The sequence below is a fragment of the Methylobacterium sp. AC315 genome (genome assembly GCF_979253755.1).
In genome coordinates, this window is record NZ_CEEDEA010000011.1 from 1 (window position 1) to 57085 (window position 57085).

Consider the following 57085-nt stretch of genomic DNA (forward strand, 5'->3'; position numbering starts at 1 on the left):
GTGCCGCGCCCACTCCCGCCCCGTCCCGCCCCCCGGGCCGCCGCGCCTTGGTCCGCCACGCCTCTGACCGCCACGCCTCGGGCCGACCACGAGGCCGAGATCGTCCGGGCTTTCGAGGCGGATGCCCTCGAGATCCACCTGCAGCCGACGGTGAGCCTGCCCCAGCGCAAGGTCACGGCCTACGAGGCGCTGGCCCGCCTGCGGGTCGATGGCCAGCTGACCGAGCCGGAGGCGTTCCTCCCGGTGCTGGAGCGCTACGGCCGCACCACCGAGCTCGACCGGCGCATGCTGCAGCGGGCCGCCATCGTGGTCCGCCACCTCGCCCGCCGGGGCAGCGAGACCATGCTGACCTACGGCCTGTCGCCGCTCTCGCTGTTCGAGCCCGGGCTGCTGCGCGAGCTGGCCCGCACGGTCGCGGACGATCCAGCCCTGGCCGGGCTGGCGATCGCGCTGCCGCAGGCGAGCTGGCAGGGTCTCGATGGCGGGCAGCGCGGCCTGCTCCTGTCGCTGCGGGGCCGGATCGGGTTCAGCCTCGACCGGGCGGACGACCTGCGCTTCGATGTGGCCCAGCTCGCGGGGCTCGGGGTCGGCCAGGTCAAGGTTCCGGCCGAGCTGCTGCTGCGGCCGGGGCCGGAGCGACGGCGCCTGTCGGACATCGCCATCGAGGATCTCGCCCCGGCCCTGGCCCGGGCCGGCATCCGCCTGATCGCCACCGGCGTCGCCGACGAGGCGGACGTGCCGGACCTGATCGACCTCGACATCCCGTACGCCCAGGGTGCCGCCTTCGCGGCGCCACGGCCGGTGCGCGCCGAGGTTTTGGCCGCGCCGCCGCCGGAGCCGCCGCCCGCGCCGGCCGAGCCCGAGCCCGAGCGGCGGCCGTTCCGCTCGGTCCTGCGCAGAGCCGTCTGACCGGCGGTCCGAGCCGTGCGGCTCACCAATAGATCTGAAGCCGTCCCAGAACGGTGTCGACCGAGAACGGCGCGGTGCCCCGCGCGTCCGACTGGGCCGCGCCGGGCTGAACGCGGCCGTGGATGACGTTCGCGATCAGGCGCAGGTTCGGCTCGGGATACCAGCTCAGGCCCAGGCTCACGTCCCGCTCGGCGCCGCCGCGAAAGCCCCGGGCGTTCAGCTCGATGGCGCTGTAGCGGGCGGACAGCTCGAACACGCCGATCCCGCCCCGGGAGACCCGCTGGTCGTCCCGGGGCTGGACGCCCCTGAAAATCGCGTAGGTCGTTCCGCCATTGGGGGCCAGCGCGTAGGCGCGGCCGGCGCCGTTCAGCACCCAGCCGGCCTCGACATACCCGCCTTGAAAATTGAGGCCAGGGACGGCCCCGCCCGGGCCGCCGAACCGGTCGATCGCGGCGTGGATATACTCGGCCTGCACCAGGACGGGGCCGTTGCGATAGGCGAACTCGGCGCCGACCCGGGACACGCGCGCCACGTCCGGCAGGTCGCCGGTGTCGACGAAGGGGCGCGTGAACAGGAACGTCTCCGGCGCGGTGGAGAAGCCGAACGCACCGTCGGCCCGGCTCCGGCTCTGAAAGACGCCGGCGAGGCCGAAATGCAGGGTCTCGCGCTCTTCCAGGATCGGCGCCACCGTGGCGCGGCCCGCCGCCGCCACCCCGTCCCCGGTGATCCCGTTGCTGGCGGCGTCGCCGAACACGCTCGCCACGGCGGTCCAGGCCTGCCCGTGATGCCCGATAGCGAAGCCGAAGCGGCGATCCGGCACGAACGCGTTGGCGAGGGAGCGCTCGGCGAACAGGGTGTCGTTGTTGCTCTGCAGCCATTCGAGGCTCAGGGGCACCTTCATGTTGCCGAGCGTCAGGATCGTGTCCGGCAGCCCGGTCCAGGCGACGAAGGCGTCGTTGATCGGCAGGACCGGGTCGCTGAAATCGTACTGGAAGGCGACCACCCAATCCTTCCCGATGGTGAGCGTCGGCTCGATCCAGGAGCGGCGCACCGCGACGCTGTCGGGGAAGGCCGCGGCGAGGCCCGGCCGGCTGAAGCTGGCCGCGCCAGCATCCAGGTGGAGGCGGCCACCGATCTGGAGCTTCATCTCCGGCTCGGGCACGGTGAAGGTCAGGCCCTTCGCGTCGTAGCGCAGGCGCTCGCCGGCGGGGCCGGCCATACCCTCGATCGCATCCTCGGCCGCCCCGGCGGGCGAGGCGGCCAGGGTCAGGACCACGAGGGCAGGGACGGGGCGCATGCCCATCACCGGGCCATGGATCGGGCGGGGCGCCAATGACGTAGAGCAAGAATCGCCCGAATGATCGGGAGCGTGGCCCCGCGGTCCCAGTCCGTGCGGAGCGGATCCCGGACCGACGGCCGATCAGCCTCCGGCGGCCCCGTCGAGATACGCCCGGATGTAGCGCCCCGCGCTCGCCAGGGACCGCCGGCCGGCCGCGACCTCCGGGTAGAACAGGTGCCAGGCATGGATCATGTGCGGCCAGACCTGCAACTCGACCGCCACGTCCGCGGCCGCCGCCACCCCGGCGAGCCGCAGGGCGTCGTCGAGAAGCGTCTCCGCGGAACCGACCTGGATCAGCATCGGGGGCAGCCCGGCGAGATCGGCGCGGATCGGCGAGACCAATGGGTCGCCGGGATCGGCACCGTTGAGGTAGGCGGCGGCGAGTTCGGCGAGGTAGACCCGGCTGAGCAGCGGATCGACCGCAGCCTTGGTGTCCAGGCTCACCCCGGTGAGCGCGAGGTCAGTCCAGGGCGAGCTGAGCCAGAGGCAGGCGGGCAGGGGCAGGCCGCGCGCGCGCAGGGTCAGGGCCACGGCCAAAGCGAGGCCGCCGCCCGCGCTCTCGCCGGCCAGGGCGATCCGGCCAGGGGCGAACCCGGATTCGAGCAGGAACCGGTAGCCGGCCAGGGCGTCGCCCAGCGCGGTGGGGAATGGGTGCTCCGGCGCGAGCCGGTACGCGAGGGCGAGGGTGCGCGTCCCCGCTTCCCGGCCCGCCTGGGCCACGGCGTGGCGGTGACTCTCCAGCGACCCGGAGACGTAGCCGCCCCCGTGCAGGAACAGGATCACCCGGTCGCGGTCCGCGGCGGGCGTGGCGGTCCATTCCGCGGGCACGTCCCGGAGCTTCGCCGGCTGGACCGCGACATCGTCCGGCAGGCCATATCCCGCCCCCAGCGCATCGACCCGGGCGCGCCGGGCCGCGAGGTCGGCCGGGCGAGGACTGGCCGCGAGGCGTGCACGGATGACGGCGATCTCGCTCGCGTCGACGGAAGGACTCGGCATCGTCGGATCCCGGCACGGTTGAATACAGTCACGATGGCCGGAGCCGCGTGATTGGCCAAGATGATCGGGATCCGCAACCCAATGCAACGGGGATTGTGATCGGCGCGCCACCTCGCAGGGCTCTGCCTCGCACCTGCAAAAGGTCGCGGGCCTTTCGAAACCTCGCGTTTTGGCCGGCGCGCCCGGGCGTCGGACGAGCGTTAGACCGCCACGTTGTCGATCAGCCGGGTCCGGCCCAGGAACGCGGCCGCCAGGACCCGCGCCGGGGCCTCGACCCGCTCGACCTGGGCCAGGGTCCGGGTGTCGCAGACCGCGAGGTACTGGACCTCGAAACCCGCGGCCTCCAACGCGGCACGCCCGTCGGCGACAGGGCCCGCCACGGGGCTGCCGCCCCGGGCTGCCGCGGCGATGCCGGCCAGGACCGCGTGCAGGCGCGGCGCCACCGCGCGCTCCTCGGGCATGAGGTAGCGGTTGCGCGACGACAGGGCGAGGCCGTCAGCCTCGCGCACGGTCGGGACACCCCGGATCTCGACCGCGAGGTCGAGGTCGGCCACCGCCTGCTGGATCACCCGGAGCTGCTGGAAATCCTTCTCGCCGAACAGGGCGACGTCGGGCCCGACCTGGTTCAGCAGCTTGGTCACCACCGTGGCGACCCCGGAGAAGTGGCCGGGCCGGAACGGGCCGCACAGCCCGTCCGTCAAGCCGGCGACATCGATCCGGGTCGCGAAGCCCGGCGGGTACATGGTCTCCACCGCGGGCGTCCAGGCCGCGTCGGCGCCGGCTTGGCCGAGCAGGGCGAGGTCGGCCTCGACGTCCCGTGGGTAGCGCGAGAAATCCTCGCTCGGGCCGAACTGGGTCGGGTTGACGAAGATGCTCGCCACCACCCGACGGCCGATCCGCCGGGCCTCGGCCACCAGCGCGAGGTGGCCCACATGCAGGGCCCCCATGGTCGGGACCAGGACGACGCGCTCGCCCGCACGCCGCCAGGCGCCCACGCTCTGGCGCAGGGGAGCGAGATCGCTGAAACGCAGGGGATTCGATTCGGGCACGGGTCCGGCTCCGCGGCGGGGCGCCGATCTAGCGCATCGGGCCGGATATCGGAACCGGCACCCGGTGGGCGAACGCGGATGTGCCCCGGCGTATGGCTGACGCCGGCCGCCACCGTTCGGGACGATGCTCCGGAGCCTGCTCCGCGCGCCGGGACCCCGCCGATGCCGGATCAGGGGCAGTAAGGCAGGAGCGACCGGCCGAACGGGTCGTCGACACCGAGCGGCGGCGTGAAGCCGTAGTAGCTCGGATGCGACAGGCCGTATTCCGAGCCGACATAGCTCGGATCGTCGGGCGCGTTGGTCGGCACCGGCACCCGGCGGGGCGTGCAACCCACGGGGATCGCCCGGGTGCGGAGGGCGTAGACCGGGCGCCGCTCGATTCCATCGTTGCGCGGGAAGAAGCGCGGGCCGCTCCGGGTGACGGTCTCGTAGCTGCCGCGCCCGTCGAGGCCGCTGCGGACGTCCAGGTCGGCCGCCCGGGCGCCGGCACACATGGCCAGGAGGGTGAGGCCGAGCACCGTCCCGATCCCGTGCGGCCGGGTCCCGCATGCCCTGCGTCGCTGCCGTGCCGTCACCCGCATGCCGAACCCGTCCCGCATCCCGGGCCAGGGTGCTGCACCAGGGTAAACGGCGGCTTACCGTCGGGGTGTGCCCTTGAGGTGATCGCTCGAAGTGATCGCTCGAAGTGATCGCTTGTAGCGATCCCTGGAGCGATCCTTGGAGCGTTCCTCAAGGCCGATCAGGTCAGCGGCACCACCAGGGCCGTCAGCACGGCCGCGAGGTCCCCCTCGGTGAGACGGATCTGCAGGCCGCGCCCGCCGCCGTTCACGTGAATCTCGGCCGCCGGATCCGACAGCGAGCCGGCATCGATCGCGGTGGGAAAAACCCGCTTCGGCCCGAGCGGGCTGATACCGCCGACATGGTAGCCGGTGAGGCGCTCGGCATCCGCGGGCTTGAGCATCGCCGCCGCCTTGCCGGAGAAGGCCGCCGCCACCCGCTTCATCGAGACCTCCTTGTCGGAGGCCACCAGGAGGCAGACCGTCCGCCCATCCACCGCCGCCATCAGGGTCTTCAGCACACGGCCGGGCTCGACGCTCAGCGCTTCCGCGGCCTGGAGGCCGATGCGCGGGGCGTCCGGATCGTAGGCGTAGGCGTGGAGACTGTAACGGATCCCGGCCTTGTCGAGGGCCAGGGTCGCCCGGGTGGTTTTGGTGGCAGGCGTTTTGGTGGCAGGCGTTTTGGCCATGGAGCATCGTCTCGAGAGGTGGCGGCCGAAATTCGTGAGAAGATGCGGCGGACCAAAAAAGGCGCGCGTATCGGACCGGCTCCGATACCCGGCCTGCTGCGCCACTGCAGTCTCGGATCAGGTGGCGCCCACCCTGGTGGCGATGAGCCGGCCGATCTCGGCGTAGGCCGACTCGATAGCCGGCGCGGGAGCCGTGGCTCCGGTGACGTACACGCAGGCGAGGACCGGCGCAGGTCCGGACGGAGAGCCCGGCGGCCGAAGGATCGCCACATCGTTGAACGTGCCGTTGTCGCCGCTGCCGGTCTTGTCGCCGATGATCCAATCCGGTGGCAGCCCCGCGCGCAGGCGCTTGGCCCCCGTCTGGCACGCGATCATCCAGGCCTCCAATCGCCCGCGCGAGGCCGCCGACAGGACCGGACCGAGCAGCACGCGCCCGAGGGTCTGGCGCATCGCCTCCGGGCTGGTGGTGTCGCGCGGATCGCCCGGCAACGCGGTGTTCAAGGTCGGCTCGTCCCGGTCGAGGCGGGTGCGGGTATCGCCGGTGCCGCGCAGCCAGACGGTCAACGCTTCGGGTCCGCCCAGCGCGGTCAGCAGCAGGTTGGCCGCGCTGTTGTCGCTCCACACGATCGCGGCGGCGCAGAGGTCGGAGATCGACATCCGCCCGGTGCCGCCGCCGGCCTCCACGACCTTCCGGGTCACCGGTGCATAGCTCAGGAGGATGTCGGGTCCGAAGTCGACGACCCGGTCCAGGGATTCCGATCCCGCATCGACCCGCGCCAGGATGGCCGCGACGGCGACCGCCTTGAACGTGCTGCACATCGGGAACAGCTCGTCCACCCGGTGGCTCAGGAGCACGCGGTCCCGTGTCCCGGCCGAGACCCCGAGACGGCCGCCGAGACGCCGTTCGATCTCCGCCAGGGTCGGGGCCGTCTCATCGGCCCGGACGGTCCCCTGGCTCAGGATTAACGGTGCGGCGAGGACGCCGAGGCAAACGGTACGGCGGGTCCAGGACGTCACGGCGTCTCGCTCTCTCGGTGGATCGTCCCGCCGATCTTAAGCGTCGGCTTGACCGATCGATGACGCCAGGGGCGCGACTCGCCGCATCGGAGTGATACAGGGGCTGGAGCGCGTGTTTCACGTGAAACGCGTCGGATTCCAAGCGGCCGCGCACCACCGCCAGTGACACCAGCATGACCGAGTCCGATACCCTCTTCGCACCGGCCACCGGTTTCGGCCGCGCCGCCGTCTCGGTGATCCGGGTGAGCGGGCCGGGCGCCCGGGCGGTGCTGGGCGCCCTTGCCGGACCTCTGCCATCTCCCCGGCGCCTGTCGCTGCGTACCCTGCGGGATCCCGCGGACGGCACCGAACTCGACCGCGCCCTGGTCGCGTGGTTTCCGGGGCCCGACACCTATAGCGGCGAGGACATGGCCGAGCTGCACCTGCATGGCGGGACGGCGGTGCGGATGGGTGTGCTCACGGCGCTGGCCCGGATCCCAGGCTGCCGGGCGGCCGGCCCCGGGGCGTTCACCCGCCGGGCGGTGCTCAACGGCCGCATGGACCTCGCCGAAGCCGAGGCGGTGGCCGACCTGATCGACGCCGAGACCGAAGGGCAGCGCAGGCAGGCCCTGCGCCAACTCGACGGGGCGCTGAGCCGCCAGGTCGCGGCATGGCGGGCGGAGGCGATTGATTGCCTGGCGGCGGCCGAGGCCGCGCTCGATTTCGCCGACGAGGGTGACGTCGATGAGGCCAGCCTCGACGCCGCACTGTTCGGCCGCGTGTCCGGCCTGCGCCACGCTATCGCGACCGCCCTGCACGATGGCCGCCGGGGCGAGCGCCTGCGCGAGGGGTTTGTCGTGGTGCTGGCCGGTGCGCCCAATGCCGGAAAATCGACGTTGCTGAATGCGCTCAGCCAGCGGGACGTCGCGATCGTGTCGGATGTGCCCGGCACCACCCGGGACGCCATCGAGATCCGCCTCGATCTCGGCGGCCTGCCGGTTTTCCTGGTCGACACCGCCGGCTTGCGCGAAACCGCCGAGCCGGTGGAGGTCGAGGGCATCCGGCGCAGCCGCGCCCGCATCGGCACAGCCGACCTCGTCTTGGCCCTCGTACCCCCGGACGGGAGCGGGCCGGATCTCGGTGCGGCCGACCTTCCCGTTCTCCCGGTGCGTACCAAAATCGATCTTTTTGCCGGCTTAACAAACACCGTGGCGCCCGGAGCACTGGCGGTCTCGGCCCGGACCGGGGCCGGGCTGGACGCGCTGCTGGACGCGATTCAGATCGCGGCGGAAGCCGGGCTCGGCACCGGCGACGCGCTGGTTACGCGGGCCCGCCACCGGGCGGCGCTGGAGGCCTGCGTTGCGCATCTCGACCGGCTTCTCGCCGGGGCGGGCGCTCTGCCCGAACTCGCTGCAGAAGATCTCCGGCTCGCAGTCCGGTCGCTGGGCGAGGTCGGCGGGCATGTCGGCGTCGAGGATGTGCTGGACCGGCTGTTTTCCGGTTTCTGCATCGGAAAGTAGTTTGTTAGCCGGCGTATTTCGAGGGATCTGGCGGTCGCGCCGGGCTCGGCAATCGCGTTTATCCTGCCGACCGCCGCCCTCGAACCGCGGCCTTTTCCGCGTGCGGACGAACAGGTCCCCGAGTCCGCCAGGCCGGCCATTGGGGCTATTGTGGGATCCGCAGGATCCGCGGGCGCCAGATCCCCAGGGCCACGTTGGCGGCCGACACCGCCAGCAGCACCCAGAGCGTGCCGCGCTCGCCCTCCAGCGAGGCGGCCAGGGCGGCGGGATCCAGCAGGCCGGCGAGCGCCCGGGCGCTGCGCTCGGCCTCGCGGTTCATCGGCCCCTGCACGTAGACCAGGCCGCCCTCGAACATCAGGACCCCGGTGGCGAGCTTCACCCAGGCCCAGCCGGCGTTGAGGTAGGCCCGGTTGAGGGCCATCGCGAGCAGCCCGGACAGCAGGGTCGCGGCGAGCGACGGCAGGAACACCCAGGTGGCGACGGCCCCCATGGCGCCCCGGATCGCCGCGTAGCCGGGCAGGGCGGCCGGCGCGGGAGCCAGCGCCAGGAGGACCACCAGGGACGCCATCGCCCCCAGCAACCCGGCCGACCCCATCGTGTGGAGGAATTTCAGCAGGCGTCGCACGGCATCTGGCCCCCGGCCCGGTCGCCACGAGCTTAGCGCCGGAAACCCGGCGCGGGAGCGGGCCCGAAGGTCGCGGCCCAGCCCCCGTCAATCGTGCAGGCCCCTGTGAGCTGCGCAGGCCTCGTTCAGCTGTGCAGGCTTCGTTCAGCTGCGCAGGCCTGGTTTAGCTGCGCAGGCCTGGCGCCTCCTGGCCGGTGCGGGCCACGTACTCGGTGTAGCCGCCGCCGTACTGGTGGATGCCCTCGGGCGTCACCTCCAGCACCCGGTTCGACAGCGCCGCCAGGAAATGCCGATCGTGGGAGACGAACAGCATCGTGCCCTCGTAGTTGGCAAGCGCGGTGATCAGCATCTCCTTGGTGCCCATGTCGAGGTGGTTGGTCGGCTCGTCGAGCACCAGGAAGTTCGGCGGGTCGTACAGCATCAGGGCCATCACAAGCCGGGCCTTCTCGCCGCCCGAGAGCACCCGGCAGCGCTTCTCGACGTCGTCGCCCGAGAAGCCGAAGCAGCCGGCCAGCGCCCGCAGCGAGCCCTGCCCGGCCTGCGGGAACGCGTCCTCCAGGGTCTGGAACACGGTGCGGTCGCCGTCGAGCAGGTCCATGGCGTGCTGGGCGAAGTAGCCGAGCTTGACGCTGCCGCCGACCATGACCGAGCCGTCGTCCGGCGCGGTGGTGCCGGTGACGAGCTTCAGCAGCGTCGACTTGCCGGCGCCGTTGATCCCCATCACGCACCAGCGCTCCCGGCGCCGCACCGAGAAGTCCAGCCCCTCGTAGATCGTGCGGCTGCCGTAGCGCTTGTGGACGCCCTTCAGCATCACGACGTCGTCGCCCGAGCGCGGCGCCGGCTGGAACTCGAACGCCACCGATTGCCGCCGCCGGGGCGGCTCGACCCGCTCGATCTTATCGAGCTTCTTCACCCGGCTCTGGACCTGGGCGGCGTGGGAGGCCCGAGCCTTGAACCGCTCGATGAAGGCGATCTCCTTGGCCAGCATCGCCTGCTGGCGCTCGAACTGCGCCTGCTGCTGCGCCTCGTTCAGCTTCCGCTGGCCCTCGTAGAAGGCGTAGTCGCCCGAGAAGGTGGTCAGCGCGCCGCCGTCGATCTCGATCACCTTGGTGACGATCCGGTTCATGAACTCGCGGTCGTGCGAGGTCATCAGCAGGGCGCCGTCATAGGCCTTCAGGAACGATTCGAGCCAGATCAGGCTCTCGAGATCCAGGTGGTTGGACGGCTCGTCCAGCAGCATCACGTCCGGGCGCATCAGCAGGATGCGGGCGAGCGCGACCCGCATCTTCCAGCCCCCCGAGAGGGCGCCGACATCGCCGTCCATCATCTCCTGGCTGAAGCTGAGGCCGTCGAGCACCTCCCGGGCGCGCCCCTCCAGGGCGTAGCCGTCGAGTTCCTCGAACCGGGCCTGGACCTCGCCGTAGCGCTCCACCAGGGCGTCCATCTCGTCGGCCCGGTCCGGGTCGGCGAGCGCGGCGCCGAGCTCCGCCAATTCGGCCGCCACCGTGCTCACCGGGCCGGCGCCGTCCATCACCTCGGTGACGACGCTGCGCCCGGCCATCTCGCCGACATCCTGGCTGAAATACCCGATGGTGATGCCCCGGTCGGCCGCGACCTGGCCCTCGTCGGGCTGCTCCTGGCCGATGATCATCCGGAACAGGGTGGTCTTGCCGGCCCCGTTCGGACCCACGAGCCCGATCTTCTCGCCCCGCTGGAGCGCGGCCGAGGCCTCGATGAAGACGAGCTGCCGCCCGTTCTGCTTGGTGATTTTGTCCAGGCGTATCATGAAGGGCGGTTGCCGTGTCCGGGGGAAATGCTTCGGGCCGCTTACGGCATGGATCGAGACGGCGCAAAGACGAAGCCGGGGTCGGGGGGCCGCTTGCCGCTCACGCAACCGTGGGATCGGCGCCGGGAGCCAAGCACAGGCAGGGCCGTTGCCCCGCGCGAGACACAAGGAACGCGATGCTGTTCGGTTGGTGGAAGACGAGCCTGGACATGGCCATGCTGGGCCTGGAGGCCCAGGGGGTGATCGCACAGCGCATGGCGATGTTCGCGGTGGGCGGCCCGGCCGCGCAGATCGAGGCGCAGCGCATGGTGACGGAGAAGATCATGGCGGCCAGCGAAGCGGCCCTGATGGTCGCCTCGGGCGCCTCGAACGGCAAGGTGATCCGCAGCTACCGCCGGAAGGTCCAGGCCAACGCCCTGCGGTTGAGCCAGCGCTGAGAAGCCCGGCCCGGGACGCATCGCGACCGGAGCCGCGTTCCGCACAGGCGCTGCGCGGCCTCCCCGTGCCGGGCCCGCGACGTCACAGCCTCCTGGTCGAAGGAGACGACGATCTCACCGGCGAGCCGCCGGCCTTCCTACGCCAGGACGCCGTCGGCGAAGTCGCCACCGGCCTCTCGCGGCCTGAGTCCGAGCCAACACGGCGGTGTCAAGGGACATGTTCGTGCGTCGTCCGGCGCACCAGCCCAAGCCCGCCTCCGCCCGGGCGTTCATCGCCTCGATCGTCCGAGGCGCATGCCGCGTCACGTCTGCGTCGAAGGCTTGGACGACATCGGCGATGGTGCCGGATGGCCGGGCCGCCCGCGCGCGCAGCGCACCACTTGGCCACGTCTCGCAGGTCGACCCGCTCCTCCGGCGAGAGGCCGAGATGTTGCAGCAGGTCCCGTCTCAGGGCGCCCTGTCCTTTCGCAGCCACGGCGAGGGACGCCATCGCGATCTGGATGGATCGGAATGGATGGATCGGACTGGGACAGGGCGTACGCCTGTCGCCATCCACGTCGCCGGGATGCCGGCGCGCGCGAGAGAGCGGGGTCGATGCCCGTCGCGGAACGAGCGCAGCGAAGCGACCCGGGGAAGCGTCCGGTCAGGGAGCGTAGCGCCGCAGGGTTGCGTCGCTACGCCCGCATAGACAGCGCCCGCTCGCCGTATCCCCGGAGCCCTGACCGAGCCTCAGTTGTTCGCCGTCCGGAACGTGTCGCAGGCCTTGGTCTGCCCGCTCTTGTAGCCGGCGGTGAACCAGCGCTGGCGCTGGGCCGAGGAGCCGTGCGTGAAGGAATCCGGCACCACGTAGCCCTGCGAGCGCTTCTGCAGCGAATCGTCGCCGATCTGGGCGGCGGCGTTGAGGGCCTCGTCGATGTCGCCCTGCTCCAGCTCCGCGTACTTGTCGTTCGAGTTCTTGGCCCAGACGCCGGCCAGGCAATCGGCCATCAGCTCGATCCGCACCGACAGGGCATTCGCCTCGGTCTTGCTGGAGGCCTGCTGCTGGCGGGCCTGGACCTTGCCGAGGATGCCAAGAACGTCCTGGACGTGGTGGCCGACCTCGTGGGCGATGACGTACGCGTAGGCGAAGTCGCCCTTCACGCCGAACTTGCTCGCCATCTCCTTGAAGAAGCCGGTGTCCAGGTAGACCTTCTTGTCGAGCGGGCAGTAGAACGGGCCCATGGCGGCCTGGGCCGAGCCGCAGCCCGAGCGGGTGCCGCCGGTGTAGAGCACCAGGGTCGTCGGGGTGTATTGCTTGCCGGTCTGCTGCGGCAGGATCTGGCTCCACACGTCCTCGGTGTTGCCCAGGATCTTCGAGGCGAACCGGCCGCTCTCGTCCGTCGGGGCCTGGCGGCGCCGGGACTGGGTTTGCGGGTCGGCCGTCTGCTCCTGCTGGCCGCCGCCGCGGCCGATCTGCTGGGCGCCGCCGATCAGGATCGCCGGGTTGATGCCGGTGAAGTAGCCGATGATCATCAGCACCACGATGGTGCCGATCCCGAGGCCGCCCGCGCCGCCGCCCGGGAAGCCCATGCCGCCGCCGCCACCGCCCTCACCGCGGCGATCCTCGACGTTGTCGGAGCTGCGTAGATCGTCCCAGCGCATGGTCCCGCCCTGATGCCGCGCCTGCCGCCGGGCAGGGTGCGGTCCTAACTGTGCATCGCCTATGTCCGAAAGCCGGCAGACACCGTTCGGGACGAAACTCTAATGACGGGAGGGAACGCCCGGTTCCGCGGCTCCGGTCAAGCTTTCCCGTCGAGCAGGGCGCGCAAGGCGCGAAAATCCCGCCATGCGAGGCGCTTCTGCACCGGCTGTCGCAGCAGGAAGGCCGGGTGGAGGGTGGCCAGGAGCTTCGCCTCGCCGGTCGGCAGCTTGTACGGGAACAGCCGGCCGCGGGTCCGCAGGATCCCGTCCTTGGTGCCGGTCAGCGTCTGGGTCGCGGGGGCGCCGAGGCAGACGATCACCTCCGGATCGACCAGCTCGATCTGGCGCTCCACGAAGGGCCGGCACACCGCCACCTCCTGGGGTGTCGGGTTGCGGTTGCCCGGGGGCCGCCACGGCACGATGTTGCCGATATAGGCGCTGGTCCGATCGAGGCCGATCGCCGCCATCATCTTGTCGAGGAGCTGGCCCGAGCGGCCCATGAACGGCTTGCCGATCCGGTCCTCGTCGGCGCCCGGGGCCTCCCCGAGAAACATCACCCGCGCCTCGGGATTGCCGTCGGCGAAGACCAGGTTCTTGGCTGTGAAGCGCAGCGGGCAGGCGTCGAAATCCGCCAGGATCTTTTCCAGCTCGTCGAGGCTCTTGGCCTCGCGCGCCCGGGCGCGGGCATCGCTCGCCGCCTCCTCCGGCTGGGCGCTCGCCGCACGCCCGAAGGTGCGGGCCGGGGCGAAGCCGCCGGGCGCCGGGGCGCCCGCAGGGTCGGGGCCGGCGTGTCGGCCTCGCCGAAGCGGTCGTGCGGCCGCTCGTCGAGGACCGCGTCGGCGCCGGCCTCCACGTGGAAATCGAGATAGGCGATGAGGTCGGCTTGCGCGTCGGTGGGGCTCGGCATGCTGGTCAGCATGTGGGGCGCTCGATGCCTGTGGACAACTCTTGAAACCCGCTCGACGGCAAGGACTTGCGTGACCGAACGGCGCGGCCTTCGGCGCCCTGCCGCACGCCACGGTGACCGCCGGGTCGCCCCGAGCCCGTCCGTATTCCCCCCATGCGGCATAGGAGAGCTTTCGCTCAAGTCCGGGCTCCGGCAGCTTGCCTTTCCAGTCTGGAATCGCTTGAGACGGCGACACGTACTGCCGATCCGGCAACGGATCGGGCATAGCGACAAGAAAACAGGAGGCTCGACGATGGCGCTGCCCGAACGCGAAAGCATGGATTTCGACGTGGTCGTGGTCGGCGCCGGGCCGGCCGGGCTCGCCGCCGCGATCCGCCTGAAGCAGCGCGCGGCCGAGATCGGCGAGGAGATCTCCGTCGTCGTCGTGGAAAAAGGCTCCGAGGTCGGCGCCCACATCCTGTCGGGCGCGGTGATCGACCCGATCGGCCTCGACCGGCTGCTCCCGGACTGGCGCACCGATCCGGAGCGGCCGCTCAAGACCGAGGTCCGGCGCGACGAGTTCATGATGCTGACCAAGAACAGCGGCGTGACCCTGCCGAACGTGTTCTTCCCCAAACTGATGTCGAACCACGGCAACTTCGTCGGCTCGCTGTCGAACACCTGCAAGTATCTGGGCGCCCAGGCGGAGGCCCTCGGCGTCGAGATCTATCCGGGCTTCCCGGCCTCCGAGGTGCTGTTCGACGAGGCCGGCGCGGTGGCGGGCATCGCCACGGGCGACCTCGGGATCGGCCGTTCGGGTGATCCGCGCGAGGACTACACCCGCGGCATGGAGCTGCGCGGCAAGTACACGGTGTTCGGCGAGGGCGCCCGGGGCAACCTGACCAAGGGGCTGATCCAGCGGTTCTCGCTCAATCGCCACAGCGACCACTTCAAGTACGGGCTCGGCGTCAAGGAGCTGTGGCAGCTGCCGGATTCCACCTTCGAGCCGGGGCTGGTGCGCCACACGATGGGCTGGCCCCTGCCGAACCGGGCCGGCGGCGGCTCCTGGCTGTACCATTTCGACGACAACCTGCTGTCGGTCGGCTTCGTGACGCACCTGAACTACGAGAACCCGACCCTGTCGCCGTTCGAGGAGTTCCAGCGCTTCAAGACCCACCCGATGATCGCCGACACCTTCGCGGGCGCCAAGCGCATCGGCTACGGCGCGCGCGCCATCATGGAGGGCGGCTGGCAATCGGTGCCCAAACTGGTCTTCCCGGGCGGCTGCCTGGTCGGCTGCTCGGCGGGCTTCGTCAACGTGCCGCGGATCAAGGGCTCGCACAACGCGATCCTGTCCGGGATGCAGGCGGCCGACGCCATCGCGGACGCCCTGAAGGCCGGCCGGGCCGGAGACGAGCTCGCCGCCTACGATGCCGGCTGGCGCGACAGCCCGATCGGGCAGGACCTCAAGGCCGTGCGCAACGTCAAGCCGCTCTGGTCGCGCTACGGCACCCTGGTGGGGGTGGGGCTCGGCGGGGTCGACATGTGGGCGACCAGCCTGCTCGGCGCCTCGCCGTTCGGCACGCTCAAGCACGGCAAGCCGGACCATGCCTGCCTCAAGCCGCTCTCGGAGGTGACGCCGATCACCTACCCGAAGCCGGACGGCAAGCTGACCTTCGACCGGCTCTCCTCGGTCTACCTCTCGAACACCAACCACGAGGAGGACCAGCCGCCCCACCTCAAGGTCCGCGATCTGGAGCTGCAGAAGCGCTCGGAGCACGACGTCTACGGCGGCCCCTCGTCCCGCTACTGCCCGGCCGGCGTCTACGAGTGGGTGGAGGACGCCGCCGCCAGCGACGGCGTGCGCTACCAGATCAACGCGCAGAACTGCGTCCACTGCAAGACCTGCGATATCAAGGACCCGAACCAGAACATCGATTGGGTGACGCCGGAGGGCCCGGGCGGACCGAACTATCCGAACATGTGAGGGACGGCCGATACATATCGGCCGTCTGACGCGTTCGCCGTTCGTCGGACAGGCGGGCGTACCCATATGTTCGTGATCAGCCGGCAGCGGGTTTGGGTCGCCGAGCCCTGGCGCCTCCCACGGGATGGCGCTCCGGTTGCCCCCGTTTCATTAGAGAAACACGTTTCGTCCGACCGTCCGGGTGTTGAGCGCGACGTCAGGGCGCGCGCTGTGGCAATCGTGACAAAGCATCGGGGCGGCTTCCTCGCCCCGAAGACCTTCCTCGCCCCGACGACCTTTCTCGACCCGGCTGCCTCGACCCGTCCGGACCTCTGGCCTGGGGTAGCCGCGTGCCGGAGTGCCGGTCTCGCTATCCCTGTGAGCGTGCCTCGCCCCTCGACGAACACGCTTCCGGCGATGCTTCCGAGCAAACCTCCGGCCGATCTGTTCGCCGCGGGCGGCAACGTTGTCGCAGCAAGCGACGAGGGCCCGCGCGGGTGCAAGCCTGACAGACGTGCGCGAGTCCGAGGACGCCGGCTACCGCGCCGGCCTGAATCCGTAAGCCCCCGCGCCATCCTTTCGCCTTGCGGGGCTGGCGGGATGCGTTCAGTGTCCCCAGCGATTTTCGGGGATGCCCCGCCATTCTCGCGCCCGGCCCCCGTAGGCCGGCGCCCAGGAGCCGCGACCGGTTCATGATGACAACACGCGCCCGCCGGAGCGTCTCGGCGCTCGCCCTGATGCTCGCCGCCGGCCTGCCTCAGACCGTTCTGGCCGCCCAGCCGCGCGAGTCGGCCCCGCTGCTCGAATACGAGCCCGCGGAATCCCTGGAGGGCAACTTCCTGTCCGCCTACATCGCGGGCGCCTCCCGGGACACGGCGGCGGCGGCGACCTTCTACCGCGAGGCGGTCAAGGCCGACCCGCGCAACGCCGAGCTGGTCGAGCGCGCCTTCATCTCGCTGCTCGCCGACGGCGCCCTGCCGGACGCGTTCCGGGCCGGCGAGAAGCTGATCGCACGCGATCCCACCAACGGGCTCGCCAACCTCTCCCTCGGGGTGCGCCAGATCAAGGCCGGCCAGTGGGCCGCCGCCCGCCAGAATTTTTCGAGGAGCGGCCGGGGCGCGGCCACCGACCTGACCGCGACGCTGCTGACCGCTTGGTCCTATGCCGGCGCGGGTGACGGCAAGAAGGCGCTGGAGACGGTCAACAAGCTCCGGGGCGAGCGCTACTACAACACCTTCCGCGACTACCATGCCGGCCTGATCGCCTCGGTGATCGGCGACAACGCCGAGGCCGAGCGGCGGCTCAAGGCCGCCTACGAGGCCGACCGCAACACCCTGCGGATCGTCGACGCCTACGCCCGGCTGGAGGCCAGCCTCGGCCGCACCGACCTGGCGATCCAGGCCTATTCCGACTTCGACCAGCTCTCGCCCCGGCACCCGCTGGTGCGCGACGCCCTGGACAAGCTCAAGGACGGCAAGCCGCTGGCCCGCCTGATCGGCAACGCCCAGGAGGGCGCCGCCGAGGTGCTGTACGGGCTGGGCTCGGCGGGCTCGACGCAGGGCGACGAGCTGCCCGCGGTGATCTACCTGCGGCTCGCGCTCTACCTCGCCCCCGACCACGCGCTGGCCCGGCTGACGCTCGCCGACACCCTGGACCGGATGAAGCAGACCGAGCGGGCCAACGAGGCCTACGCGCAGATCCCCGCGACCTCGCCGCTCAAGCTCAACGCCGACATCCAGGTCGGCCTCAACCTGGAGCAGATGGGCAAGGGCGACGAGGCGCTGGCCCATCTCGACGCCGCCATGAAGGCGCATCCGGACGACATCGACGTGATCACCGCGCTGGGCAACGTCCAGCGGGCGCGCAAGAAGTACGAGGAGGCGGCCGCCACCTATACCCGCGCCATCGATCTGATCGGCGACCGGCCGCTGGCGAATTACTGGACGACCTTCTACTTCCGCGGCACCGCCTACGAGCGCGCCAAGCAATGGCCCAAGGCCGAGGCCGACCTGAAGAAGGCCCTGTCCCTGGTGCCGGCGAGCCAGCCGGCCGCCAAGGCCCAGGTGATGAACTATCTCGGCTATTCCTGGGTCGACCAGAAGATCAACATCGACGAGGCGTTCAAGCTGCTGCAGCAGGCCGCCGACGCGAGCCCCCGGGACGGCATGATCGTCGACAGCCTGGGCTGGGCCTATTACCGCCTCGGCCGCTGGGACGACGCGGTGCGCGAGCTGGAGAAGGCGGTCGAGCTGAAGCCCGGTGACCCGACCATCAACGACCACCTCGGCGACGCCTACTGGCGTTCAGGCCGGCGCCTCGAGGGCAAGTTCCAGTGGCAGCATGCCAAGGACCTGAACCCCGAGCCGGACGACCTCGCGCAGATCAACGACAAGCTGAAGGACGGCCTGCCGGAGATCGAGAAGCCCACCGCGACGGCCGAGACGGTGCCGGCCCCGGTGGCGGCCCCGCACAACGCCGAGAATCCGGAACTGCCCAAGGGCGCCCCGCAGCCGCACGAGGCCCCGGGCGCCGCCGACAAGGCCAAGAAGTCGGGGGGTTAAAAGCTGCCTCCTCCGGGGCGCGCATACTCTCCGGGCCGGCAAGACTAATTTGTCCGTCGGCTCATAAAAATCGACGCGCTTTTCCGGTCGGTTTGACGCACAGTGCCGCGGCTGCCCTCGGGCGGCCTCGCCGCGTCCCGGGCTGCGTCCGCGCATCCGAGCGACCGGCGCTGCACATCATCGCGAGGCAAGATCCCCGTACGATAACAGTCGGCGGGTGGGCGGGCGCCGGGCCCGCGGAGCCAGGGAGAACGCCCATGCCGTCAGATATCGAGATCGCCCGCGCCGCGACCCTGAAGCCGATCGCACAGGTTGCCGAGAAGCTCGGCATCCCGGACGAGGCGCTGCACAATTACGGCAAGCACATCGCCAAGCTCGACCACGGCTACATCGCCGGGCTCGAGGGCAAGGCGCCGGGCAAGCTCGTGCTGGTGACGGCGATCTCGCCGACGCCCGCGGGCGAGGGCAAGACCACCACCACGGTGGGCCTCGGCGACGCGCTGAACCGCATCGGCCAGAAGACCATGATCTGCCTGCGCGAGCCCTCGCTCGGCCCCTGCTTCGGCATGAAGGGCGGGGCGGCCGGCGGCGGCAAGGCCCAGGTCGTGCCGATGGAGCAGATCAACCTGCACTTCACGGGCGACTTCCACGCCATCACGTCGGCCCACAGCCTCGCGGCCGCCCTGATCGACAACCACGTCTACTGGGCGAACGAGCTCAACATCGACGTGCGCCGGATCCACTGGCGCCGGGTCGTCGACATGAACGACCGGGCCCTGCGCCAGATCACCCAGTCGCTCGGCGGCGTCGCCAACGGCTTCCCCCGGGAGGACGGGTTCGACATCACGGTCGCCTCCGAGGTGATGGCGGTGTTCTGCCTCGCCAAGGACCTCGCCGACCTCGAGGAGCGCCTGGGCCGGATCGTCATCGCCGAGACCCGCGACCGCAAGCTCGTCACGCTCAAGGACGTGAAGGCCACGGGCGCCATGACGGTGCTGCTCAAGGACGCCCTGCAGCCGAACCTCGTGCAGACGCTCGAGGGCAACCCCGCGCTGATCCACGGCGGCCCGTTCGCCAACATCGCCCATGGCTGCAACTCGGTGATCGCCACCCGGGCCGGCCTGCGGCTGGCCGACTACACCGTGACCGAGGCCGGGTTCGGCGCCGATCTGGGCGCGGAGAAGTTCCTGGACATCAAGTGCCGGCAGGCCGGCCTGAGCCCCTCGGCGGTCGTGGTGGTGGCCACGATCCGCGCGCTCAAGATGCACGGCGGCGTCGATAAGAAGAGCCTTGGAGCCGAGAACATCGGCGCCCTCGAGACGGGGTTCGCCAACCTAGCCCGGCACGTCACCAACCTGCGCGGCTTCGGCCTGCCCGTTGTGGTCGCGGTCAACCACTTCCACGCCGACACCGACGCCGAGCACGCCCGGCTGAAGGAGCTGTGCCGGGAACGCCTCGACGTCGAGGCGATCACCTGCCGCCACTGGGCCGAGGGCGGCGCCGGCGCCGAGGAGCTGGCGCACGCGGTGGTGCGGCTCGCCGCCTCGGAGCCGGCCCCGATCCGCTACGCCTACGAGACCGAGGCGCCGCTTTCGGAAAAAATCCGGGCGATCGCCACCAAGCTGTACGGCGCCGCCGACATCCAGATCGAGACCAAGGCCGCGGGCAAGCTCGCCACCTTCGAGAAGGACGGCTACGGCCACCTGCCGATCTGCATGGCCAAGACCCAGTACTCGTTCTCCACCGACCCGAGCCTGATGGGCGCCCCCGAGGGCCACGTCGTCGGGGTGCGCGACGTCCGGCTCTCGGCCGGTGCCGGCTTCGTGGTGGCGATCTGCGGGGAGATCATGACCATGCCGGGCCTGCCCCGGGTCCCCGCCGCCGACACGATCCGCCTCGATGCCGACGGGCAGATCGACGGGCTGTTCTAAGCGGGGTCGCTCGGGCTGCGCCTCTGCAGGCAAAGTCAGTCAGACGTCGCTGCTGAATCAGGCTGACGGCTGGACGCACGCGCATCTCCCGCCCCTGCGGGGGAAGGTGGCACCCGAAGCCGGGCCGGGCCGGGACGAAGGCCCGTGCGAGGGGCGCAACGTGCAGCCTATGGCTGCGGCCGTCATGCCCGCTCGGTTTCATCCAGAAGCCGGGTTCCCCTTTGCCGCCCCCTGCCGATGCTGCGCCCTCCCGCCCCCACAGATGGGGGAGGGCGCAGCATCGGCACCGCCCTTGGCCCTCGTCCGCGACGCGGCGGAAACCCGACCGCCTTCGAGGCTCATCCCGCCCCGAACAGCGCCTTGGCCAGCCGCGAATGGTCCTCGCGCAGGCGGCCCGTATCCACACCCAGCGGCTCACCGTCGATCACCCGCCAGCGGCCGGCGACCATCACCCGGTCGGCCCGGGTCGCGCCGCACAGGACCAGGGCGGCCAGCGGATCGTGGGCGCCGGAGAAGCGCAGCTCGTCCAGGGTGAACAGGGCGAGGTCGGCCTCCAGGCCCGGCGCGATCCGGCCGATATCGGCGCGTCCCAGGCAGGCGGCCGAGCCCTGCGTGGCCCAGCGCAGGGCATCGCGATGGGTCACGGCCTCCGCCCCGTAGGTGAGCCGGCTCAGCATCAGCGCGTGCCGCACCCCCTCCATGAGGTTGGAGCTGTCGTTGGAGGCCGATCCGTCGACCCCGAGGCCCACGGGCGAGCCCGCCGCCTCCAGTTCGCAGGTGCGGCAGCGGCCCGACGCCAGGGTCATGTTCGAGGTTGGGCAATGGCACACGCCGACCCCGGCCTTGCCGAGCCGGGCGACCTCGGCGTCGTTGAAGTGGATGCCGTGGGCGAGCCAGACCCGGTCGGTCATCCAGCCGACCCGTTCCAGGTAGTCCACCGGTCGGCAGCCGAACATCGACTGGCAGTAGCCGTCCTCGTCCAGCGTCTCGCCGAGATGGGTGTGCAGGCGGCAGCCGTGCCGGGCGGCCAGCTCCGCGCTCTCGCGCATCAGCCGCTCGGTCACCGCGAAGGGCGAGCACGGCGCCAGGCCGATCTGCACCATCGCCCCGGGGGCGGGGTCGTGGAACAGGTTCAGCACCCGCTCGCAATCGGCCAGGATCGTGTCGTCGTCCTGCGTCAGCGTCTTGGGGGGCAGGCCGCCCTCCCGGTCGGACAGGCTCATCGACCCACGGGTCACGGCGGCGCGGATTCCGAGGCTCCGGGCCTCCTCGACCTGGACGTCCACCGAGTCCTCGAGTCCCTCCGGGAACAGGTAATGGTGATCGCCCGCCGTGGTGCAGCCCGAGAGCAGCAATTCGGTATAGGCCACCCGGGTGGCGAGCCGGAACGCCTCCGGGGTGATCCGGCCCCAGACCGTGTAGAGCGCCTTCAGCCACGGGAAGAGCGGCTTGTTGATCGCCAGCGGGTGCGCCCGGGTGAGCGTCTGGAAGGCGTGGTGGTGGGTGTTGATCAGCCCCGGGACGACCACGTGGCGCGCGGCGTCGAAGGTCTCGTCCACCGGGGCGGCCGGCCGGGCGCCCGCCGGCACGCATTCGACGATCCGGCTGCCCTCCACCACGACGCCGCCCCCGGCCCCCTCGGCCAGGATGGCCAGCGGATCGCGGATCCAGACCCGGCGGCCCCGTATCTCGGCGTCGCGCATGCTGTTCCCCTCGGGTCCCGACCTCGCACCGGACCGGTATCGGACCCGGCGCGGCGGCCGGCAAGCCCCGGACGGGTCAGGGGCGGCTGTCTCGCGGGCCGGCGCCCCCGGGCTTGACGCTCCCGGGCGGCGCTGAGACATGTCAGCGGGACTGACCTTCTTATCATCCGGTCTGCTTAAAGTGACGGTCTGCCCCCCGTGACGTCATCGGTTCAGCGCGACGGCCTGCGCGTCTCCGGGCTGCCTGCCGCGGCGCCCCGTCGGCCGGACGGCGTGGCCGCGACCGCCGCGCACGCCCTCGGCAGCGACGACCTGATCGAGCTGCTGTTCTTCGCCTACCGGGATTTCGTCGGCGACCCGGACCGGATCCTGGCCGCCTACGGCTTCGGCCGTGCGCATCACCGGGTGCTGCACTTCGTCGACCGCTATCCGGGGCTGACCATCGCGGAGCTGCTCGACATCCTGCGGATCACCAAGCAGAGCCTCAACCGGGTGCTGAAGGACCTGATCGGGCAGAGCTACGTCACCCAGAAGACCGGGCCGAGCGACCGGCGCCAGCGCCTGCTGTACTGCACGCCGTCCGGTGCCGAGCTGGCCGCCGACCTCACCCGCGTCCAGGCCCGGCGCCTGGCCCGAGCGCTCGCCGCGCCGGACGCGCTGGGCTCCCCGGAGGATTTTCTGATGGCGATGATCGAGCCGGAGGACCGGCCTGCGGTCCGGCGCCTGATGGCCCGGCGCGGGCCGACCGGCGGTGGCGGCGCGTGACGGCCGCCCCCCGGGCCGACTTGCCCGACGCGGCGCCGCACGTCCTCGTGGTCGACGACGACCGCCGCCTGCGCGAACTGCTGGCCCGCTACCTGACCGACCAGGGGTTTCGCGTCACCGTGGCGGCCAGCGCCGCCGAGGCCCGGGCCCGGGCCCAGAGCGTCGTGTTCGACGCGATGGTGCTCGACGTGATGATGCCCGGCGAGAACGGCTTCGACTACGCCCGCAGCGTCCGCGAGACCTCCCGGGTGCCGATCCTGATGCTCACCGCCCGCTCCAACCCGAACGACCGGGTGATGGGCCTGGAGATCGGCGCCGACGACTACCTGCCCAAGCCGTTCGAGCCCCGGGAGCTGACGCTCCGGCTCAGCAACATCATCAAGCGCAGCGACCACTCGCGCGAGGCGGCGGCGGAGTCGGTGACCTTCGGGCCGTTCGCGTTCCGCATCGACCGGGGTGAATTGCGCCGGGACGACGCGCTGATCCGGATCACGGACCGGGAGCGCGAGATCCTGACGATCCTGGCCGCGGCCGGGGGCGCCAACGTCGAGCGCGAGCAGCTCGCCGGCCCCGGGGGCGCCGCCGCGGAGCGCACGGTCGACGTGCAGATCAACCGCCTGCGCCGCAAGACCGAGGTCGACCCCGCCAACCCGGTCTTCCTGCAGACGGTGCGGGGCGTCGGCTACCGGCTCGCGGTGGACTGATCCGGGCCCGCTACACCACCCGCGGCTCGCCCGGCTTCAGCTTCAGCCCCTTGGACACCCGGGTGGAGAGGCTGCCCACGACGGCGACGGCGACCGGCCCATCGGCCAGCGCACGGACCGCCGCCAGGGCGGCCTCGGCGTTCGGCTTCATCACGGCGTAGACCAGGGGAGCGGGTTTGGAACCCGACCGGCCCCGGCCGCCGGATCGCTCCGCGGTCACGGACACCAGGAAGGTCGTGTGGCGGCTCCGGGCGCGTCCAGGCATGTCTCAGCATGTGGCATGTCGGCTAATCATCACCAACGCCCCACCTCCCGGAAGGGCCGGGATGGAGAACGCGGATGTGCGGCACAGGGCGAATCGCGTGCCGCGATCGGCCGCCCCATCTCGCCTTACCCCATCCGGCGGCACCCGCGACGGATTTCGCGCGAATACTCTGCGGCTTTGTGTCGAAGACGCGCGATCACGGGCGTTCCGGGGGGCCCGTCGGCGCGTCAGGCCAGAACGAGGTCGAGGCCCGGCAGCGGGAGCCCCGCGAGCCGGGTGCTCCAGACTTGGCCGGGCGCCACCGGCAGGGCGTCGGTGAGCGTCCCGGTCGTGACGATCTCGCCAGGCGCGAGCGGCGGGCTCGCAGGATCGTTAGCCAGAACATCAACGAGATGGCCGAGGGCCGAAAGGGGGCCGCCGCCTAGCACGTTGCGGGCGCGGCCCCGGTCGGCGACCGCGCCGTCGCACAGCAGGTCGACCGAGAAACTCGCCAGCGCATCGATCCAGGCGGGCGTCGAAGCCGGGGTGAGCGGCACCCGCTCGCCCAGCACCAGCAGGCCGTGCAGCCCGAACGCCGCCACGGTGTCGGGGGCGGCGAAGCGCCAGCCGGGAAACAGCGACTGCACGAGTTCGAAACCCTGGGCCACCCAGTCGAGGCACCCGATCAGGGCGGCCGGGTCCATGCCGGGCTCGGGCGCCCGGGCCAGCCCGAACACGATCTCCGGCTCGATCCGCGGCTCGACCAGGGCGGCGAGCGGCACCGGCCCGGTCAGGTCGGCGCGCGCCCGCAGGGTCGTGTCGTAGACGTGGCCCCAGATCGGGGCGCGGACCCCGTAGGCGTCCCAGAGCGTCGTGTTGGTGAAGCCGATCTTGCGGCCCACGGGCCGCTCGCCCCGCGCCGCGCGCAGGCACCGGACCGCCTCGGCGACCCGGTAGGCGGCGGGCAGGTCCAGGCCGGCATCCCAGCCGCTCAGGGGCGGGATCTGGCGGCGATGCTCGTGAGCCGCCAGGATGGTGCGGGCATGGGTGGCGGCGGGGACGGGATCGCTCATCCCCGGACCTGTAGCATGGCGGCCGGCGGGGATGCGCTACCAGACCAGCCGTTCGATCACCGCGTCCGGGTGGACGGCCTGGCGCCCGAGCCATTCGGCGACGTCGCCGAGGCGGTGGTGCTCGGCCGAGACGCCGAGTTCCTCCGCGTGGATGCCGCGGGCCACCAAGAGGCTGGCGATGCCGAAGCCGCAGGCCCCGGCGATGTCGGTGCGGATCGCGTCGCCGATCGCCATCACGCGGCCCGGGTCCACCGGCGCGCCCGCGAGGTCGGCAGCCTTGGCGAGCGCCGCCTCGTAGACCGGGCGGTGGGGCTTGCCGGCGTAGATCACGGCGCCGCCGAGTTCGGCATAGGCCGCCGCGAGCAGGCCCGCGCAGGGGATCAGCCGGTTGCCGCTCTCGACCACGAGGTCGGGATTGGCGCAGATCAGGGTCAGCCCCCGGGCTGCCAGGCGCATGAGTTCGTCGCGGTAATCGTCGGCGGTCTCGCTGCGGTCGTCGAACAGGCCGGTGCAGACCACCAGGTCGGCCTCCACCTCCGGGACGAGGCTGAGGTCGAGGCCCTGGAAGATGCCGAGGTCGCGCTCGGGCCCGAGATGCCGGATCCGGGCGCCCGGGCGCTCGGCGATCAGCCCGCGGGTGAGGTCCCCCGAGGTCAGGATCGCGTCGTAGGCCTCCCGGGGCACGCCGAACCGGTCGAGGATCCGGCCGACGCCGTCCCCGGGCCGCGGCGCGTTCGAGACCAGGATCACCCGGCGCGGCCGCGCGCCCGGCAGGCCGCGGTACCGGATCAGCGCCTCGCCGGCCGGGACATGGGCCTTCTGGCCGTCATGCAGCACGCCCCAGACGTCGCAGAGGAGCAGGTCGTAGCGCTCCGCCACCTGCGCGAGGCCGTCGAGGGTCGGGATCGGTGCGGTCATGGAGGGATCCGGTCACGGTTTCAAAAGGTCCGGGACCTTTTGCGGGTGCAGGGCGGCGCGCTGCAAGCCTCCGGGCTCGCGCGACCCCAAGGCTTAGAGCGCTCGCCGCCCGACCGGGGACCGGTCCGGCGTGAGCGCGGGCGTCGAACCAAGGCCTGGGAGCCGTTCCCGCTTGCAGCGCGGTCGGGCGCTGTTCTACCGCGGCCCGAGCTTTTGCTCGGTGAAGAAATCGAGCATGGCCCGCGACGCGTCGGGCCCGTCGGTATCGGTGTAGCTGCCCTCGGGGCGGCCGCCGGACCAGGCATGGCCGGCGCCCCGGATCCGCCAATCCTCGACCACGACCCGGCCGGCCTCGTCCCGGAAGCGCGTGCGGGTGAAGGGATGGCCGCGGTCCTCGAAGGTCTCGGACCGGGCGGTCAGGCCGGCGACGTTGGCCTGGGCCAGCACCTGGTCGGCGTTGCGCACGCTGACGGTGCCGTCGTCCTCGCCGTGGAACACGATGGTGGGGATGCGCTGCCCGGCCGGGGCCGCCCCGAACGACGCCGCGGTGCCGAGGCCGGGCGCGCCGACCTGCATGGCCATCAGCGCAGAGCCGAGGTCGCGGGCGCAGCCGGCGGCGAGGCCCGAATGGACCCCCACGGCGGCGTAGAGGTCCGGATAGGCTCGGGCGATGTTCAACGCGGCCGCGCCGCCCGCCGACATGCCGGCGATGTAGACCCGGGCCGGGTCGATCGCGTGGGCCGCCATCACGGCCCGGGTGAGCCCCGCGATGATCGCGGCCTCGCCGGATTCCCGGCGCTGGTCGCGCGGATCGTACCAGTTCCAGCAGCGCTGGACATGGGCCTGCCGGCTCTGGCCCGGATAGGCGACGAAGATGCCGGCGCGCTCGGCCAGCACGTTCATGCCGGTGCCGGCGGCGAAATCGTCCGGGTTCTGCATGCAGCCGTGCAGCATCACGATCAGCGGCGCCGGCTCGGCCGGATTCCCCGGGATGAACAGCTTGTAGTCGCGGCTGCCGGCCGGCTCGGCGTGGCTGAGGCCGACGAACCGGCTCTCGGCCGGCGGCTTGCGGGATGCCGGCTTGCCGGGCGCCGGCGGCCGCGCGGGTCCGCGCCGCGGTTGCCCGAACCCCTTGAGCACCGGCGCGAGCCCGCGCACGACCTTGCCGACCGCGTTGCGGACCCGCAGCGCCGGATCGGAGATCGGGTTGCGGGCGGGCTCGATGCGCGCCGCGCGCCGCGCCGGTGCCGGAGCGTCCGTCCCGGCATGCCCGGGGGCCGCGCTCGGCGCATCCGGGCGTTGCACCTGGGGCTGCGCCTGGAGCTGCTGCGGGGTCTCGGCGGTCTCCGGCGGCGGCGGGGCCGCGTAGCCGCCGAAGCTGCGCTGGATCAGGGCGGTCGCCTCGTCCAGGCGGCCCAGGCTGGTCAGGCGTGTGGCCTCGATCATGTCGGCGAAGGGCGAATGCGTGGCCCGGTCGCGGGCACCGTCCTGCATAGCCTTCAGCTTGCCGAAGGGATCCATGATGGGTGCGCGCTTGGTCACATCAGCGTCCGTGTCGCGGCCGGGATGGCCCGCGGGTCGGCATATGGTGCGATGCAATAGAGGCCGATGTGCGATGCGGCAAGGCCGGTCAGGACGGGTCGTCGGCGCCGATATACTCGGCCCAGATCGGTGCCGCACCGAGGCTCGCGCGGAAGCTGTCGTGCCGCGCCCGCTCCTCATCCGTAAGGCGGCTCCGATATGGCCGAGGGGCCGCCGGAGCCGCCTGGACGACGGTCCGGACCGCCGGGCCGGACTGGGCGTCCAGGAGCCCAAGGCTGGTCTGCTTGCCGCCGAGCAGCTCGACATAGACCTCCGCCAGGATCTGCGCGTCGAGGAGCGCCCCGTGTTTGGTGCGTCGGCTGGTGTCGATGCCGTAGCGGTTGCACAGGGCGTCGAGGTTGTTGGCCGCGCCCGGGTGCTTGCGCCGGGCCATGGGCAGGGTGTCGACCACGTCGTCCAGCTGAATCGGCGGCGGCGCGTTCGCCCCGAGCCGGGCATATTCCATGTTGAGGAAGCCGACGTCGAAGGGCGCGTTGTGGATGACCAGGCGCCCGTCGGCCAGGAAGGCCTGCAGCTCGCCGACGATGTCGGCGAAGAGCGGCTTGTCCGACAGGAACGCGTCCGACAGCCCGTGGACGTTGAACGCCCCCTCGGAGACCGCCCGCTGCGGGTTGCAGTAGCGGTGGAAGGTCCGGCCCGTGGGGATGTGGTTGAACAGCTCGAGCGCGCCGATCTCGATCAGCCGGTCGCCGTTCCGCGCCTCGGTGCCGGTGGTCTCGGTGTCGAGGACGATCTCACGCAGCATTTTTGCGACTCAGGGGTCAGGATCACGCGCCCGATCGGCGATGGGGCTCCGGGGCGGGTGACCGCTTGCGGAGAACTCTGTCGCCCGAAAGGTTGACACTTCCTTGGACGCCGGCGGACCGGCGCCCGTGTGCCTGGCGGCGAGCGCCTCAGGCCGCCAGGGCCAGCCGCCCCTCGTCCTCGTCGGCCTCGGCCGCCATGAACTGGGCCCGGGCGAGTTCGGCGAAGCGGCCGTTCTGGGCGACCAGCGCGTCGAACGTGCCGGCCTCGACGATCCGGCCCTCGTGGAAGACCAGGATGCGGTCGGCGTCCCGGATCGTGGCGAGCCGGTGGGCGATCACGAAGGTGGTGCGCCCCTCCATGACGGCCTCCAGGGCGCCCTGGAGCTTGCGCTCGGTGGCGGCGTCCAGCGCCGAGGTCGCCTCGTCGAGGATCAGGATCGGCGGGTTCTTCAGGAGCGCCCGGGCGATCGAGAGCCGCTGGCGCTCGCCCCCGGAGAGCGACCGGCCGCGCTCGCCGATCACCGTGTCGAGCCCGTCCTGCTGGCGCGCCATGAAGGCGCCGGCCTGGGCCCGCTCGAGGGCGTCGAGCATCTCGGCATCGGTGGCGTCGGGGCAGCCGACCTGCAGGTTCTCGCGGATCGAGCGGGCGAACAGCATCGGCTCCTGGAACACCACGCCGATGTTGTGGCGCAGGGACGACAGGCCGATGTCGCGCACGTCGAGGCCGTCGATGCGGATCGCCCCGGAGGACGGATCGAAGCTGCGGTGCAGGAGGCCCAGCGTCGTCGACTTGCCCGAGCCGGTGGTGCCGACCAGCGCCACGGTCTCGCCCGGGCGGGCCGAGAACGAGACGCCGTCCAGCGCCTTGCGCCGGCCGTCATACGAGAAGGCGACGTCGTCGAAGGTGACCTCGCCCTCGAAGCGGGCGACCTGTCGGGCATGGGGACGGTCGGCCACGGCCGGCACGGTGTCGTAGATTTCGAAGAACTCGGCGATCTTGGGCGCCTGCTGGAACAATCCGTTAACGAAGCCGACCACATGGTCGAGCCGCGCCACGAAGGCGGTGGCCAGGCTCATGAAGGCCACGACCTCGCCCACCGTGGTGGTGCCGGCCTGGTACAGCCAGATGCCGGTGACGAAGATCGCCGTCATGGTGATGGTCGCCGAGGCGCGGGTCGCCACGTTGGCGAGCGCCCACCAGGACAAGACCGGGATCTGCGCGGCGAGCAGGTTGGTGATGATGCCGCGCATCGCGTCCTTCTCGGCCTTGGCGCGGGTGAAGGACTGGATCACCGCGACGTTGCCCAGCGCGTCCGAGGCGTGGGCGGCGAGGCCGGAATTGAATTCCTCGACCTGGCCCTGGAGCGTCTCGGTCCGGCGCATCACGAAGGTGGTCAGCGCCGTGAAGGCCACCACCAGCACCACCAGGATCGAGCCGAGCTGCCAGTTGATGAACAGGGTCATCGGCAGGAGCACGACCAGCGAGACCAGGGCGACGAGGTGGTCGCGGAAGAAGCCGAGCCACAGCCAGGCCATGCCGTTGGTGCCCTCCAGCATCGCCTTCAGGACCCGGCCGGAATGGTTGGCCGAGTGGAAGGCCAGCGGCAGGTCGAGGACGTGCTCGAAGTAACTCGCCATCGAGGACAGGCGGTTGCGGTGGGCCAGCCGGTCGGCGTGGAGCGCGATGAACACGCCCGCCGCGATGGTGAAGAAGCCGAACGCCACCCAGGCCGCCAGCAGGGGCAGCATCGTGGCCATGGCGTTGCCGCCGCGCTTGAGGTGGGTCAGCTGATCGATGATCCGGCCCATCAGCAGCGGTTCGGCGAAGGCCGCCACCGCCAGCACGACGTTGGTGGCCGCCAAGCCGATGGCCAGCCGCCGATCCGCCTTCAGGAAACCCAGGACCCGCCCGTACAGACGAACCATCGCCACCGCTCCGCCACCCCCGGCGCGGCCCGTGTATCCGGGTCTCGCGCCACTTCTTAAGGTCCGTGCGACGGGCGGCCACCGCCGATTCCGCCGCCAAACCCCTCGCACGACACGGCTTATGCCCGGGCCCGCCTGAACGGGCGATGACGGCCCTATACAGGGTCGAAGCGTCCGCCTTTACGGTTCGTTCAGCAAGATTTCCTAACGCTGCGAATAACCCGGCCGCAAGCCACAGCGGGGGCGACTCGTTGACGATTTGCATCGGGCGCCCAGGGCCGTGGATCGCGCAACCGCACTCGGCCTCCTCTCAAGCCTCGGCGTCGTGGTCGGGCTGATCCTCCTCGACGGCGGCCATTTCGGTGCCTCCGCGTCGGAGTACGCGGCGGGGGTGGTGTTCGGGGGCGCCACCGCGGCCACGATGATCCGCGTCCCGTTCCCGGTGATCGTGCACGGCCTGCCGATGGGCCTGCGCTACGCCTTCGTGATGCGCTCGGTGATGCCGCAGGCGCCGATCTGAGGAGATCACCAAGATCGCCGACGTGGTCCGCGAGTCCGGCCCGATGGCGCTGGAGAACATGGAGATCTCCGACCCGTTCCTCGCCCAGGGCGCGCGCGGCATCGCCGACGGCTACGACCGGGACTTCATCCGCGACACGATGGAGCGCGACCGCGACAACGTCCTCACGCATCCCGATGAGGGCTCGAAGGTCTGCCGGGCCTACGGCGACTGCGCCCCGGCCTGGGGCCTGATCGGCCCGATCCTCGGCCCGGTGGCGATGTTCGCCAACATGTCCGCCCCCTCGAAGCTCGGGCCCGCCATGGCGACCGCGCCGCTGGCCACGCTCTACGGCGCCGGGATCGCCAACCTAATCACCCTGCCGCTCGCCGACAAGCTGCCCGTGAAGCTCGAGGAGGCGGACGTCTCGCGCTCGCTGATCATCGACGGCATCCCCGACATCCCCGACCTGGCGGCCAACCGGCGGGTGACCGTGACGCTGCTGACGGAGGCGCCGCCGGTGCCGAACGTGAAGGGACTGCCGTAGAGCGACCCACCGCCGGCGGTCTGGGTTTCGAGAGGTCCGCGCCCTCTTGCGGGTGCAGGGCAGAGCCCTTCGAAACCGTCTTTCCGCTGGTGTCGCGTCCTACTTGGCGGTGAGCAGCGCCCAGTAGACCTTGTACTTCGAGCCCGGCGCGTACGCGGTGGCGATCCCCATCCGGGTCGCCCGGGGGTCGAGCATGGTGGCGTCGTGCGGGGGGCTCTCGCGCCAGCCCGAGAAGGCTTCGGCCAGGGTGTGGTAGCCGGCCGACAGGTTGGCGTTCACGTCGGAGAAGCCGAGCCGTCCGACCGCGGACTTCACGGTCTGCGCCCGGCTCGGCCGGTCGGCGAGCGCCATGGCGGCCACCTCCGCCTCGGCCAGCCGCTGCAGTTCGGGATCCACCGTCAGCGGGCCGGCGCCGCGGTTGCGGCGATAGGACGAGATCATGTCCCGGGCGGCGTCGGTGTCGACATGGGCGGTCTGGCTGGCCAGCGGCAGGTAGATGCTCGGCAGCGCCGTCGTGGTCGGCACCTGGGCGGCACAGGCACCGAGCAGCGCCAGCGCCAGCGCCGGGATACAGGCCGCCGCCCGGAAGCCGCGTCTCAGGTTGCGTCCGCCCACGTTCGAAGGTCCATGCTCTGCGCATCCGGCTTGGACGCCCGAGCGATATAGGGAGCGCGGGGCGATTGCGCGACCGGCTCCGCCGCCCGGGCCGCCCGTCCTCAGCCTCCGGCGCTGCGGAGCCCACGGTCGCGCTGCTGTTGGGCCGGCAATGCCCCGGCCTCCTTCGCCTCTTGAGGGTCGGAGACTGACGCACCCTGCCCGAACCGGCTCGCGATCTCGCCCATGGCGGCCTGCATCGCCTCGAAGCCCTGCACGGTCACGATGCTGGCGCCGGGGCCGAGCGGTGGGATGAAGCCCGCCCCCGAGAGGGTCGCGAACACCGCGTAGTTCAGGTCGGTCTGGACCTTCTGGCCGAGGCTGACATCGACGATCCAGACCAGCAGCTCGAATTCCAGGAACGGGTCGCCGATCTTCTTGAACACCACCCGGGGCGCCGGGTCCTTCAGCACGTCGGCATGGCCCTGCGCGCAGCCGACGATCATCTCGGCGGCCCGCACCGGATCCTGGTTGCGCAGGACGCTGACCGTGATGCTGACCCGGCCGGAGCGGTCGCCGCGCACCCGGTTCTTGACCACCCCGGAGATCAGGTTCGAGTTCGGTACGATCACGGACGAGCGGTCGAAGGTCTGGATCTCGGTGGAGCGCACCGAGATGCGCTTCACGATGCCCTCCGAATCGCCGATCACCACCTGGTCGCCGACCCGGATCGGGCGCTCCCAGAGCAGCAGCAGGCCGGAGACGAAGTTGTTGACGATCGATTGCAGGCCGAAACCGATACCGACCGACAGGGCGCCGGCCACGATGGTGAGCTTCTCCAGGCTCAGGCCCAGATACGAGAAGGCGAGCGCCAGGGCGAGCAGGAAGCCGCAATAGCCCGCGATCGTGGTGATCGAGTTGCGCAGGCCGGCGTCCAGGTCGGTGGCCGGCAGGTAGGTCAGTTCGAGCCAGCGCTGCACCGCCCGGGTGACGAACACGCCGAGCACCAGGATGCCGATGCCGAACGCGATGCTCGAGAGCGAGATCGTGACGTCGCCGACCTTGAAGCCGAAGAAGGCCTGCCGGATCGACGAGACGATGTCGGTGGAATCGAGCCCCCAGGGCGCCAGCACCAGCAGCGCCGCCACCAGGATCAGCACCACCCGGGCGGCCCCGGTCGCCAGCACCGAGATCTGGTTCAGCGAGCGCTTGCGCAGGCCGGTATTGGCCTGGAGCGTGGTGGCCAGCCGGGTCTCGTCGGTGAGCGCGCGGCCGATGAACGTGTCGACGCTCTGGACCAGCAGGTAGAGCAGGACCAAGACGCTCGCGGCCCAGATCAGCTGATCGATCAGGAAGGCTGCGAAGGCGACGTAGCCCACCAGCGCGCCGAGCCCGATCAGCCCCACGGCGGCCCAGCCGAGCAGCCGGGCCGGGCCGCCGATGCCCGTGGTGGTCTTGGTCGGCACGTAGGGGCCGAAGCAGGCCTCCTCCTCCTGATCGGTGTCGGCGAACCGGTGCAGGCCGACCGCCAGGATCAGCGCCGTGGCCACGGCGCCGAGGCCCCGGGTCGCGATCGAGATCGGCAGGGCCGCCGAGATCCCGGAATTCAAGGCCTCCACGGATTTCACCACGGTGAGCACCGTGGCGATGCCGACCGCCAGCCGGGTCAGCCGGGTGGCCGCCGCGTCGCCGACCGGGGCGGGGCGCCAGGCCGGCTTGTCGGGGCTGAGCAGCCCGTCGCACAGGGCCTCCACGAAGGCGATGAAGGCGAGGCCGCCCAGGATCGCGGCGGCCACCGGAAGCAGCCGGGAGGGCAGCAGGTTGGTGGCGTCGAGCGCGTAGTAGACCGCGTAGGAGCCCGCCACCGCCGGCACGGTGCCGAGCAGGATCACCCGCCAGGCGGCCAGCAGGGTCGCGCGCCGCGACGGCTCGGCGGTGGCGGCATCCCGCCGGGCGGCCCGGGGGGCGATGTTGCGCCGCCCGAAATACAGCGCGATCGAGATCCCGAAGGCGAGCCCCAGGAACAGCAGGTTGCCGATGCTGCCGTTGCGGGAGAACAGCAGCCCGATATCCGACACGGCGCTCTGCAGGGAGCGGGTATCCCGCGGCACGTCGGCCATGACCTTGGTCCAAAGGCCCGGCCCGACCAGGGGCTGCGAGCGCTGGAACAGGTCGCGGGTGAACGATTCGCGGCGGCGGTTCGAAACCCGGTCGATGATCTGGTCGCCCTGCACCTGCAGGGAGCGGGCGAGGCGCTGGGTCTCGTCGATGCGGGCGACGGCGGCGTCGCGCTCCACCCGCTGCTCGGCGACGTCGGGGCTCTCCTGGGTGTCCTTGGGCTTCGGGCCGAGCTGGGTCAGCCGCTCGCGCGCCGCCTCGAGCGGCGTGTCGAGCCGGGTGATCAGCGCGCGGATCTCCTCCGTGACGGTGGCGGCGCTGTCGCGAATCGACGCCAGGTCCGTCGGGGTCAGGTCGGGATGCCCGAGCTGCTTCTCGCGGGCCTCGAGCTCGGCCTTGGCGGCGTCGAGCTGGGCCCGGACCGCCTTGAGCGGCTCGGACATCTCGGGCTGGGGCGCGGCGGGCTTCGGCGCGGCCGGCTTCCCGTCAGCCCCTTTGGCGTCGGAAGATTTGGCATCAGAAGGCTTGGCATCAGAAGGCTTGGCATCGGCAGGCTTGCCCTCCGCGGCCTGTCCGGCCGGGCTCCCGCCCTGCGCCGAGGCCGGCGGCACGGCCGCCGGGATCCCCAGCATCAGCGCGGCCAGGACGGCCAGCACGACGGGGGCGCGCGGCGCGGCGTTCGGCTTCCGGGAGCGCACCAGCGTGCGGATCATGGGCTACCTCTCGTCGGGCGCGGCAGGCGCGCGTTCGGGGCCCGGCATCGGCGGACCGGCGGTCGTCGGGAACCGCGCGGGCCGCCTGCGGGCCTCTTGGAGCGCCCGCCGCCGGAGGGGACATCGGTTCGGCGTCGGCGAGCACGGGATATCGAAGCCGCGCGAATCGGGACCGCCGGCGGCGCGGCCGGGCCCGACTCACGCGGCCGAGCGCTGTGGGCGAGCAATAGGGCCAAACCGTGCCCCTGCCCACCCTCGGGCCGATCGGCCTTCCCCGCGGCAAGCTCCGGGGCAAGCGTCAGGGCAACCTTCGGGGCCTGCTGTGGGTGCGTCCCCGGGACCCTGCGGGAAAAGCTTCACAAGGGTGTCACGGTGGGATTAGATGAACACCTTATGGACAGGGCCTTTTCGTCGTCACGCGAAAGGGTTCGGCCGGCTCCGAAGCCGGTCCGGCCCGGCCGCGTTCCGGTTGCTACCGCACCGACTGGCGCCTTCGCGCGCCGGCCCGCCGCCCTGTTGCTCCTTCCGCCTCTCCCGCCGAGCCGACGCCCCGTCCGCCGGCCCGTCCTGCACCGGCCCCCGGCTGCGTCGGACGGGCCGGTGGGGCGACGGCGCGTTCCCGCGCGTTACACGCGTCAGAGATAGTCTGAAGAGTCGCGCCGATGATGGATCTCCAAACCCTCGTCCTGAACGCGGATTATCGGCCGCTCTCGTACAATCCGCTCTCGCTCTGGTCGTGGAAGGACGCCTTCACGGCCCTGTTCCTCGATCGCGTCACCTTGGTGGCGAGCTACGACGTCGAGGCGCGCTCGCCCTCGCGGGCGCTGCGGGTGCCGAGCGTGGTGGCGCTGAAGAACTACGTCACGCTGGCCCGCAGCCCCGCCTTCACCCGCTACAACATCTACCTGCGTGACGGCTTCAGCTGTCAGTATTGCGGGTTGCGGCTGCCCTCGGGCGGCCTGACCTTCGACCACGTGGTGCCGCGCTCCCGGGGCGGCCTGTCGAGCTGGGAGAACGTGGTGGCGGCCTGCTCGCCCTGCAACCTGCGCAAGGCCAACCGCACCCCGCAGGAGGCCGACATGCCGCTCGCCACCGAGCCGCGCCGGCCGACCCGCTACGAGCTGCACCACCGGCAGCCCGAGTTCGACCACCGCCAGTATCACCACACCTGGCTCGACTACCTGTACTGGGACAGCGAACTGGAGAGCTGAGACTGATTCACCAAGCCGGCCCGCGGCGGGGCGGCTCGTTGTACATCGGGACGTTGTGGTTGCGGGGCAGGTAGCCCCGGACGATCACGGGCGGCGGCACGGCCGCCAGGTCGGGCCGCACGCGGACGACGCGCCGGAGGCGGGGCGGATCGAAGCCGCGATCCTCGGGACAGGCGGAGGCCGGGGCGGGAGCGAGGGCGGCGAGCAGGATGGTCGCGAGCATGGCCCGCGCGCGTGTCGGCCGTCGGGCGGAGCAGGGCGCTGTCATGGTCGGTCTCCGGCCGGCATCGGGGCGATCAGAACTTGAGGGCCGCGCCGCCACGGATGGTGTTCAGCTCGGCACGGTGCCCGTTGAAGCTCTGGAACAGCACGTACTGGTACTCGCCCCGCAGCAGGATGTTGGGCGTGATCGCGTATTCGAGACCGAATCCCAGGGCGACGCCGCCGATCGTCTTGGTCTTGGCGTTGGCCACCAGCGTGCTCGGGCCGTACGGAATGGTCTGGGCGCCCTGTCCGGCCGGGGTCGACCGGTTCAGCGGGAAGTTTTGGTTGAAGCTGGCATAGCCGTGATTGTAGACGGCCGCCGGCAGGCCCGTGGTCAGGGCTTGGTTGGCCGCATAGGTCGTAGCGCCGTAGCCGTAATTCTGGACCGCGACGGTGTCGTTGATCGTCACCCGGCCGACCGCGAGGCCTCCGGTCACGTAGGGCAGCAGGTTGCCGAAGGCGTAGCCGGCCCGGGCGCGGATGCTGCCGTAATCGTCGATCCGCGTGTTCGACGTACCCGAGAGATTGACCGATTCGGAATTGCCCGCGGCCGTCGTCATGATCCGGCTGATGCCGTTGGTCGACCAGCTGTTCATGTCCGCGTGCGTGTAGTCGGCCTCGATACCCAGGACGATCTCGTCGAACTGGATGTTGTAGCCGGCAAACGCACCGAAGCTGGCGCTCTTCACGCGGGTCCCGGGCAGCGACAGAAACTTCGAGACGCCGAACTCGCTCTCGACCGCGCTGTAGCTGAGGTCTTGCGCGAGGGTCGATTGCAGGGCATCGCGCTGCGCCAGGCCGCCCGACGTATACCCGCCATGGCCGCCGACATACACGCCGCTCCAGTCGAGCACCGGAGCCGGGGCCGGATCGTAATCGGCGCCGCGCAGGTAATCGTAATCCAGGTCGGCGGCCCGGGCGGTGCTCGCGCCGCAGAGGCCGAGGATCGCCAGCAGCGGCAGGGTGACGGTGCGCATCGGGATCGTCCTGGAACTGCGAGACGGACGGCAGATCGGGCCTCGATGCAGAGATAGTTGGGTAACCTTAAGCGTCCGTTATTTCAGAGCTCTTCGCGCGTCCCGTTTCGATCATTGCGACTTGGATCAAACTATCCGGCAGCCCGATTCTGGTCTCCCACTCCTCCCGTTCCGCCGCAGCCCGGTCGCAAAACGAAAAACGGCGCGGAGGACATCCGCGCCGTCGGCCGTCAGAGCGTTGAGAAAAAAATCAGTACTTGCGGACCAGCGGTCCGGGGATCGGCTCCGGCATCAGCGGCGGCAGGGGCGCCGCGACGAGGCCGCCGAGGTAATAGCGCAGGCCGATCTTCACGTCGTGCGCCTCAATGTCCTTCACCTTGATCGCCTGCAGGCTGCCGGTGCAGCACGGCACGAAGCCCGGGCCGGTCTCGGCCTTGCCGAGGTTGAGGTAGCGGTACGCCACCTCGATCTTCAGGGCGTCGCTGACGTCATAGGCGAGACCGGCATGCAGCGCCCAGGCGAAGCTGCCGCTGGTCTTGCTCTTGTAGAACTTACTGCCGCTGTTGGTGTTGTATACCGGATTGCCGTTGCTGTCGTAGACTGGCGCGTAGTTGTAGTACGCCTGCCCGCACTTGCAGTCGTAGATCGGGTTGCCGTAATCGTAGGCGTAGGTCGGGCTGGTGAACTGCTGGTTCGTCGAGTAGCCCGAGACGTGGTTGAAGGCGTAGCCGACACCGCCGCCGATGAACGGCGTGATGCCGTACCACGTGCCGAGGTCGAAATACGCGTTGGCCAGCACCACCGCGGAATCGAAGTTGCTGGACGACTTGTTGACCCCGTAGGAGCCGAGGCCGTTGTCGAACTCGGGGCCCTTGTAATACTCGCTGCCGCGCAGGCCGGTGGAGTAACGATACTCGCCGGTCACGTCGCCGCGCAGGAACGGGGTGAACTGATAGCCGACGCCGACGCCCGCGAACCCGCCGCCGCCGATCTCGTTGCCGAACGAGCGGTTGGCATCCGGATAGCCGGTGTAATCGTAGGCCTCGCTGTATCGCGGCCGCGTGTAGACGCTCGCGCCGACGTCGCCGCGCAGGTACCAGCCGCCGCCGACCTCGATCGGGGGCGGAGGGGGCGGCGGCGGAGGCGGGGGCAACAGGTCCGCGGCAGCGGCCAGGCAGGGCGCGCCGACGCTCGCCGCGAGCGTCAGGCTGCGCACCAAAGCGTTCAGCTTGGAGCGGGCCATGGAGATTCCTTCACTAGACTCGTGTGCCGGAGGCTTGGCATGCCGGCTCTGTTGACGAGGCGAAGGATGGATCGAACGTCTTAAATCCGGCTTAACGTTAAATGTTAGCCTTGCCGGCTGCTTACGGTCCGCAAACCTGCACCCCAGGGAAGGATTTGCTAGTCTTGCCCGCACCATCCCGCACCGTCAGGACGACGACGCCCGCCGGCGGATCGGGCTGAGCCGGTGTTGCCCGAGGACGTGCGCATCCTGGCGCTGATGCTGCCGGAGACGGTGGCGGGCGCCCACCGCGGCAACCCGGATTTCCGGGTCGGCGGCCGGGTCTTCGCGACCCTGTGGGTGGAGGAGGACCGGGTGGTGCTGCGCTTGGCCCCGGCCGACCAGGCCGCGTTGTGCGAGGCCGAGCCGGACCTGTTCACGCCCCTGGACGGCGCCTGGGGCCGGCGCGGCTGGACCAATCTCGACCTCGACCCGTGCGAGGAGGAGACCCTGCGCGCCGCCCTGCTGGCGGCCTGGCGGACCACCGCGCCCGCTTTGCTGCGCGCCGCATATGCGTGAGCGCGAAAGCCCCGCCGAAGGGCCGCGGGCCCCTCGGGACCCCCGACCTCAGGCTGCGACTTTGGTGACGGCCTCGACCACCTCGTCGACCACCTCGTTGACGAGGCCGCGGTCGTCGCCCTCGGCCATCACGCGGATCACCGGCTCGGTGCCGGAGGGGCGGATGACCAGGCGGCCGCCATTGCCCAGCCGGGCGCGGGCCTGGGCGATGGCGCTGACCACGCTGTCCTGGCTGAGCGGCTCGCCGGCCCGGTAGCGTACGTTCTTGAGGATCTGCGGCAGCGGGTCGAAGCAGTGGCAGACCTCGCTCACCGGCCGGCCCTGGCGCTGGACCACGCTCAGGATCTGCAGGGCCGCCACCAGGCCGTCACCCGTGGTGGTGTAGTCCGACATGATGATGTGGCCGGATTGCTCGCCGCCGAGGTTGTAGCCGTGCTCGCGCATGTGCTCGAGCACGTAGCGGTCGCCGACCGCGGTGCGGGCCAGCGACAGGCCGAGGCCGCCGAGAAAGCGCTCCAGGCCGAGATTGGACATGATGGTGGCCACCAGCCCCGGCTGGGTGAGCCGCTCGTCCTCCTGCCAGGAGCGCGCGACCACCGCCATCAGCTGGTCGCCGTCGACCACGTGGCCCTTCTCGTCGACGATCAGCACCCGGTCGGCGTCGCCGTCCAGCGCGATGCCGATATCGGCCCGGCGCTCGCGCACCTTGGCGACCAGGGCGGCCGGGGCGGTGGAGCCGACATCCCGGTTGATGTTGAACCCGTCCGGCTCGGTGCCGATGGCGATCACCTCGGCGCCGAGCTCCCACAGGGTCTCGGGAGCGACCCGGTAGGCGGCGCCGTTGGCGCAATCGACCACCACCCGCAGGCCGTCGAGGGTCACGTGCCGGGGCAGGGTGCGCTTGGCGAACTCGATGTAGCGGGCGTGCACACTCTCGATCCGCTTCGCCCGGCCGAGGTCGGCGGAGCCGGCCAGCTTGGTGTGCAGCTCGGCGTCGATCAGCTCCTCGATCTCACGCTCGATCGCGTCGTTGAGCTTGAACCCGTCGGGCCCGAACAGCTTGATGCCGTTATCCTCGAAGGCGTTGTGCGAGGCCGAGATCATCACCCCGATATCGGCCCGCATCGAGCGGGTCAGCATCGCCACCGCGGGGGTCGGCACCGGGCCGAGCAGCAGCACGTCCATGCCGACCGAGGTGAAGCCCGCCACCAGGGCGGTCTCGATCATGTAGCCCGACAGGCGGGTGTCCTTGCCGATCACCACCCGGTGGCGGTGGTCGCCGCGCTGGAACACCAGACCCGCCGCCTGGCCGACCTTCAGGGCGAGTTCCGGGGTGATCACCCCGTTGGCCCGGCCCCGGATGCCGTCGGTTCCGAAATACTTGCGCGCCATCACGATCTCCGGTGCCGGGCCTCTCGTCCGGCCAACGCGGCGACAGAGTAGCGCGACAGAACTTAGCAGATTGGATTGCCCCGGGTGCTCCCCGACAAAGACGGTCGAAATGCGGCGTGCCCCGGCGCGGGGCGCTACAGCACCCGCGGGAGCGCCGCCGTGAGCAGCGTCACGCCGGAGACCGTCAGGAGGCCGAGCACCACCCGGCGGAACGCCGTCTCGCTTAGGCCGACATAGACCCGTGTGCCGAGGAAGACCGGGATCAGCATGGCGGGCAGCACCACGGCCAGCATCGGCAGCGCCGTCCGGGTGACGAGTCCGGAGCCGAGATAAACCAGCATCGTGACCGCCAGCATCGTCAGGTTGAAGTTCTGGATGATCGTGCGCTGCACATCGCGCTCGTAGCCGCGCAGGACGCACCACAGGGTCGGCAGCGTGCCGGTGAAGCCGCCGAGCCCGCCGAGCAGGCCGCCGCCCAGGCCGACGACGGCATCCGCCAGCCGCCCGCCCACGGTGATCCGCGGCAGGTCCTTGGCGAGCAGCATCGCCGGGCACCACACGACCAGCAGGGTGCCGAGCACCAGCTTGAACCAGTCGGCATTGAGGTGCGGCAGCAGGAGCACGCCCAGCGGAATCCCGGCCAGCCCGCCCAGCACGAACGGGGCGAGGCGGGCCCGGTCGAAGCCGCGCCGGACCGTCACGGCGGCCACGATCTGGCCGGTCAGGGATCCGGCCACCGCCAGGACGGCGGCCAGTTGCGGATCGATCACCCAGGCCCAGAACGACAGGGCCACGAGCCCGAAGGCGAAGCCCGACAGCCCCTGCACGAACCCGGCGACCGCGGCCCCGAAGCCGACGACGAGATAAACGGACAACGCCATCGGGTACGCGGCTCGGAAAGATCCCGCTCCCGGTCTTTCCGATTCGCCCACCGGATCCGAGCCTCCGGCCGAGCTTGCGGGGGGTGTTCGCGGACAGCCGGGGCGGATTGTCAGGGGGGGCTGGAGGCTCCGGTCCGGAACCGAGACGCGCCCTCGCTGCGCGGCGATCCGGGGGGTTCACATATCGGTCGGCGTTGATCGCGACGTGCCCCGTCTCCCGTGCGAGAGAGGCAGGGGTGAAGGATACGCCCTCTCCGGAAGAACCCGTCCCCTCAACCCTGTCCCTCTCGCTAACGGGAGAGGGGACCCGCGCCACAGCGTTCACGGCCGGAGACCGCTTGACGCGGAAAACCCAACGAAAAAGGGCGCCTCGCGGCGCCCTTCTCGTATCGTCGTCGACCGGGATCAGGCCTGCGGCTGCGGCTCCAGGCCACCGTCGCTCTCCTTCGGGCGGCCACGGCCCGCGGAGGGGACCGAGGAGCCCCGGGCCGGGGTCGGGGGCACGTCGCCGCCGTCGCGGAGCGGGGGCTGGCCCTTCAGCAGGTTGCGGATCTCGTCGCCCGAGAGGGTCTCGTATTCGAGCAGCCCTTGAGCGAGCGCCTCCAGGTCGTCCTTGTGCTCGGCCAGGATGCGCCGGGCCTCCTCCAGGCCGGTCTCGACCAGGCGGCGGACTTCGGCGTCGATCTTCTGGGCGGTCGATTCCGACACCGATTGCTGCCGGCCCATCGACATGCCGAGGAAGACCTCGTCGTTATTCTCGCCGTACGCCACGGTGCCGAGCTCAGGCGAGAAGCCCCAGCGGGTCACCATCATCTTGGCGAGACGGGTCGCCTGCTCGATGTCCGACTGGGCGCCCGACGTGACCTTGTCCCGGCCGAAGGTCATCTCCTCGGCGATGCGGCCGCCCATCATGATCGCCAGCCGCGAGGTCATCTGCTCGAAGCTCATGGAGAGCTTGTCGCGCTCGGGCAGCTGCATGACCATGCCGAGCGCCCGGCCGCGCGGGATGATGGTCGCCTTGTGCACCGGATCGGTGGCCGGGACGTTGAACGCCACGATGGCGTGGCCGCCCTCGTGATAGGCGGTGAGCCGCTTCTCGTCCTCGGTCATCACCAGGGTGCGCCGCTCGGCGCCCATCATGACCTTGTCCTTGGCGTCCTCGAACTCGTGCATCGTGACGATGCGCTTGCCGCGACGGGCCGCCAGCAGCGCCGACTCGTTGACGAGGTTCATCAGGTCGGCACCCGAGAAGCCGGGGGTGCCGCGGGCGATCACCTTGAGGTCGACATCGGGGGCCAGCGGCACCTTGCGGACATGGACCCGCAGGATGCGCTCGCGGCCGGTGACGTCCGGGTTCGGCACCATGATCTGGCGGTCGAACCGGCCCGGGCGCAGCAGCGCCGGGTCGAGCACGTCGGGGCGGTTGGTCGCCGCGATGATGATGACGCCTTCGTTGGCCTCGAACCCGTCCATCTCCACGAGGAGCTGGTTCAGGGTCTGCTCGCGCTCGTCGTTGCCGCCGCCGAGGCCGGCGCCGCGATGGCGGCCGACCGCGTCAATCTCGTCGATGAAAATGATGCAGGGCGCGTTCTTCTTGGCCTGCTCGAACATGTCGCGCACGCGGCTGGCACCGACACCCACGAACATCTCGACGAAGTCGGAGCCCGAGATGGTGAAGAACGGCACGTTGGCCTCGCCCGCGACCGCCCGGGCGATCAGCGTCTTACCGGTGCCGGGCGGGCCGACGAGCAGCACGCCGCGCGGGATCCGGCCGCCGAGCCGCTGGAACTTTTGCGGGTCGCGGAGGAATTCCACGATCTCCTGGAGGTCTTCCTTGGCCTCCTCGACGCCCGCGACGTCGTCGAACGACACGCGGCCGTGCGCTTCGTTCAGGAGCTTGGCCTTGGACTTGCCGAAGCCCATGGCGCGGCCGGCGCCGGACTGCATCTGGCGGCTGAGGAAGATCCAAGCGCCGATGAAGACGAGGATCGGCAGCCAGCTCACGAGCAGCTGGATGAACCAGGGGGTGTTGTCGGACGGCGGGCGGGCCGTGATCGTCACGCCCTTGCCCTGGAGCTTGGAGACCAGGCTCGGGTCGTTGGGCGCGTAGCTGGTGAAGTTGCCGCCCCCGACATAGGTGCCGGACACGTCCTGCCCGGAGATCACCACCGACTGGATCTTGCCGGCATCGGCATCGTTGAGCAGCTGGCTATAGGCGATCTCGCTGCCGCCGCCCCGGTGACCCGGGTTCTGGAACAGCGTGACGAGAGCCAGCACCAGCAGGAAGATGACGACCCACAAGGCAAAGTTGCGAAAATTCGGGTTCATCGATCGATCCTTGGTGCGTGCGGCCCCCTAGACGGACACCTCGCGCGGCTTTGCCGGTCCATCCGTGCACACCTCGCCAATGTAGGCGGGGGGGGCTGCGTTGCCAAGTAAGCCGCTCCCCCCTGCGGCGAGGGCAGCATCTATCCGTCAATCGGTGGTCTTGTGCCGGCGAGGCGGCGCGGCCGCCAGGCTGACCGTGCCGGCGGCATCCGCGGCGATCAGGATCCCGGCCAGGGTCCGCCGGATCGGCTCCCGGCGGCGCAGAGCCGGCAGCAGCGCCCCGAGGACCAGGGATTCCAGGCGCTCGAGGCGGCGCGGCGCGGCCCCGGCCCGGGTGAGGGCGGCGTCGAGACAGCGCAGGGCCGTGGCCTCCGGCAGGGTCGCCAGCACGGCGCCGTCGAGGCGCATCGCGGCGGCATCGGTATTCTTTGCCGGGAGCACAGCCGCCGCGAGGGCGTGTGCGGCCATGACCCGGAGGGCGGCGTCGTCCCGGGCGGCCCGCTCGGCCAGGCGTGCGAGCCGCGCCGGGCTCAGGCCCTCGGCCGCCAGGGCGGCCCAGGTGGCGCGCAGGCGGGCGCGGGCGAAGCGCGGATCGGCATTGGCCGGATCACGGACATGGGAGATGCCGCGGGTCTCGCACCACGCCGTCAGGGTCGCCTTCGGCAGGCCCAGGAACGGCCGCCCGAGGGTGATGCCGGGGGCGAGCGGGCGCTCGGCCCGCATGCCGGCGAGACCGGCCGGTCCGCTGCCGGCGGCAAGCCGCATCAGCACGGTTTCCGCCTGGTCGTCCCGGGTATGGCCGGTGAGTACAAGGCCGGCGCCGACCGCCTCGGCATGGGCGGCCAGCAGCCGGTAGCGGGCGGCCCGGGCCGCGTCCTGCAGGCCGGTGCCGGGCTTCGAGCCAGCCCAGGCGAGGACCGCGTGCGGCAGGCCGAGCGCCCGGGCCGCCCGGCCGACGCCCTCGGCTTCCGGGCCTGAATCCGGGCGCAGGCCGTGATCGACGGTGGCGACCCGCACGGTTGCCCCAAGCGCGGCGGCGGCGTGCATCAGCGCGCTCGAATCGGGCCCCCCCGAGACGGCGAGCAGCACGCCGCGCTCGGGCCCACCAAGCCAGGGCGCGAGGGCGCGGAGGACCGGATCGTCCGACGGTCCAGTCATGGATTCAAAAGGTCCCCGACCTTTTGCGGGTCCAGGGCAGAGCCCTGGTATCTCGTGGGCTCCGCCCCGACGCCCCGCCAAAGGGCACGCCCTTTGGGATCCCCGGTCAGGCCGCGCAGCGGGCGCGCTTCTGCTCCCGGGCGACGCCCTGGCGGACGCCGGAGCCGGCATTGGGGAATTTCCGGTCCAGCTCGGCGAGCGTCGCGCAGGCCTGCTCGCGGGCGCCCAGCGCGTTGAGCGTGACGCCGAGCTTCAGCATCGCGTCCGGCGCCTGGGACGAGCGGGCGTAATCGGTGGAGACCTTCAGGAACTGCTCGGCCGCCTCGCGGTTGCGGCCGCGGGCCAGGTAGCTCTCGCCGAGCCAGTAGGTCGCGCCGGCGACCCGGTTGTCGCGGGGATGCGACTGGATGAACTGGCGCAGGCCCATCTCGGCCTGCTCGTACTGCTTGGAACGGTAGAGCTCGACCGCGGTCTCGTAATCGGCGGACGGATCGCCGGTCCGGGTGGCGGCCACGCTCTCGGCGGGGCGGGCCGCCGGGACCGGGATCGCGCCGGTGCGGGCCGGAGGCCGCAGGTCCACGGGCTCGTCGTAGCCGGGGGCGGCGCCCTCGGCGTCCGGATCCTCGTCGTCGATCGCGGCCCGGGGCACCGCCTGCGGCCGCACAGGGGCCGCCTCGGCGGCCTCCCGGGCCGGCAGCGGCGGGGAGGCCGGCGTGCTGCCGAGCGGCATCGGCGCTCCGGGTGCGCCAGGGGCCTGGGACGGGTCGAAGGCGTCGCCGCGCTTGCCGGGGCGGCCGGAGCCCGGATTACCACCGTTGACCGTACCGGACGGGGCGGGGGCCGCCGAGGGCGCCGACGGGCTGGATCTGCCGCCGCCCTTACCCTCGTTCAGGCGAAACTCGACATCCTCCTGGAACTTGCGCAGCTGCTCTTTCAGCTGCCGGTTCTCGTATTGGAGGGTCTCGATCTGCCCGGACATGATCCGGGACTGGTTCTCGATGCGACCCAGGCGCACCACCAGTTCCGAGGCATCCTGCGCGGCGGCCGGATGGCCGAGGAGCAGGGCCCCGAGGATCGTGGTGAGCGCGAGGCGGGTGCGAAGGCGGGCGGGCATGATGGGCTGCGGTCCGATGGAAGCGCGAGGCCCTATCAGATGCGCCGTTCCGCGGCAAAACTGCGGCGCGGTCCGGTCGAACCCGGGGCCGACGCTGTCTTCGCAGAAAAGCCTGCCGACTCTGTGAAGAATCGGCAGGCGGACGGACCTCTTGGCCGTCTCTGCGAAGATTACGCCCCGGCGCCGCGGTCGAGCACGATCACCGCGCGGCGGTTCTGCGACCAGCACGAGATGTCGTTGCACACCGCCACCGGCCGCTCCTTGCCGTACGAGACCGTGCGCATCCGGCTCGCCCCGATGCCCCGGGTGGCCATGTAGTCGTTGACCGCCTGGGCCCGGCGGGCGCCCAGCGAGAAGTTGTATTCGCGGGTGCCGCGCTCGTCGGCATGGCCCTCGATGATGAAGGTGTAGCGCGGGTAGCGCTGCAACCAGGCGGCCTGCTTGTCGAGGGTCGCGGTGGCGGTGGGGGTCAGGTCGGTGGAATCCGATTCGAAGAAGACCCGGTCGCCGATATTGACGACGAAGTCCTGTGCGCTGCCCGGGGTCGCGGCGCCGGCGCCGAACGCGGAGGCGTCGGCGAGGTCCTTGTCGTTGCTGCAGGCGCCGAGTCCGAGGCCGGCGCAGAGCGCGAGGCCGAGGGCGAGTGCGCGGAAACGCTGGGGCATGATCGTTCAACTCCTCGAGCGGGGCCGAAGGCCGGCTGCGGGTCTTCGAGGCGGGTCCGCGTCGTCCTGAGCGCCGGTGATAGGCGCGGATGGTTAAGCGACGGTTCCGGCGGGCGCCGCGCAACGTCCTGCGGGCCCGCTTCGGTCGGCGGCGTGCGCTGCCGCACGCACGGCCATGCTGACGCGCCCGGATTGCGGCACCGCCGGGGCGATCGGGCCGGGCGATCGATCAAGCCGAGCCGTTTCCGCCCCGCGAGTTGCCGCGATGCAACAGGGCCGGATACCGCATCCGGGAGCGTTTTAAGACATTCTCAACCCTGTCGGGCCTTGATTCGCCCGGAGCGCTCGCCGTCGACGCGGCTACCGGTTCGGCACACGCGAGCGCTTTCCGATCCAAAGACGCCGCGCGATTCCCGGACCCCCAATGCGCCCCGCCCAGTGCGTCCTCATCGTTGAGGACAGCTACCTGCTCCTCGAGATCATCGCGAGCCTGTGCGAGACGCAGGGCATCCGGGTGATCGAGGCCTCCACCGGGGAGGCGGCGCTGACGCTCCTGCGGGCGCGGGGCCACGAGATCGACTGGCTGTTCACCGACATCCACCTGCCCGGCCTGATCGACGGCTGGACCGTGGCTCACGCGTTCCGGGCGCTCCATGCCGACCGGCCGGTGGTCTACACCTCGACCGATGCGAGCGGCGGCCGGGGCGTGGCCGGCAGCCTGTTCCTGCGCAAGCCGTTCCAGGTGGAGGCGGTCAACCGGCTGGTCCGGATGATGGGCGACGGCCTGAGCGACGCCCCGCTCTGCGCGGTGGGCTGAGCGCGCCCCGGTTACCCGGCCCGGAACAGCGCGACGATCTCGGGGGTGGCGAGCCAGGTCTCGACCCGCTGGCACGCGAGGTCGCCGGCCGGCAGAGCGTCGTAGAGGGAAAAGCTCGCCGCGATGAAGCCCGGCAGGTCGTAGAGCCTCGGGAAGTCGTCGCCCCGGGGCTTGGTCTTGAACAGGTACGAGCCGATGAGGCCGAAATGCTCGGCAATCGGCGGGTAGAGCGGCCAGACCACGTCCTGGACCAGCTCGTCGCCGAGGTAATCCTCGATCTCCACGGGCTCCGGCGTGAACCCGCTCTCCTGAAGCAGGCGCCGGGCGATATCGCCGATGACGAAGGCCTTGGGGTGGTTCATCAGGTGCATGAAGGCGCCGCGCCGCGCCCAGCGGGTCACCTCCCGGTCCAGGCCGAAGCCCAGGGCGGCGGCGGCCCCGACCAGCTCGCGCACGGCCGGGTCCCAGTGGTCGAGGTAGCCCAGGCGCCGGAACACGGCCTCGCGGAACAGGCCGGCGGTGCGGCCGGCATCGAGGCCGAGCCGGTGGGCGCAGAGGGCGATCGCCGAGTGGTACTGCCCCGTCGGCGAGGGCGCGAGCTTCAGGGCGGCGAGGTCCGAGGCCTGGCCGGCATAGACCATGTCCGGGTGGAAGGCCGAGAACACGATCGCCGGGAACAGCTTGAGCCGTGGGTCGGCCGCCCGCAGAGTGGCGACGTCGCCGCCCGGGATCAGCCCGGCCGGGAAGGTCTGCGAGAAGACGTAATCGTGGGAGCGGAGCGTCCGGACCAGACCGTCGATATGGCCGTGGTCGCGCTTGAGGTAACCCATCGGTATGTAGCGCACGGGGCTGCGCGGGGCGAGCAGGCGCATCGCCTGCGCGATGCCCCGGGCCTGGCAATTGCCGAGCACCGCGATGGCCGGCCCGTCACGGGTCGTGGCGGCGCGCGCGCGGTTTCGCCATGGTGTCGCCCAGGTGGGCGCCCAACTGGGTGTCGACAGGGACAACGCGCTGCGGGCGCGCCGGGGCAGATCGTTCAGGGCCACGTCGCGTGCCGGGGTCAGCGGACGGATCAGCAGCCCCGAGGGCAGTTGCCGTCGTGAAGAAGAGGGTTCGAAGATGGCGTTGAATCCGTATACGGGTCTACCGGCCGAGCGATTCTGGCGCAAGGTCGTGACGAACGTGCCGCCCTTCGCGGTCAATCCGCACCCGAAGGACACGTTCGCGATCGGGCCGACCGACAAGGTCGCCACCGGCGGCTCGTGCTTCGCGCAGCGGGTGGCCGAGGCGGTGCGCGGCGCCGGCTTCAACTACTACCTGACCGAGCCGCCGCCCCCCGGCATGAGCGCCGAGGAGGCCAATGCCCGCCAGTTCGGCACTTTCTCGGCCCGCTACGGCAATCTCTATTACACGCGCCAGTTCGTGCAGCTGTTCGACCGGGCCTATGGCCGGTTCGAGCCCGAGCTGAAGGCGTGGCTGCGCGACGACGGCCGCTACGTCGACCCGTTCCGCCCCACCGTCGAGCCGGCGGGTTTCGCCAGCGAGGCCGAGGTGGTCGCCGCCCGCGACGCGCATCTGGCCGAGGTGCGCCGCCTGTTCGAGACCCTCGACGTGTTCGTGCTGACGCTGGGCCTCACCGAGGGCTGGCGCTGGCGGGGCGACGGCGCGGCGCTGCCCCTCGCCCCCGGGGTCGCAGGCGGCACCTTCGATCCCGAACTCTACGAGTGCGTCAACGCCGGCGCCGGCGAGGTGCTGGGCGACCTCAACGGCTTCCTGGACCGGCTCTGGAGCGTGAACCCGAAGGCCCGGGTGATCTTCACGGTCTCGCCCGTGCCGATGATCGCCACCTACATGGACCGGCACGTGATGGAGTCGAACAGCTACTCCAAGTCGGTGCTGCGGGTGGCGGCCGGCGAGGTGGTCGGCCGGGGCGATCCGCGGGCGGTGTACTTCCCGGCCTACGACATCGTCACCAGCAACGTGAATGCCGGGCGCTACTACAACGAGGACCAGCGCACCATCAACGACGCGGGCGTGCGCCACGTCATGCGGCTGTTCCTGTCGACCTTCGCGCGCGACCGCGCCGCCGCGGCCCCGACCCACGCCCCCGTGGACCTCGCGGCCGAGTTCGAGGGCAATGCCGGCGTGATCTGCGACGAGGAGGAGATCGAGCGCAGCGTGGCGTGAACGGCGGGGGATTTGCCTCCGGGCAGGTGTTTCGGGCAAGCTCAGCAGCCTGGGCGCTCGCGCCCGTCCGGAGTCGATCCCCTTGAGCCTGCCCCCGCCCCGCCAGCCCGACCACGCGATCGACCCGGTCTTCGTGGCGCGGCACTCGCCCCGCGCCTTCACGGGCGAGGCGCTGCCCGAAGCCGAGCTGATGCGGATGATCGAGGCGGCGCGCTGGTCGCCGTCGGCGTACAATTCGCAGCCGTGGCGCTTCCTCTACGCGCTGCGCGGGGACGCGAACTGGGAGACGTTCTTCGGCCTGCTCGTGCCCGGCAACCAGAAATGGGTCTCGGGCACCGGCGCGATCCTGTTCCTGGTCTCGAACGGGCTCATGAAGGTCGGCGACGCGTTGAAGCCGTCCTACAGCCACTCCTTCGACGCCGGCACCGCCTCGCTCGCCTTCCAGCTCCAGGCGATCCACCAGGGCTGGCACGCCCACGGCATGGTCGGGTTCGACCATGTCCGCGCGCCCGAGGTGCTGCGCCTGCCCGAGAACCACCGGATCGAGGCCGCCTTCGCGGTGGGCCGCAAGGTCGCGGAGGCCGACCTCACCGAGGAGCAGCGTCCGCGGGAGGCTCCGAACGGCCGCCGCCCGATCACCGACTTCGTCATCGCCGGCGCGTTCCCGCCCTCCGGCACCTGAGGCGGTCCGGAACCGGAGTCTACGACCCGGGATTGTGTCGGCAGCGCAACGGCGCCGGCCCGCGCCCCGCCTTCTCCCGCCCCGCCACGATCGGAGCCTGCCCATGGACCCGAAAGCCTCGGTCCCGCCCGGCGGCAGCGCCGTGCCCGATCCGTTCCTCGACGCGGGTGGGTTCGACCATGCCTCCGGCCTCCAGACCGTGGCCGACCGCCACGGGGTGAGCCTCGATGCGGTGCGCCACCTGGTCCAGGCGCTGGAGCGCGGGCACGGCACGATGGCGCAGTTCAACCATCCCGACCTCGGCGGGATGGGCCAGTGGTTTTCCGGCGGCATGGTGATGGTCGGCCGGATGTTCGACGACGGCCTCAAGGCCCGGGTCGACGCCCTTTGCACCGAACTCGCCGCGGCGTTGCCGGCGGGCGGCTTCACGGAGGTCGGGCCTGCGTCGCAGCGCGGCGGCGGTGAGTGGTGGCCCGCCGGCCTCGGGGCTCCGGCGAGCACCGGCGCGCAGGACGGCCTGCGCTACGCCTATTTCCCCGACACGCGGCGGCTCGCGATCGAATCGGGCACCGGCATCGCGCTCTACGATACCGGCGAGCACCACATCTCCGGGGTGTCGCAGGCGAACGGCAGCCTCGATTTCACCGGCCCTCGGGGCGTCGTCGCCCTCGACCGCCTGCGCCGCATCGAGGCGGAGACGGCGGCCCCCCGGCAGGTCGATCCGGCCGAACCGCCGCCTGTCCAACCGAGCGCGCCCCCTGCCCAGCCGAGCGCGCCCGCGCCGGTGCCGGCCGCCTCGGGCGACGTGCTGGCCACGATCGAGCGCCTGGCGGAGCTGCACGCCCGGGGCGTGCTCAGCGCGGCGGAATTCTCGGACAAGAAGGCGGAACTGCTGGCGCGGCTCTGAGTCTTCGCGCTCCCGACACGCCCACCTGCGCCCTCCTCCTGAAGGGAGGCGGAGGGGTGTGTCCTAGGCTGTCAGCCGTCCGGATACCGACCCGGTCAGGCGATGCCGGCGCGCAGCAGGTCGTGGACGTGCACGATGCCGACGGGCCGGCCGTCGGTCACCGCGAAGATCGCGGTGATCAGCCGGCGGTTCATCAGCTCGAGGGCGGCCTGGGCGAGCTTGTGCGGCTCCACGGTGATCGGCTCGCGGGTCATGATCGCCGAGACCGGGGTGTCGAGGATCTCGGGGCCCATGTGGCGGCGCAGGTCGCCGTCCGTGATGATGCCGACGAGGCGCCCGGCGCCGTCCGTGACGCCGACGCAGCCGTAGCGCCGCGCCGCGATCTCGATCAGCACCTCGGACATCAGCGCGGTCTCGTGGACCAGCGGCATGTCTTGGGGGCCGTGCATCACCTGCTGCACGGTCTTGAGGCGGGCCGCCAGCGTGCCGCCGGGATGGAGGGTGTGGAAGCGGGCCGAGGTGAAGCCGCGCCGCTCCAGCAGCGCCACCGCCAGGGCGTCGCCGAGCGCCAGCTGGATCAGGCTGGAGGAGGTCGGGGCGAGGTCGTGCGGGCAGGCCTCGCGCACCCGCGGCAATTCCAGCAGCACGTCGGCGGCCTTGCCCAGCGTGCTGGCGCCGTTGCGGGTGATGGCCACCAGCGGGATCGAGAAGCGCCGGCTGAAGCCGACGAGGTCGGAGAGCTCCGCGGTCTCCCCGGACCAGGACAGGGCGATGATCACGTCGTCGCGGGCGATCATGCCGAGGTCGCCGTGGCTCGCCTCGGTGGGGTGGACGAAGAACGCGTGGGTGCCCGTGGAGGCCAGCGTCGCGGCGATCTTGCGGCCGATATGCCCGCTCTTGCCGATGCCGCTGACGATGACCCGGCCCTTGCTCTGCAGGATGGTCTGCACCGCCTCCTCGAACGCGACGCCGAGGCTGCCCTGGAACGCCGCGCTGGTCTCCTGCAGGGCGGCGATGCCCAGTTGCAGGCTGCGGATCCCGATATCGCGGGTGCCCGCGAGATGCGGCGAGGGCGCGTCGTAGGGGTCGTCGCGCAGGGCGCTGGAAGCGGGAGCGGTCATCGGTTCCGTTCTGGACCCGTCGAGCAGGGTCCGGCGCCGCGAAGGCGAAGCGAAGCGAGGTTTTCGACGCTAGGGAGCCGTCATGGTTGAAATGTGACGCCGGGACGACATGCCGCCCCTCTCTGTCCGCCCGGCGGTTGAAGGCCCGCTCCGGCGGGTCCATGCTCCGCATACGCCAGCCAAAAAGGGCCCGAGCCCCATGACCATCCGCTTCCCCGATCCCGACCCGAACATCCTCGCCCGGCGGGGGGAGATCCTGGCGGGCCTCGCGCCCCTGGTCGCCCCGGAGGCGCTGGTGGTGAGCGAGGACGAGCGCCGGGCCTTCGAGACCGACGGGCTCACCGCCTACCGGCAGATGCCGCTGGCCGTGGTGCTGCCCTCGACCACGCGGGAGGTGGCGGCCGTGATGGCCTATTGCCACGCCGCGGGCGTGCGGGTGGTGCCGCGGGGCGCCGGCACGTCGCTCGCCGGCGGGGCGATCGCGCAGGGCGACGCGATCATCCTCGGCGTCGGCAAGATGACCCAGGTGCTCGACCTCGACTTCGAGAACCGCACCGCCCGGGTACAGAGCGGGCTGACCAACCTGGCAATCTCGGGCGCGGTCGCCCACGAGGGCTTCTTCTACGCCCCCGACCCGTCGAGCCAGCTCGCCTGCACGATCGCAGGCAACATCGCGATGAATTCCGGCGGGGCGCACTGCCTGAAATACGGCGTGACCACCAACAACCTGCTGGGCGTCACCCTGGTGCTCAACGACGGCACCGTGGTGGAGGTGGGCGGCCAGCACCTCGACAGCCCCGGCTACGATCTCCTGGGCCTCATCTGCGGGTCGGAGGGGCAGCTCGGCATCGTCACCGAGGCGACCGTGCGGATCCTGCGCGCCGCCGAGGGCGCGCGGCCGGTGCTGGTCGGCTTCTCGAAGGTCGAGGATGCGGGCGATTGCGTCGCCGCGATCATCGCGGCCGGCATCATCCCGGTGGCGATCGAGTACATGGACCGCGAGGCGATCCTGATCACCGAGGACTTCGCCCAGGCCGGCTACCCGCGCGACGCCGAGGCGATGCTGATCATCGAGGTCGAAGGCTCGGATGCCGAGTGCGACGCGATGCTGGGGCGCATCGAGGCGATCGCCAAGGACTTCAGGCCGACCAGCGTGCGGGTGTCCCGCTCGGAAGCCGAATCCGCCGCGATCTGGAAGGGCCGCAAGTCGGCCTTCGGGGCGACGGGGCGCATCTCGGACTACATCTGCATGGACGGCACCATCCCGACCGGCCAGCTCGGCCCGGTGCTGGAGCGGATCGGGGCGATCTGCGCCGGCCACGGCCTGCGGGTGGCCAACGTGTTCCACGCGGGCGACGGCAACCTGCACCCGCTGATCCTGTTCGACATCAACACGCCGGGCGAATTGCAGAAGGCCGAGGCCGCGGGCGACGCGATCCTGAAGCTCTGCGTCGAGGTCGGCGGCTGCCTCACCGGCGAGCACGGCGTCGGGATCGAGAAGCGCGACTTGATGCGATTCCAGTACGCGCAGGTCGATCTGGAGCAGCAGATGCGGGTGAAGGCGGTGTTCGACCCCGACTGGATGCTCAACCCCGCCAAGGTGTTCCCCCTGGACGGACGCCTGGAGACCAAGGCGGCCTAGAGCCCTTGATAGAGCGCCCGCGCAGTCCCGGGCTTCCAAGGGGCTCAGCCCCTGGGCGGGTCGTCAGGGCGGAGCCCTGATGGAGCCCCGGCCTCCCGATCAGGCCGCCACGCCGCCGCGGGTCGGCCCGGCCTCGGGCCGGCGCAGGCTGCCGGCGGTCCGGGCCAGGATCGCGGCGAGGTCGGCCACCGGGGCGGGCGGGCCGAACAAATTGCCCTGCAGCTCCTGGCAGCCTTCCTCCCGCAGGATCCGCGCCTGCTCGGGGGTCTCGACGCCCTCGGCCAGGACGTCGATCTTCAGGGCGCGCCCGAGCCAGATCATGGCCCGCAGGATCTCGACGCTGCCGCCGTCCCGCGCGAGGCTGCGCACGAAACCCGGGTCGATCTTGAGCTTGTCGAACGGGAACCGGTGCAGGGTGCCGAGGCTCGAATAGCCGGTCCCGAACTCGTCCATGGCGATCCGCACGCCCGCGGCGCGGAACGCCCGCAGGAGCGACAGGTTCGCGGCGTTGTCCTGCAGCAGCACCGCTTCGGTGATCTCGAGTTCCAGGCGGTCCGGCCTGAGCCCGCTGTCGGCGAGCGCCGCCCGGACATCCGCTTCGAGGCCGAGGCCGGCGCATTGCAGCGGGGACAAGTTGACCGCGACCTTGACCGGGTCCGGCCAGGACGCGGCGGCCCGGCAGGCCGTGGCGAGGATCCAGGCGCCCAGCGGCCCGAGCAGCCCGACCTCCTCGGCCAGCGGGATGAACTCCGCCGGGCCGACCTCGCCGTGCTCGGGATGGTGCCAGCGCGGCAGGGCCTCGAAGCCGTGCAGGGCCTGGCCGTGCGCCCCGACGATCGGCTGATAGTGCAGCACGAACTGGCCCCCGGCCAGCGCCCCGCGCAAATCGCCCCCGAGTTGCCGGCGGCGCTGGATCTCGACATCCATGGCCGGGTCGAAGAAGCGCCACGTACCCCGCCCGGCGGCCTTGGCCTGGTACAGGGCGATGTCGGCCTGCCGCAGCAGCGTGGCGGCGGTGCCGGACGGATCTTCGGCGATGGCGATGCCGATGCTGGTGCCGATCACCAGGGTGTGGCCGTTCACCGCGACCGGCGTCTCGAGGGCCGCCACGAGGCGCCGTGCCAGGCGCGCGGCGTCGGCGGGCAGGGGCGCCGTGCCGAGGACGATGGCGAACTCGTCGCCGCCGAGCCGGGCCACGAGGTCACCGACCGCCACCGTGGCGGCGAACCGGGCCGCCACCGCGCAGAGCAGCGCGTCGCCGACCGGATGCCCGTAGGTGTCGTTCACGACCTTGAAGCCGTCGAGGTCGAGGCACAGCACGGTCGCCGGCGCGCGGGCGTCGCAGCTGGCCAGGGCCGCGTCCATGCGCTCCTTCAGGACGAGGCGGTTCGGAAGGCCCGTGAGCGCGTCGTGCCGGGCCATGTGGGCGACCCGGGCCTCGCTCCGGCGCCGCTCGGTGACGTCCTCGTGGGTGCAGAGCCAGCCGCCGCCGGGGATCGGGGCGTGGACCACGTCGACCGCCCGGCCGTCGGCGAAGTCGCAGGTCAGCGACACCGCGTGGCCCTGCGCGGCGGTGCGCTCGCAGGCCGCCACCAGCGCCCCCGCGGCCGCGGATCCGAGGCCGTTGCGCGGGTCGCTCAGGTGGCCGAGGAGGGCCGGGAGGGCGGTCCCGGGCCGGCGCAGCTCCTCCGGGACCGCGTACATCCGCGCGTAGCGGGCGTTCATGACGATGAGGGCGTCGTCCCGGTCGAACAGGCACAGGCCCTGGACCATGTTGTCGAGGGCGATGCCGAACCGGGCGTCCTGGAGCCGCAGCGCCCGCTCGCCGCGCTCGCGCGCCTCGGCCGCGGCCCGGGCCGCCTCGGCCTGGGCGAGCTGATCCTGCGCGCGGGCCTGCCGGCGGCCGAGCAGCACCAGCGCGAGCAGGCCGAGATCGAGCAGGAACGCCGCCACCCCCACGATGGTCGCCTGCTGGTGCGCGGCCGCCAGGCAGGCCTCCGCGGTGCGGCTGATGCTGAGGACCAGCGGGTAGTTCTTCAGGGCGTGGGCGGCGATGAGCCGATCCTGGCCGTCGATCGGGCTGACGGTTCGCAGGACGCCGCCCTGCGCGGCCCGGGCGGTGATCAGGGATGCGCCGGCGCTGGGGAAGATCCGGCCGATCGTCCCCTCGCGGTGCGGGTGCCGGACCAGCAGCATGCCGTCGTTGCGGAACAACGACACCACGGCGTCGTCCGCGGGCGCGATCTGATCGTACAGGCTCTCGAAATAGCTCAGCTCGACCGCGCCCAGGATCAAGCCCAGGAACGTGCCGTCCGGGGCCGCGACCTTCCGGGCGATGTAGATCGTCCAGGCGCCGTCCCCCCGGTTCGGGACCGGGCGGCCGACGTAGCGCTGCAGGGTCGGGTCGGCGGACAGCGCCTTGAAGTAGTCCCGGTCGGCGATGTTGACGGACGGGATCGGCCAGTAGCGGCTGAAGTTCAGCAGCTGTCCGGTCCGGTCCACCAGGGTGATGGCGTTGGCCTGCGGCAGCGCCGCGATCCAGGTCTTCAGCGCCGTGTGCATGGAGGGACGGGACGCCGCCTCGGCATAATGCGCGCCATCGGCGATCCCCGCCTGGCGGAATTCGGCCAGCACGGCGTCCTGGACGAGCTCGATCGCCTGCAGCGCCCGGTCCGCCTGGTCGGCCAGGACCGTGGCGAGGCCGCCGAGGCTGCGCTCGTTGTCGTCGACCGCGCGCGTCTCCAGGTGGGCGATGAACAGCGCGGCCGCGGCCGTGATCACCAGCCCGAGGCCGATGGCCGTCCAGGCGCGCAGATCGCGGGCCTGCCGCCACCGCCGCAGGCGCACATGCCGGGCCGCCCGAGCGAAAAACGGGAAGATTGACTTATAACCCACCAGAACACGCTCGGACTACGCTCTATAACAGGGCTATATTGCCCCCGTTAATGAGTTGTTGTGCCGAAAGCGTAAACCGGAGGACAATCCTGCCATACATCCTTCTCGATGGATGGCCGCCCGCGTCCGCGAACAGGAGGAAGCGCAGCGGGAAGTCGGAAGCGGGCGCCTCACCCGGCCGCGCGCAGGACCGGGACCGTCGTCAGCCACGCGCCGGTCTCCGGGCGCTCCGCCATGAGGCGCGTCAGGGCGGCGGCCGGCATCGCCCGTCCGTAGTGGAAGCCCTGGCCGACCTTGCAGCCCAGCGCCCGCAGGACGACCTCCTGGCCCTCGGTCTCGATGCCCTCGGCGACCGTGTCGAGGCCGAGGTCGTTGCTCATCCGGATGATCGCACGGGTGATCGCGGCATCGTTGGCCTCGGTGAGCAGGTCGCTCACGAAGGTGCGATCGATCTTCAGGGTCGTCAGCGGGAAGCGCTTGAGGCTGCTCAGCGAGGCGTAGCCGGTGCCGAAATCGTCGAACGCGATCCGAACGCCCAGGGCGCGCAGGTCCCGGATCGTCCCGAGGGTGCGGTCGTCGTTCTGCAGCACGACCCGCTCGGTGATCTCCAGCTCCAGCGCCTCCGGCGGGACCCGGTGGCGGGCCAGCGCGTCGGAGACCTCGCGGACGAGGTTTCCCGTCTTGAACTGGGCGGAGAACAGGTTCGCCCCGACCCGGAACGGTGGCAGCCCCTGGTCCCGCCAGGCCGCGATCTGCCGGCAGGCGGCATCCAGCACCCAGGCGCCGACCGGGAGCGCCAGCGGGCTCATCTTGATGGCCGGGAGGAACGTGCCGGGCAGGAGCAGGCCGCGCTCCGGGTGCTGCCAGCGGAGCAGGGCCTCGGCGCCGACGAGCCGGCCGCTCGTGAGGCAGATCTGCGGCTGATAATGCAGCACCAGCTCGTCGCCGTGCAGGGCGCGCAGCA

General features: G+C 71.3%; 48 protein-coding genes and 1 pseudogene (1 of these 49 cut by a window edge). 17 read left to right on the plus strand and 32 right to left on the minus strand.

The window, feature by feature from the left end:
- Positions 1 to 909 (plus strand): EAL domain-containing protein (locus tag AC0IY0_RS18200; protein ID WP_471764914.1); only part of this gene is annotated, 909 nt, incomplete at its 5' end.
- A gap of 22 nt (positions 910 to 931) precedes the next feature.
- On the opposite strand, the gene AC0IY0_RS18205 is transcribed toward AC0IY0_RS18200, so the two are convergent.
- From AC0IY0_RS18205 to bla, 6 genes are all read right to left on the minus strand, one after another.
- On the minus strand, positions 932 to 2206 hold the full coding sequence (locus tag AC0IY0_RS18205) for an OprO/OprP family phosphate-selective porin (protein ID WP_461230290.1): 1275 nt from the start codon (positions 2204 to 2206) through the stop codon (positions 932 to 934).
- Positions 2207 to 2329: 123 nt separating this feature from the next.
- Positions 2330 to 3244 carry an alpha/beta hydrolase gene (locus AC0IY0_RS18210; protein ID WP_147910440.1) on the minus strand — a complete coding sequence of 305 codons (915 nt, stop codon included), beginning with the start codon at positions 3242 to 3244 and terminating at the stop codon, positions 2330 to 2332.
- Positions 3245 to 3444: 200 nt separating this feature from the next.
- Positions 3445 to 4293, minus strand: a complete 849-nt coding sequence (gene panC / locus AC0IY0_RS18215; protein ID WP_147941332.1) for a pantoate--beta-alanine ligase — start codon at positions 4291 to 4293, stop codon at positions 3445 to 3447.
- A gap of 170 nt (positions 4294 to 4463) precedes the next feature.
- Complete coding sequence (locus AC0IY0_RS18220) at positions 4464 to 4787, minus strand: hypothetical protein (protein ID WP_471764976.1); 324 nt, start codon at positions 4785 to 4787, stop codon at positions 4464 to 4466.
- Between the two features lie 245 nt (positions 4788 to 5032).
- Complete coding sequence (locus AC0IY0_RS18225; RefSeq protein ID WP_461230287.1) at positions 5033 to 5539, minus strand: YbaK/EbsC family protein; 507 nt, start codon at positions 5537 to 5539, stop codon at positions 5033 to 5035.
- 117 nt (positions 5540 to 5656) lie between these two features.
- Positions 5657 to 6556, minus strand: coding sequence for a class A beta-lactamase (bla, locus tag AC0IY0_RS18230; protein ID WP_471764915.1), 900 nt, complete (start codon positions 6554 to 6556; stop codon positions 5657 to 5659).
- Between the two features lie 173 nt (positions 6557 to 6729).
- On the opposite strand from bla, the gene mnmE reads away from it, so the two are divergent.
- Entirely contained in the window at positions 6730 to 8055 is a 1326-nt protein-coding gene (gene mnmE, locus AC0IY0_RS18235) for a tRNA uridine-5-carboxymethylaminomethyl(34) synthesis GTPase MnmE (protein ID WP_471764917.1), read from the plus strand.
- Between the two features lie 145 nt (positions 8056 to 8200).
- Here the strand turns inward: mnmE and AC0IY0_RS18240 are convergent, their stop codons facing one another.
- On the minus strand, positions 8201 to 8680 hold the full coding sequence (locus AC0IY0_RS18240; protein WP_147899111.1) for a hypothetical protein: 480 nt from the start codon (positions 8678 to 8680) through the stop codon (positions 8201 to 8203).
- Between the two features lie 163 nt (positions 8681 to 8843).
- The gene (locus AC0IY0_RS18245) at positions 8844 to 10466 is read right to left on the minus strand and encodes an ABC-F family ATP-binding cassette domain-containing protein (protein WP_147941328.1); all 1623 of its coding nucleotides are present in this window, start codon (positions 10464 to 10466) and stop codon (positions 8844 to 8846) included.
- A gap of 176 nt (positions 10467 to 10642) precedes the next feature.
- Between AC0IY0_RS18245 and AC0IY0_RS18250 the strand changes: the two genes are divergently transcribed.
- The gene (locus tag AC0IY0_RS18250) at positions 10643 to 10903 is read left to right on the plus strand and encodes a hypothetical protein (protein ID WP_147910434.1); all 261 of its coding nucleotides are present in this window, start codon (positions 10643 to 10645) and stop codon (positions 10901 to 10903) included.
- Positions 10904 to 11632: 729 nt separating this feature from the next.
- Here AC0IY0_RS18250 and ypfJ read toward each other — a convergent pair.
- On the minus strand, positions 11633 to 12544 hold the full coding sequence (gene ypfJ / locus AC0IY0_RS18255) for a KPN_02809 family neutral zinc metallopeptidase (RefSeq protein ID WP_147941327.1): 912 nt from the start codon (positions 12542 to 12544) through the stop codon (positions 11633 to 11635).
- A 137-nt stretch (positions 12545 to 12681) separates the two neighbouring features.
- Positions 12682 to 13502: pseudogene (locus tag AC0IY0_RS18260) on the minus strand (uracil-DNA glycosylase).
- A 280-nt stretch (positions 13503 to 13782) separates the two neighbouring features.
- Between AC0IY0_RS18260 and AC0IY0_RS18265 the strand changes: the two are divergent.
- The 3 genes from AC0IY0_RS18265 (at position 13783) to AC0IY0_RS18275 (ending at position 19927) form a co-directional block, all read left to right on the plus strand.
- Positions 13783 to 15456, plus strand: coding sequence for an electron transfer flavoprotein-ubiquinone oxidoreductase (locus AC0IY0_RS18265; protein WP_147941730.1), 1674 nt, complete (start codon positions 13783 to 13785; stop codon positions 15454 to 15456).
- Positions 15457 to 16127: 671 nt separating this feature from the next.
- Complete coding sequence (locus AC0IY0_RS18270; protein WP_147941729.1) at positions 16128 to 17996, plus strand: tetratricopeptide repeat protein; 1869 nt, start codon at positions 16128 to 16130, stop codon at positions 17994 to 17996.
- Between the two features lie 257 nt (positions 17997 to 18253).
- A complete protein-coding gene (locus AC0IY0_RS18275; RefSeq protein WP_147910741.1) occupies positions 18254 to 19927 on the plus strand; it encodes a formate--tetrahydrofolate ligase in 1674 nt (557 codons plus the stop codon).
- 338 nt (positions 19928 to 20265) lie between these two features.
- Here AC0IY0_RS18275 and AC0IY0_RS18280 read toward each other — a convergent pair whose 3' ends face one another.
- Positions 20266 to 21630 carry an 8-oxoguanine deaminase gene (locus tag AC0IY0_RS18280; protein WP_471764918.1) on the minus strand — a complete coding sequence of 455 codons (1365 nt, stop codon included), beginning with the start codon at positions 21628 to 21630 and terminating at the stop codon, positions 20266 to 20268.
- Positions 21631 to 21903: 273 nt separating this feature from the next.
- On the opposite strand from AC0IY0_RS18280, the gene AC0IY0_RS18285 reads away from it, so the two are divergent.
- Positions 21904 to 22395, plus strand: a complete 492-nt coding sequence (locus AC0IY0_RS18285) for a MarR family winged helix-turn-helix transcriptional regulator (RefSeq protein ID WP_147910186.1) — start codon at positions 21904 to 21906, stop codon at positions 22393 to 22395.
- Entirely contained in the window at positions 22392 to 23099 is a 708-nt protein-coding gene (locus AC0IY0_RS18290) for a response regulator (protein ID WP_471764919.1), read from the plus strand. Before AC0IY0_RS18285 ends, AC0IY0_RS18290 begins: the two co-directional genes overlap by 4 nt.
- 10 nt (positions 23100 to 23109) lie before the next feature.
- Here the strand turns inward: AC0IY0_RS18290 and AC0IY0_RS18295 are convergent, their stop codons facing one another.
- The 6 genes from AC0IY0_RS18295 to AC0IY0_RS18320 all read right to left on the minus strand — a co-directional run bounded on the left by AC0IY0_RS18295 (position 23110) and on the right by AC0IY0_RS18320 (position 29614).
- Positions 23110 to 23364 carry a hypothetical protein gene (locus AC0IY0_RS18295; RefSeq protein WP_147910178.1) on the minus strand — a complete coding sequence of 85 codons (255 nt, stop codon included), beginning with the start codon at positions 23362 to 23364 and terminating at the stop codon, positions 23110 to 23112.
- A gap of 227 nt (positions 23365 to 23591) precedes the next feature.
- On the minus strand, positions 23592 to 24416 hold the full coding sequence (locus tag AC0IY0_RS18300; protein WP_147910179.1) for a 2-keto-4-pentenoate hydratase: 825 nt from the start codon (positions 24414 to 24416) through the stop codon (positions 23592 to 23594).
- 36 nt (positions 24417 to 24452) lie between these two features.
- Positions 24453 to 25334 carry a TIGR01459 family HAD-type hydrolase gene (locus tag AC0IY0_RS18305; RefSeq protein WP_147910180.1) on the minus strand — a complete coding sequence of 294 codons (882 nt, stop codon included), beginning with the start codon at positions 25332 to 25334 and terminating at the stop codon, positions 24453 to 24455.
- A gap of 195 nt (positions 25335 to 25529) precedes the next feature.
- Positions 25530 to 26828 carry an extracellular catalytic domain type 1 short-chain-length polyhydroxyalkanoate depolymerase gene (locus AC0IY0_RS18310; protein WP_471764977.1) on the minus strand — a complete coding sequence of 433 codons (1299 nt, stop codon included), beginning with the start codon at positions 26826 to 26828 and terminating at the stop codon, positions 25530 to 25532.
- A gap of 136 nt (positions 26829 to 26964) precedes the next feature.
- Entirely contained in the window at positions 26965 to 27681 is a 717-nt protein-coding gene (gene dnaQ, locus AC0IY0_RS18315) for a DNA polymerase III subunit epsilon (protein WP_147910181.1), read from the minus strand.
- A gap of 148 nt (positions 27682 to 27829) precedes the next feature.
- Positions 27830 to 29614 (minus strand): glucan ABC transporter ATP-binding protein/ permease, encoded by a 1785-nt coding sequence (locus AC0IY0_RS18320; protein WP_147910182.1) that lies wholly within the window; start codon positions 29612 to 29614, stop codon positions 27830 to 27832.
- A 274-nt stretch (positions 29615 to 29888) separates the two neighbouring features.
- On the opposite strand from AC0IY0_RS18320, the gene AC0IY0_RS18325 reads away from it, so the two are divergent.
- A complete protein-coding gene (locus AC0IY0_RS18325) occupies positions 29889 to 30128 on the plus strand; it encodes a MotA/TolQ/ExbB proton channel family protein (RefSeq protein ID WP_246692105.1) in 240 nt (79 codons plus the stop codon).
- Between the two features lie 22 nt (positions 30129 to 30150).
- Positions 30151 to 30654 carry a MotA/TolQ/ExbB proton channel family protein gene (locus AC0IY0_RS18330; protein ID WP_471764920.1) on the plus strand — a complete coding sequence of 168 codons (504 nt, stop codon included), beginning with the start codon at positions 30151 to 30153 and terminating at the stop codon, positions 30652 to 30654.
- Between the two features lie 99 nt (positions 30655 to 30753).
- Here AC0IY0_RS18330 and AC0IY0_RS18335 read toward each other — a convergent pair whose 3' ends face one another.
- On the minus strand, positions 30754 to 31269 hold the full coding sequence (locus AC0IY0_RS18335; protein ID WP_471764921.1) for a CAP domain-containing protein: 516 nt from the start codon (positions 31267 to 31269) through the stop codon (positions 30754 to 30756).
- Between the two features lie 101 nt (positions 31270 to 31370).
- Complete coding sequence (locus AC0IY0_RS18340; RefSeq protein WP_461230278.1) at positions 31371 to 34079, minus strand: DUF3772 domain-containing protein; 2709 nt, start codon at positions 34077 to 34079, stop codon at positions 31371 to 31373.
- A 662-nt stretch (positions 34080 to 34741) separates the two neighbouring features.
- On the opposite strand from AC0IY0_RS18340, the gene AC0IY0_RS18345 reads away from it, so the two are divergent.
- Positions 34742 to 35290, plus strand: a complete 549-nt coding sequence (locus AC0IY0_RS18345; protein WP_007563401.1) for an HNH endonuclease — start codon at positions 34742 to 34744, stop codon at positions 35288 to 35290.
- Between the two features lie 7 nt (positions 35291 to 35297).
- Here the strand turns inward: AC0IY0_RS18345 and AC0IY0_RS18350 are convergent, their stop codons facing one another.
- The 3 genes from AC0IY0_RS18350 to AC0IY0_RS18360 all read right to left on the minus strand — a co-directional run bounded on the left by AC0IY0_RS18350 (position 35298) and on the right by AC0IY0_RS18360 (position 37774).
- Positions 35298 to 35513 carry a hypothetical protein gene (locus AC0IY0_RS18350; protein WP_471764922.1) on the minus strand — a complete coding sequence of 72 codons (216 nt, stop codon included), beginning with the start codon at positions 35511 to 35513 and terminating at the stop codon, positions 35298 to 35300.
- Positions 35514 to 35586: 73 nt separating this feature from the next.
- Positions 35587 to 36531: an outer membrane protein gene (locus tag AC0IY0_RS18355; RefSeq protein WP_471764924.1), complete on the minus strand. Its 945-nt coding sequence runs from the start codon at positions 36529 to 36531 to the stop codon at positions 35587 to 35589.
- Between the two features lie 250 nt (positions 36532 to 36781).
- Entirely contained in the window at positions 36782 to 37774 is a 993-nt protein-coding gene (locus AC0IY0_RS18360; RefSeq protein WP_419828715.1) for an outer membrane protein, read from the minus strand.
- Positions 37775 to 37999: 225 nt separating this feature from the next.
- Here AC0IY0_RS18360 and AC0IY0_RS18365 point away from each other — a divergent pair, with 225 nt between their 5' ends.
- On the plus strand, positions 38000 to 38332 hold the full coding sequence (locus tag AC0IY0_RS18365) for an MmcQ/YjbR family DNA-binding protein (protein ID WP_147910785.1): 333 nt from the start codon (positions 38000 to 38002) through the stop codon (positions 38330 to 38332).
- 48 nt (positions 38333 to 38380) lie between these two features.
- Here AC0IY0_RS18365 and glmM read toward each other — a convergent pair whose 3' ends face one another.
- From glmM to pal, 6 genes are all read right to left on the minus strand, one after another.
- Positions 38381 to 39724, minus strand: a complete 1344-nt coding sequence (glmM, locus tag AC0IY0_RS18370; protein WP_147910786.1) for a phosphoglucosamine mutase — start codon at positions 39722 to 39724, stop codon at positions 38381 to 38383.
- Positions 39725 to 39858: 134 nt separating this feature from the next.
- On the minus strand, positions 39859 to 40605 hold the full coding sequence (locus AC0IY0_RS18375; RefSeq protein ID WP_461230275.1) for a sulfite exporter TauE/SafE family protein: 747 nt from the start codon (positions 40603 to 40605) through the stop codon (positions 39859 to 39861).
- 405 nt (positions 40606 to 41010) lie between these two features.
- Entirely contained in the window at positions 41011 to 42933 is a 1923-nt protein-coding gene (gene ftsH, locus AC0IY0_RS18380) for an ATP-dependent zinc metalloprotease FtsH (protein WP_147910788.1), read from the minus strand.
- 147 nt (positions 42934 to 43080) lie between these two features.
- A complete protein-coding gene (gene tilS / locus AC0IY0_RS18385) occupies positions 43081 to 44091 on the minus strand; it encodes a tRNA lysidine(34) synthetase TilS (protein ID WP_471764925.1) in 1011 nt (336 codons plus the stop codon).
- Positions 44092 to 44197: 106 nt separating this feature from the next.
- Complete coding sequence (ybgF, locus tag AC0IY0_RS18390) at positions 44198 to 45205, minus strand: tol-pal system protein YbgF (RefSeq protein WP_419828711.1); 1008 nt, start codon at positions 45203 to 45205, stop codon at positions 44198 to 44200.
- 170 nt (positions 45206 to 45375) lie between these two features.
- Positions 45376 to 45870, minus strand: a complete 495-nt coding sequence (gene pal, locus AC0IY0_RS18395) for a peptidoglycan-associated lipoprotein Pal (RefSeq protein ID WP_147909994.1) — start codon at positions 45868 to 45870, stop codon at positions 45376 to 45378.
- 424 nt (positions 45871 to 46294) lie between these two features.
- Between pal and AC0IY0_RS18400 the strand changes: the two genes are divergently transcribed.
- The gene (locus AC0IY0_RS18400) at positions 46295 to 46687 is read left to right on the plus strand and encodes a response regulator (RefSeq protein WP_419828710.1); all 393 of its coding nucleotides are present in this window, start codon (positions 46295 to 46297) and stop codon (positions 46685 to 46687) included.
- An 11-nt stretch (positions 46688 to 46698) separates the two neighbouring features.
- Here the strand turns inward: AC0IY0_RS18400 and AC0IY0_RS18405 are convergent, their stop codons facing one another.
- Positions 46699 to 47733, minus strand: a complete 1035-nt coding sequence (locus AC0IY0_RS18405; RefSeq protein ID WP_246692959.1) for a WcbI family polysaccharide biosynthesis putative acetyltransferase — start codon at positions 47731 to 47733, stop codon at positions 46699 to 46701.
- Between the two features lie 73 nt (positions 47734 to 47806).
- Between AC0IY0_RS18405 and AC0IY0_RS18410 the strand changes: the two genes are divergently transcribed.
- The 3 genes from AC0IY0_RS18410 (at position 47807) to AC0IY0_RS18420 (ending at position 50463) form a co-directional block, all read left to right on the plus strand.
- On the plus strand, positions 47807 to 48874 hold the full coding sequence (locus AC0IY0_RS18410) for a GSCFA domain-containing protein (RefSeq protein WP_147909992.1): 1068 nt from the start codon (positions 47807 to 47809) through the stop codon (positions 48872 to 48874).
- Positions 48875 to 48956: 82 nt separating this feature from the next.
- Positions 48957 to 49556 (plus strand): nitroreductase family protein, encoded by a 600-nt coding sequence (locus tag AC0IY0_RS18415; protein ID WP_147941504.1) that lies wholly within the window; start codon positions 48957 to 48959, stop codon positions 49554 to 49556.
- Positions 49557 to 49659: 103 nt separating this feature from the next.
- A complete protein-coding gene (locus AC0IY0_RS18420; protein ID WP_147909990.1) occupies positions 49660 to 50463 on the plus strand; it encodes an SHOCT domain-containing protein in 804 nt (267 codons plus the stop codon).
- Between the two features lie 95 nt (positions 50464 to 50558).
- Here the strand turns inward: AC0IY0_RS18420 and AC0IY0_RS18425 are convergent, their stop codons facing one another.
- A complete protein-coding gene (locus AC0IY0_RS18425; protein WP_471764927.1) occupies positions 50559 to 51584 on the minus strand; it encodes a KpsF/GutQ family sugar-phosphate isomerase in 1026 nt (341 codons plus the stop codon).
- Between the two features lie 199 nt (positions 51585 to 51783).
- Between AC0IY0_RS18425 and AC0IY0_RS18430 the strand changes: the two genes are divergently transcribed.
- Positions 51784 to 53226 carry an FAD-linked oxidase C-terminal domain-containing protein gene (locus AC0IY0_RS18430; RefSeq protein WP_147941502.1) on the plus strand — a complete coding sequence of 481 codons (1443 nt, stop codon included), beginning with the start codon at positions 51784 to 51786 and terminating at the stop codon, positions 53224 to 53226.
- A 99-nt stretch (positions 53227 to 53325) separates the two neighbouring features.
- On the opposite strand, the gene AC0IY0_RS18435 is transcribed toward AC0IY0_RS18430, so the two are convergent.
- On the minus strand, positions 53326 to 56121 hold the full coding sequence (locus tag AC0IY0_RS18435; protein WP_147909987.1) for a bifunctional diguanylate cyclase/phosphodiesterase: 2796 nt from the start codon (positions 56119 to 56121) through the stop codon (positions 53326 to 53328).
- A 170-nt stretch (positions 56122 to 56291) separates the two neighbouring features.
- On the minus strand, positions 56292 to 57085 hold the 3' end of the coding sequence (locus AC0IY0_RS18440; protein ID WP_147909986.1) for a putative bifunctional diguanylate cyclase/phosphodiesterase. Its footprint extends 1456 nt past the window's final position; only the last 794 of its 2250 coding nucleotides appear in the window; the start codon falls outside the window, past its right edge — the gene reads right to left on this strand; its stop codon occupies positions 56292 to 56294.

Coding starts and splice junctions, on each gene's coding strand:
- AC0IY0_RS18250 (WP_147910434.1), top strand. CDS start 10,643: ATGCTGTTCGGTTGGTGGAAGACGAGCCTGGACATGGCCATGCTGGGC.
- AC0IY0_RS18410 (WP_147909992.1), top strand. CDS start 47,807: ATGGCGTTGAATCCGTATACGGGTCTACCGGCCGAGCGATTCTGGCGC.
- AC0IY0_RS18270 (WP_147941729.1), top strand. CDS start 16,128: ATGATGACAACACGCGCCCGCCGGAGCGTCTCGGCGCTCGCCCTGATG.
- AC0IY0_RS18360 (WP_419828715.1), bottom strand. CDS start 37,774: ATGGCCCGCTCCAAGCTGAACGCTTTGGTGCGCAGCCTGACGCTCGCG.
- AC0IY0_RS18275 (WP_147910741.1), top strand. CDS start 18,254: ATGCCGTCAGATATCGAGATCGCCCGCGCCGCGACCCTGAAGCCGATC.
- AC0IY0_RS18205 (WP_461230290.1), bottom strand. CDS start 2,206: ATGCGCCCCGTCCCTGCCCTCGTGGTCCTGACCCTGGCCGCCTCGCCC.
- AC0IY0_RS18225 (WP_461230287.1), bottom strand. CDS start 5,539: ATGGCCAAAACGCCTGCCACCAAAACGCCTGCCACCAAAACCACCCGG.
- AC0IY0_RS18425 (WP_471764927.1), bottom strand. CDS start 51,584: ATGACCGCTCCCGCTTCCAGCGCCCTGCGCGACGACCCCTACGACGCG.
- AC0IY0_RS18220 (WP_471764976.1), bottom strand. CDS start 4,787: ATGTGTGCCGGCGCCCGGGCGGCCGACCTGGACGTCCGCAGCGGCCTC.
- AC0IY0_RS18295 (WP_147910178.1), bottom strand. CDS start 23,364: ATGCCTGGACGCGCCCGGAGCCGCCACACGACCTTCCTGGTGTCCGTG.
- AC0IY0_RS18350 (WP_471764922.1), bottom strand. CDS start 35,513: ATGCTCGCGACCATCCTGCTCGCCGCCCTCGCTCCCGCCCCGGCCTCC.
- AC0IY0_RS18340 (WP_461230278.1), bottom strand. CDS start 34,079: ATGATCCGCACGCTGGTGCGCTCCCGGAAGCCGAACGCCGCGCCGCGC.
- AC0IY0_RS18430 (WP_147941502.1), top strand. CDS start 51,784: ATGACCATCCGCTTCCCCGATCCCGACCCGAACATCCTCGCCCGGCGG.
- AC0IY0_RS18375 (WP_461230275.1), bottom strand. CDS start 40,605: ATGGCGTTGTCCGTTTATCTCGTCGTCGGCTTCGGGGCCGCGGTCGCC.
- mnmE (WP_471764917.1), top strand. CDS start 6,730: ATGACCGAGTCCGATACCCTCTTCGCACCGGCCACCGGTTTCGGCCGC.
- AC0IY0_RS18300 (WP_147910179.1), bottom strand. CDS start 24,416: ATGAGCGATCCCGTCCCCGCCGCCACCCATGCCCGCACCATCCTGGCG.
- AC0IY0_RS18355 (WP_471764924.1), bottom strand. CDS start 36,531: ATGCGCACCGTCACCCTGCCGCTGCTGGCGATCCTCGGCCTCTGCGGC.
- glmM (WP_147910786.1), bottom strand. CDS start 39,724: ATGGCGCGCAAGTATTTCGGAACCGACGGCATCCGGGGCCGGGCCAAC.
- ftsH (WP_147910788.1), bottom strand. CDS start 42,933: ATGAACCCGAATTTTCGCAACTTTGCCTTGTGGGTCGTCATCTTCCTG.
- AC0IY0_RS18265 (WP_147941730.1), top strand. CDS start 13,783: ATGGCGCTGCCCGAACGCGAAAGCATGGATTTCGACGTGGTCGTGGTC.
- pal (WP_147909994.1), bottom strand. CDS start 45,870: ATGCCCCAGCGTTTCCGCGCACTCGCCCTCGGCCTCGCGCTCTGCGCC.
- AC0IY0_RS18345 (WP_007563401.1), top strand. CDS start 34,742: ATGATGGATCTCCAAACCCTCGTCCTGAACGCGGATTATCGGCCGCTC.
- tilS (WP_471764925.1), bottom strand. CDS start 44,091: ATGACTGGACCGTCGGACGATCCGGTCCTCCGCGCCCTCGCGCCCTGG.
- ypfJ (WP_147941327.1), bottom strand. CDS start 12,544: ATGCGCTGGGACGATCTACGCAGCTCCGACAACGTCGAGGATCGCCGC.
- AC0IY0_RS18420 (WP_147909990.1), top strand. CDS start 49,660: ATGGACCCGAAAGCCTCGGTCCCGCCCGGCGGCAGCGCCGTGCCCGAT.
- dnaQ (WP_147910181.1), bottom strand. CDS start 27,681: ATGCTGCGTGAGATCGTCCTCGACACCGAGACCACCGGCACCGAGGCG.
- AC0IY0_RS18400 (WP_419828710.1), top strand. CDS start 46,295: ATGCGCCCCGCCCAGTGCGTCCTCATCGTTGAGGACAGCTACCTGCTC.
- AC0IY0_RS18210 (WP_147910440.1), bottom strand. CDS start 3,244: ATGCCGAGTCCTTCCGTCGACGCGAGCGAGATCGCCGTCATCCGTGCA.
- ybgF (WP_419828711.1), bottom strand. CDS start 45,205: ATGCCCGCCCGCCTTCGCACCCGCCTCGCGCTCACCACGATCCTCGGG.
- AC0IY0_RS18280 (WP_471764918.1), bottom strand. CDS start 21,630: ATGCGCGACGCCGAGATACGGGGCCGCCGGGTCTGGATCCGCGATCCG.
- AC0IY0_RS18310 (WP_471764977.1), bottom strand. CDS start 26,828: ATGCAGGACGGTGCCCGCGACCGGGCCACGCATTCGCCCTTCGCCGAC.
- AC0IY0_RS18245 (WP_147941328.1), bottom strand. CDS start 10,466: ATGATACGCCTGGACAAAATCACCAAGCAGAACGGGCGGCAGCTCGTC.
- AC0IY0_RS18305 (WP_147910180.1), bottom strand. CDS start 25,334: ATGACCGCACCGATCCCGACCCTCGACGGCCTCGCGCAGGTGGCGGAG.